Origin of the sequence: Microbacterium paludicola (assembly GCF_015235415.1) — a bacterium.
Taxonomy (GTDB): domain Bacteria; phylum Actinomycetota; class Actinomycetes; order Actinomycetales; family Microbacteriaceae; genus Microbacterium; species Microbacterium paludicola.
Genome location: NZ_JADGLL010000006.1, coordinates 54,441 through 108,958, shown reverse-complemented (window position 1 = coordinate 108,958; position 54,518 = coordinate 54,441). Strand labels below are relative to the sequence as shown.

At 71.4% G+C, this 54,518-nt stretch carries 48 protein-coding genes (1 of these 48 only partly in view); 39 read left to right on the top strand and 9 right to left on the bottom strand.

All coding sequences use genetic code 11. The annotated features are described in order from the left end of the window. Positions 1 to 155 precede the first annotated feature (155 nt). Positions 156 to 503, bottom strand: a complete 348-nt coding sequence (locus IR155_RS04700) for a MerR family transcriptional regulator (protein WP_135113644.1) — start codon at positions 501 to 503, stop codon at positions 156 to 158. Positions 504 to 690: 187 nt separating this feature from the next. On the opposite strand from IR155_RS04700, the gene IR155_RS04695 reads away from it, so the two are divergent. Next, the gene (locus tag IR155_RS04695; RefSeq protein ID WP_209306734.1) at positions 691 to 1,812 is read left to right on the top strand and encodes a glycosyltransferase family 4 protein; all 1,122 of its coding nucleotides are present in this window, start codon (positions 691 to 693) and stop codon (positions 1,810 to 1,812) included. A gap of 24 nt (positions 1,813 to 1,836) precedes the next feature. Beyond that, positions 1,837 to 3,747: a glycogen debranching N-terminal domain-containing protein gene (locus IR155_RS04690; protein ID WP_135113642.1), complete on the top strand. Its 1,911-nt coding sequence runs from the start codon at positions 1,837 to 1,839 to the stop codon at positions 3,745 to 3,747. 22 nt (positions 3,748 to 3,769) lie between these two features. Here the strand turns inward: IR155_RS04690 and IR155_RS04685 are convergent, their stop codons facing one another. The 3 genes from IR155_RS04685 to IR155_RS04675 are packed head-to-tail and all read right to left on the bottom strand — an operon-like array spanning position 3,770 to position 5,605. Then, the gene (locus IR155_RS04685) at positions 3,770 to 4,165 is read right to left on the bottom strand and encodes a type II toxin-antitoxin system VapC family toxin (protein ID WP_135113641.1); all 396 of its coding nucleotides are present in this window, start codon (positions 4,163 to 4,165) and stop codon (positions 3,770 to 3,772) included. A 4-nt stretch (positions 4,166 to 4,169) separates the two neighbouring features. Further along, entirely contained in the window at positions 4,170 to 4,445 is a 276-nt protein-coding gene (locus tag IR155_RS04680; protein ID WP_135113640.1) for a type II toxin-antitoxin system Phd/YefM family antitoxin, read from the bottom strand. A 32-nt stretch (positions 4,446 to 4,477) separates the two neighbouring features. Beyond that, on the bottom strand, positions 4,478 to 5,605 hold the full coding sequence (locus tag IR155_RS04675) for a hypothetical protein (protein WP_135113639.1): 1,128 nt from the start codon (positions 5,603 to 5,605) through the stop codon (positions 4,478 to 4,480). Positions 5,606 to 5,908: 303 nt separating this feature from the next. Between IR155_RS04675 and rpsA the strand changes: the two genes are divergently transcribed. The 8 genes from rpsA to IR155_RS04635 all read left to right on the top strand — a co-directional run bounded on the left by rpsA (position 5,909) and on the right by IR155_RS04635 (position 15,806). Further along, positions 5,909 to 7,360, top strand: coding sequence for a 30S ribosomal protein S1 (gene rpsA, locus IR155_RS04670; RefSeq protein WP_135113638.1), 1,452 nt, complete (start codon positions 5,909 to 5,911; stop codon positions 7,358 to 7,360). Positions 7,361 to 7,542: 182 nt separating this feature from the next. Next, on the top strand, positions 7,543 to 8,913 hold the full coding sequence (locus IR155_RS04665) for an HNH endonuclease signature motif containing protein (protein WP_135113637.1): 1,371 nt from the start codon (positions 7,543 to 7,545) through the stop codon (positions 8,911 to 8,913). 151 nt (positions 8,914 to 9,064) lie between these two features. Then, positions 9,065 to 10,054 (top strand): ABC transporter ATP-binding protein, encoded by a 990-nt coding sequence (locus tag IR155_RS04660; protein WP_135113636.1) that lies wholly within the window; start codon positions 9,065 to 9,067, stop codon positions 10,052 to 10,054. Beyond that, entirely contained in the window at positions 10,051 to 11,091 is a 1,041-nt protein-coding gene (locus IR155_RS04655; protein ID WP_135113635.1) for an aliphatic sulfonate ABC transporter substrate-binding protein, read from the top strand. Before IR155_RS04660 ends, IR155_RS04655 begins: the two co-directional genes overlap by 4 nt. After that, on the top strand, positions 11,088 to 11,927 hold the full coding sequence (locus IR155_RS04650) for an ABC transporter permease (protein WP_194210296.1): 840 nt from the start codon (positions 11,088 to 11,090) through the stop codon (positions 11,925 to 11,927). Before IR155_RS04655 ends, IR155_RS04650 begins: the two co-directional genes overlap by 4 nt. Further along, positions 11,924 to 13,924, top strand: coding sequence for an acetate--CoA ligase (gene acs / locus IR155_RS04645; RefSeq protein WP_409366544.1), 2,001 nt, complete (start codon positions 11,924 to 11,926; stop codon positions 13,922 to 13,924). Before IR155_RS04650 ends, acs begins: the two co-directional genes overlap by 4 nt. After that, on the top strand, positions 13,921 to 15,267 hold the full coding sequence (locus tag IR155_RS04640; RefSeq protein WP_135113634.1) for an O-acetylhomoserine aminocarboxypropyltransferase/cysteine synthase family protein: 1,347 nt from the start codon (positions 13,921 to 13,923) through the stop codon (positions 15,265 to 15,267). The genes acs and IR155_RS04640 overlap by 4 nt, the downstream gene beginning before the upstream one ends. Continuing rightward, a complete protein-coding gene (locus IR155_RS04635) occupies positions 15,264 to 15,806 on the top strand; it encodes a CoA-binding protein (RefSeq protein WP_135113633.1) in 543 nt (180 codons plus the stop codon). Before IR155_RS04640 ends, IR155_RS04635 begins: the two co-directional genes overlap by 4 nt. 13 nt (positions 15,807 to 15,819) lie before the next feature. Here the strand turns inward: IR155_RS04635 and IR155_RS04630 are convergent, their stop codons facing one another. Further along, entirely contained in the window at positions 15,820 to 16,182 is a 363-nt protein-coding gene (locus IR155_RS04630; RefSeq protein WP_135113632.1) for a VOC family protein, read from the bottom strand. A 102-nt stretch (positions 16,183 to 16,284) separates the two neighbouring features. Between IR155_RS04630 and IR155_RS04625 the strand changes: the two genes are divergently transcribed. The 11 genes from IR155_RS04625 (at position 16,285) to IR155_RS04575 (ending at position 26,974) form a co-directional block, all read left to right on the top strand. Next, on the top strand, positions 16,285 to 16,938 hold the full coding sequence (locus IR155_RS04625; protein ID WP_209306733.1) for an HAD-IA family hydrolase: 654 nt from the start codon (positions 16,285 to 16,287) through the stop codon (positions 16,936 to 16,938). Positions 16,939 to 17,069: 131 nt separating this feature from the next. Then, positions 17,070 to 18,740: a TIGR04028 family ABC transporter substrate-binding protein gene (locus IR155_RS04620; protein ID WP_135113631.1), complete on the top strand. Its 1,671-nt coding sequence runs from the start codon at positions 17,070 to 17,072 to the stop codon at positions 18,738 to 18,740. A gap of 10 nt (positions 18,741 to 18,750) precedes the next feature. Then, complete coding sequence (locus IR155_RS04615; protein ID WP_135113630.1) at positions 18,751 to 19,725, top strand: ABC transporter permease; 975 nt, start codon at positions 18,751 to 18,753, stop codon at positions 19,723 to 19,725. Further along, positions 19,722 to 20,567: an ABC transporter permease gene (locus IR155_RS04610; RefSeq protein WP_135113629.1), complete on the top strand. Its 846-nt coding sequence runs from the start codon at positions 19,722 to 19,724 to the stop codon at positions 20,565 to 20,567. The genes IR155_RS04615 and IR155_RS04610 overlap by 4 nt, the downstream gene beginning before the upstream one ends. Next, a complete protein-coding gene (locus tag IR155_RS04605) occupies positions 20,564 to 22,207 on the top strand; it encodes a dipeptide ABC transporter ATP-binding protein (RefSeq protein ID WP_135113628.1) in 1,644 nt (547 codons plus the stop codon). Before IR155_RS04610 ends, IR155_RS04605 begins: the two co-directional genes overlap by 4 nt. After that, positions 22,204 to 23,250, top strand: a complete 1,047-nt coding sequence (locus IR155_RS04600; protein WP_135113627.1) for a putative FMN-dependent luciferase-like monooxygenase — start codon at positions 22,204 to 22,206, stop codon at positions 23,248 to 23,250. Before IR155_RS04605 ends, IR155_RS04600 begins: the two co-directional genes overlap by 4 nt. A gap of 31 nt (positions 23,251 to 23,281) precedes the next feature. After that, the gene (locus IR155_RS04595; RefSeq protein ID WP_135113626.1) at positions 23,282 to 23,902 is read left to right on the top strand and encodes a CMD domain protein; all 621 of its coding nucleotides are present in this window, start codon (positions 23,282 to 23,284) and stop codon (positions 23,900 to 23,902) included. Continuing rightward, positions 23,899 to 24,525, top strand: coding sequence for an alkylhydroperoxidase domain protein (locus IR155_RS04590; protein WP_135113625.1), 627 nt, complete (start codon positions 23,899 to 23,901; stop codon positions 24,523 to 24,525). Before IR155_RS04595 ends, IR155_RS04590 begins: the two co-directional genes overlap by 4 nt. Then, positions 24,522 to 25,169 (top strand): VOC family protein, encoded by a 648-nt coding sequence (locus IR155_RS04585; protein WP_135113624.1) that lies wholly within the window; start codon positions 24,522 to 24,524, stop codon positions 25,167 to 25,169. The genes IR155_RS04590 and IR155_RS04585 overlap by 4 nt, the downstream gene beginning before the upstream one ends. Beyond that, complete coding sequence (locus IR155_RS04580) at positions 25,166 to 26,482, top strand: amidohydrolase (protein WP_135113623.1); 1,317 nt, start codon at positions 25,166 to 25,168, stop codon at positions 26,480 to 26,482. Before IR155_RS04585 ends, IR155_RS04580 begins: the two co-directional genes overlap by 4 nt. A gap of 60 nt (positions 26,483 to 26,542) precedes the next feature. Then, positions 26,543 to 26,974, top strand: coding sequence for a DUF1761 domain-containing protein (locus IR155_RS04575; protein ID WP_135113622.1), 432 nt, complete (start codon positions 26,543 to 26,545; stop codon positions 26,972 to 26,974). 4 nt (positions 26,975 to 26,978) lie between these two features. On the opposite strand, the gene IR155_RS04570 is transcribed toward IR155_RS04575, so the two are convergent. Beyond that, positions 26,979 to 28,019 (bottom strand): LacI family DNA-binding transcriptional regulator, encoded by a 1,041-nt coding sequence (locus IR155_RS04570; RefSeq protein ID WP_135113621.1) that lies wholly within the window; start codon positions 28,017 to 28,019, stop codon positions 26,979 to 26,981. Between the two features lie 10 nt (positions 28,020 to 28,029). Then, complete coding sequence (locus IR155_RS04565) at positions 28,030 to 30,171, bottom strand: alpha-galactosidase (RefSeq protein ID WP_135113620.1); 2,142 nt, start codon at positions 30,169 to 30,171, stop codon at positions 28,030 to 28,032. A gap of 180 nt (positions 30,172 to 30,351) precedes the next feature. Between IR155_RS04565 and IR155_RS04560 the strand changes: the two genes are divergently transcribed. The 6 genes from IR155_RS04560 to coaE all read left to right on the top strand — a co-directional run bounded on the left by IR155_RS04560 (position 30,352) and on the right by coaE (position 37,680). Further along, a complete protein-coding gene (locus tag IR155_RS04560) occupies positions 30,352 to 31,677 on the top strand; it encodes an ABC transporter substrate-binding protein (RefSeq protein ID WP_135113619.1) in 1,326 nt (441 codons plus the stop codon). Positions 31,678 to 31,772: 95 nt separating this feature from the next. Further along, positions 31,773 to 32,765: a carbohydrate ABC transporter permease gene (locus IR155_RS04555; protein WP_135113617.1), complete on the top strand. Its 993-nt coding sequence runs from the start codon at positions 31,773 to 31,775 to the stop codon at positions 32,763 to 32,765. Next, entirely contained in the window at positions 32,762 to 33,607 is an 846-nt protein-coding gene (locus IR155_RS04550; RefSeq protein ID WP_135113615.1) for a carbohydrate ABC transporter permease, read from the top strand. Before IR155_RS04555 ends, IR155_RS04550 begins: the two co-directional genes overlap by 4 nt. Next, the gene (locus IR155_RS04545; RefSeq protein ID WP_135113613.1) at positions 33,604 to 36,096 is read left to right on the top strand and encodes a glycoside hydrolase family 2 protein; all 2,493 of its coding nucleotides are present in this window, start codon (positions 33,604 to 33,606) and stop codon (positions 36,094 to 36,096) included. Before IR155_RS04550 ends, IR155_RS04545 begins: the two co-directional genes overlap by 4 nt. Then, positions 36,093 to 37,061: a glycoside hydrolase family 113 gene (locus IR155_RS04540; RefSeq protein ID WP_135113611.1), complete on the top strand. Its 969-nt coding sequence runs from the start codon at positions 36,093 to 36,095 to the stop codon at positions 37,059 to 37,061. Before IR155_RS04545 ends, IR155_RS04540 begins: the two co-directional genes overlap by 4 nt. A gap of 22 nt (positions 37,062 to 37,083) precedes the next feature. Further along, on the top strand, positions 37,084 to 37,680 hold the full coding sequence (coaE, locus tag IR155_RS04535; RefSeq protein WP_135113609.1) for a dephospho-CoA kinase: 597 nt from the start codon (positions 37,084 to 37,086) through the stop codon (positions 37,678 to 37,680). 2 nt (positions 37,681 to 37,682) lie between these two features. On the opposite strand, the gene IR155_RS04530 is transcribed toward coaE, so the two are convergent. After that, positions 37,683 to 38,324, bottom strand: coding sequence for a GntR family transcriptional regulator (locus tag IR155_RS04530; protein WP_135113607.1), 642 nt, complete (start codon positions 38,322 to 38,324; stop codon positions 37,683 to 37,685). 243 nt (positions 38,325 to 38,567) lie between these two features. Between IR155_RS04530 and IR155_RS04525 the strand changes: the two genes are divergently transcribed. The 6 genes from IR155_RS04525 to uvrB are packed head-to-tail and all read left to right on the top strand — an operon-like array spanning position 38,568 to position 46,756. Beyond that, the gene (locus IR155_RS04525) at positions 38,568 to 39,743 is read left to right on the top strand and encodes an NRAMP family divalent metal transporter (protein ID WP_228066661.1); all 1,176 of its coding nucleotides are present in this window, start codon (positions 38,568 to 38,570) and stop codon (positions 39,741 to 39,743) included. Positions 39,744 to 39,745: 2 nt separating this feature from the next. Continuing rightward, the gene (locus IR155_RS04520; protein ID WP_135113603.1) at positions 39,746 to 40,516 is read left to right on the top strand and encodes a LamB/YcsF family protein; all 771 of its coding nucleotides are present in this window, start codon (positions 39,746 to 39,748) and stop codon (positions 40,514 to 40,516) included. Next, positions 40,513 to 41,301 (top strand): putative hydro-lyase, encoded by a 789-nt coding sequence (locus tag IR155_RS04515; RefSeq protein ID WP_135113601.1) that lies wholly within the window; start codon positions 40,513 to 40,515, stop codon positions 41,299 to 41,301. The genes IR155_RS04520 and IR155_RS04515 overlap by 4 nt, the downstream gene beginning before the upstream one ends. Beyond that, a complete protein-coding gene (locus IR155_RS04510; RefSeq protein WP_233441099.1) occupies positions 41,298 to 42,899 on the top strand; it encodes a 5-oxoprolinase subunit B/C family protein in 1,602 nt (533 codons plus the stop codon). Before IR155_RS04515 ends, IR155_RS04510 begins: the two co-directional genes overlap by 4 nt. Position 42,900: 1 nt before the next feature. Continuing rightward, a complete protein-coding gene (locus IR155_RS04505) occupies positions 42,901 to 44,616 on the top strand; it encodes an acetyl/propionyl/methylcrotonyl-CoA carboxylase subunit alpha (RefSeq protein ID WP_135113599.1) in 1,716 nt (571 codons plus the stop codon). 58 nt (positions 44,617 to 44,674) lie between these two features. Beyond that, positions 44,675 to 46,756: an excinuclease ABC subunit UvrB gene (gene uvrB, locus IR155_RS04500; protein ID WP_135113598.1), complete on the top strand. Its 2,082-nt coding sequence runs from the start codon at positions 44,675 to 44,677 to the stop codon at positions 46,754 to 46,756. A gap of 12 nt (positions 46,757 to 46,768) precedes the next feature. On the opposite strand, the gene IR155_RS04495 is transcribed toward uvrB, so the two are convergent. Beyond that, a complete protein-coding gene (locus tag IR155_RS04495) occupies positions 46,769 to 46,984 on the bottom strand; it encodes a hypothetical protein (protein ID WP_135113595.1) in 216 nt (71 codons plus the stop codon). Positions 46,985 to 47,048: 64 nt separating this feature from the next. Here IR155_RS04495 and IR155_RS04490 point away from each other — a divergent pair, with 64 nt between their 5' ends. The 6 genes from IR155_RS04490 to IR155_RS04465 form a co-directional block, all read left to right on the top strand. After that, positions 47,049 to 47,495: a MarR family winged helix-turn-helix transcriptional regulator gene (locus tag IR155_RS04490; RefSeq protein WP_233441098.1), complete on the top strand. Its 447-nt coding sequence runs from the start codon at positions 47,049 to 47,051 to the stop codon at positions 47,493 to 47,495. A 79-nt stretch (positions 47,496 to 47,574) separates the two neighbouring features. Continuing rightward, positions 47,575 to 50,463, top strand: a complete 2,889-nt coding sequence (uvrA, locus tag IR155_RS04485) for an excinuclease ABC subunit UvrA (protein WP_135113593.1) — start codon at positions 47,575 to 47,577, stop codon at positions 50,461 to 50,463. After that, positions 50,463 to 52,370, top strand: a complete 1,908-nt coding sequence (gene uvrC / locus IR155_RS04480) for an excinuclease ABC subunit UvrC (protein WP_135113591.1) — start codon at positions 50,463 to 50,465, stop codon at positions 52,368 to 52,370. Before uvrA ends, uvrC begins: the two co-directional genes overlap by 1 nt. 10 nt (positions 52,371 to 52,380) lie before the next feature. After that, on the top strand, positions 52,381 to 53,280 hold the full coding sequence (gene rapZ, locus IR155_RS04475; protein WP_135113589.1) for an RNase adapter RapZ: 900 nt from the start codon (positions 52,381 to 52,383) through the stop codon (positions 53,278 to 53,280). Positions 53,281 to 53,404: 124 nt separating this feature from the next. After that, on the top strand, positions 53,405 to 54,376 hold the full coding sequence (gene whiA / locus IR155_RS04470; protein WP_135113586.1) for a DNA-binding protein WhiA: 972 nt from the start codon (positions 53,405 to 53,407) through the stop codon (positions 54,374 to 54,376). Between the two features lie 141 nt (positions 54,377 to 54,517). Further along, on the top strand, position 54,518 holds a 1-nt sliver of the coding sequence (locus IR155_RS04465) for a superoxide dismutase (RefSeq protein ID WP_135113584.1). Its footprint extends 626 nt past the window's final position; only 1 of the gene's 627 nt is visible here; the start codon is cut by the window's right edge — 1 of its three bases falls inside, at position 54,518; its stop codon lies beyond the right edge, outside the window.

The following is a 54,518-nucleotide window of genomic DNA, read 5'->3' as shown; positions in this document are numbered from 1 at the left end:
TCGTTGGGAGGGAGGGACATGAGGACTCCTCGGAGCGATGCTGGACGTGGCGGATGTCCCGGGAGAGTCCGAGCGATCGCCTCCCCCAAGGTGATCCTGCGAGAACCCTAGCGCGGCAGCGGCCTCCCGCGCGGGGGAAGGGGTGCCCGACCGCGTCAGGCCGAGGACGTCTGCTGCTCGTCGCGGCCGCGGAGCCCGGCGAGCTCGTCCTCGAGCGATTCGACGCGTCGGCGCAGGGCGAGCACCTTGCGCACCCCGGCGAGGGTGACGCCCTCGTCCGTGAGGTCGAGCACCTCTCGAAGCTGCTCCACCTCGAGCCGCGAGTAGCGGCGCTGACCGCCGTCCGAGCGCTCGGGCGACACGATGTCCTGGTCGTCGAGGCGGCGCAGCGCGGCCGGCGGAATCCCCAGCAGCGCCGACACCTGGCCGATCGTGTAGAACGGCGCGTCGTCGTCCTGCAGCGGCCCGCCTTCGGCCTGCTTCCTGTTCGTCGGTTCCGTCATCGCCGTGATCCCATCCGTCCCTCCATGCTACGACGGGCGTCGGGACTGTTCGAGGGTTCTGCGACTCCAAGCGCGAACAAACCTCCATTTGCACAAGGAGGTTTGCTCTTCGTAATCTGGCAATGATTCGGCTCGATCCGAGAGCCTTCACCCGCCCGCGACGCGCTGATGAGGAGGAGGACCGCGCATGTCGCTGATCGTCGAACGAGAGGGATCCATCCACGAGGGGAACTCGGGACGCCCGCTGCGGATCGGGATGGTCGCACCACCCTGGTTCGAGCTGCCGCCGCGAGGGTACGGCGGGACGGAGGCCGTCGTGGCGAGCCTTGTGGATCAGCTCGTCGACCGAGGGCATGAGGTCACGCTCGTCGCGTCGGGGGAGCCGCGCACCCGCGCCCAGCGGCACGTGCGCGTGTACGACCAGCCGCCGTCCCATCTGCTCGGCTCGAGCGTGATGCCCGAGCTCGTGCTCGCCGCGGAGGCCGCCGCGGCGCTCGATGACCTCGACCTCGACGTGGTGCACGACAACTCGGCGGCCGGGCCGCTGCTCGCTCGCGGCCGGGACATCCCGACCGTCGCGACGATGCACGGGCCCGTCGCGGGCGAGAACGGCGACTACTTCCGCCGGCTGGGTTCCTCGATCGATCTGGTCGCGATCTCCCACGCGCAGCGCCACCAGGCGCCGGGTCTCAACTGGGTCGGCACCGTGCACAACGGCATCGACGTGGCGAGCTTCCCCTTCCGTGAGAACAAGAGCGACGTTGTGCTCTGGATCGGACGCTTCAGCCCCGACAAGGGCGCGCACCTCGCGATCGAGGCCGCGCGGCGGGCGGGGCGCCGCATCCTGCTTGCGGGAAAGCTGTCCGAGGCGGCGGAGCGGGACTACTTCGAGCGTGAGGTGCGGCCGCTGCTCGGCCGGGATGCCGAGTACCTGGGCGAGGCGGATGGGTCCCTCAAGCGCGAGCTGTTCGCCATGGCCGCGTGCCTGCTCTTCCCGATCCAGTGGGAGGAGCCGTTCGGGATGGTCATGGCCGAGGCGCTCGCGTGCGGCACGCCCGTCGTGGCGACGCCGCGAGGAAGCGTCCCCGAGATCGTGCGCCATGGCGAGACCGGCTTCGTCGTCGACGGCGTGGACGCGCTGGCGCAGGCGGTCGGGCGCGCCGCGGAGATCGACCCCGCTGCCTGCCGTCGTGATGCCGAGCAGCGCTTCGACCTGCCGGTGATGGCGGCGGGCTATGAGCGGGTGTACCGCATGCTGGCAGAGGGCAGCGAGTCGATCCGGACGCTCACGGCGACGCCGGCAGCCTGACCGTCGTGAAGGAGCAGTGAGGGAATGACGTCGGACGCGGCGCTGTGGCAGCCACTGCTTCACGACAGCGAGATCGTGCTGCGCGCCCCGACGCAGGTCTGGTCGGGGTCGGACGGGTCCATGGGTGGTGCGCCGATCGACGGCGTCTTCCACGGCGACGTGCGGCACATCCGCTCGGCGGAGCTCACCTGCGACGAGTCTCCGATCGAGTGGATCGGATCGACGCGTCAGGGTGCGTCGCGGATGGTGTTCTCGGGTCTGCTGCGCGGGATCGACGACGCGATGCCGGACCCGCGTGTGCGCCTGACCCGCGAGCGCGTCGTGGAGGCGGGCGCGATGCGCGAGCGCCTTGTGCTGCGGAACGGACGCGACGTGCCCGTCGAGGCGACGCTGCGCGTGAGGGTGCGTCCCGAGTTCGCATCGCTGCACGCGGTCAAAGCCGGTGACGTCGCTCCCGCGGCGTTCGAGATGAGCGTCGCAGAGGGCTCGGCCGTGGTCAGCGCCGGGGCGCAGCGGTTCGCCCTGACCGCGGGCGACGGCGCGGTCCGGCTGGGGGAGGGCGTGGTCGACGTCGAATGGCGCGTCCGCGCATCCGCCGGCGGGGAGGCCGAGGCGTCCTGGAGCGTTGCCCTCGCGGACGACGCCCTCGTGGTGCGGGCGCCCGAGCGCTCCGCCCCGTGGGATGCGAGCGCGCTCGCCGCATCCTGGCTCGGCACCGAGCCGCGCCTCGCGCGGTGGCTGCGGACCGCGCTCGACGACCTCGATGCGCTCCGCCTCGCGCTCCCGGACCATCCCGAGGACGACTTCTACGCCGCCGGCGCTCCGTGGTTCTTCACGCTGTTCGGCCGGGACTCGATCTGGACCGCGCGGCTGCTGCTGCCGATCGACGTCGGCGTCGCGGCGTCGACGCTGCGGGTGCTCGCCCGACTGCAGGGCACCGAGGATCATCCGGCGTCGGCGCAGGAGCCAGGCAAGATCCTGCACGAGCTGCGGGCGACGAGCCTGGAGATCCCGGGGGAGCAGGTCGTGCTGCCACCGCGCTACTACGGCAGCGTCGACGCGACCCCGCTGTGGATCTGCCTGCTCGCGGATGCGTGGCGCGCCGGGATGCCGGAGGACGAGGTGCGAGCGCTCCTGCCGACCCTGCGTCGCGCGCTCTCGTGGCTGACCGAGCACGGAGACAGCGACGGCGACGGCTTCATCGACTACCTCGACCGTTCGGGCCGGGGCCTGGCGAACCAGGGGTGGAAGGACTCCGGCGACTCGATCCAGCAGCGGGAGGGCGCCCTCGCTCGGGGCCCGATCGCGCTGTGCGAGGTGCAGGGGTACGCGTACGAGGCGGCGCTCGCGGGCGCAGACATCCTCGATCACTTCTCCGACGGGGCCGAGCCGACCGCGCACCTGCGCGACTGGGCGGCGGCGCTGCGCGCGCGCTTCGCCCGTGCCTACTGGATCGAGACGCCGGAGGGGAGGTACCCGGCCGTCGCCCTGGATCGCGACAAGCGCCCGGTCGACACGCTCACCAGCAACATCGGGCACCTGCTGGGCACCGGCATCCTGGACCCGGAGGACGAGCGCCACGTCGCTTCCCTGCTGCTGGGCGACACGATGGCCTCCGGCTTCGGGATCCGCACGATGTCGACCGGGGCATCCGGATACTGGCCGCTGTCGTACCACGGCGGGAGCGTCTGGACCCACGACACCGCGATCGCCGCCCACGGCATGCTGCGCGCCGGGCTGCACGACGAGGCGCGCACCGTCACGGAGGGAATGCTGGCCGCGGCGGCCGCGTTCGACTACCGCATCCCCGAGCTCCACAGCGGGGATCCGCTGTCGGAGACCCTCGCTCCGGCGCCGTACCCGGCGGCCTGCCGCCCGCAGGCCTGGTCGGCCGCCGCGGCGGTGGTGGCCTTGAGCGTCCTAAGCGGGGGATGACCGGCATCCGGACCCGACGAGGTCACGCCGGCGCGATGACGGCGACGCCGACCGAGCGGGCGGCATCCGCGAGCCGGGCGTCGTAGGTCACGATCCCATCGAGTTCATCCCCGACCGCGAGCGCGGCCGCGAGGTGGATCGCGTCGAGGCTGCGCAGTGACACCGGATCGAGGCGGCCGGCGGCGTCCAGGATCTGCGGAGTGAGCGCGATCAGCGCGAGGCTGTCCAGCACGAGGCGTGCCTGCGGGGTCGCGTCGGGATCCGCGCGGCGCAGCGAGCGCATCAGCTCGGTGCGGGCGAGGTCCGAGCTGATGAGGGTGCGATCATCCTGCGATCTGCCCCATGCGAGCAGGGCATCGCTCTCCGCCTCGCGGCGCGCGAGCTTCACCAAGGCGGACGTGTCGAGGTAGTGCACCATCCCGTCAGTACCGCTCTTCGTCGCGCATCGCCATCAGCGCTGCCGTCGCGGTGCTGTCGGGGTCGACGTCGCCACCGGGCAGGGAGAGGGCGGCGAAGGGACGACGCGCGGGGCGGACCGAGCCGGCGGCTCTCATCTGATCCAGCGGGGACTGCGGCAGTGGCGAGAGCTGCGCGACCGGCCTTCGGCGGTCGGTGACGACCACGGTCTCACCCGCTGCCACGCGCGCGACGACGGCCGACGCGTTCTGCTTGAGCTCTCGGATGCCGATGTGCTCCATGTGCTTCATTGTAGAACATCGCCGACTCCCGCTCAGTACAAGTACGTGCGCTGGGAGCGGAGGACGACGTGATTCGCGAGGCGGCGGATCTCGGGCGTGATCACGCCGAACGCGCCGGGAGCGCTCAGGAGCGCGAGCCGATCGAGCACCTCCGTCGCCGCGTCGCAGTCTCGGTCGAGCGCCGCGATCGGCGCCGAGAGCAGCGAGGTGACCTCCGCGAGGTGTGTCCCCACGCCGTCCGCGACGGCGACCAGGGCGAGCGTCGCCGCCGGCGGGATCGGCGACGCGTACCAGCGGTCGCGCTGGCTGAATTCGACCACGGCCGTGCTGATGTCCAGCCGGCTGCGCTTGTCCGCGAACCGACCCCTTCTCGTCCTGAGCACCTGTCCTTGCAGCCTGCGGAGCAGTCGGAGGCGCCACGCGGCGTCCGTCAATCCGGCAGCGGGTGCTCGGTCCCAGGCCAGCGTGTGTGCGAGTTCCTCGGTGAAGCCGGCCGGCAGGCGCCCATCCGGGCCCTGTGCCAGGCCCTCGCCGACTGCGTCCAGGGCGGTCGCGAAAGCCGCGGTGAGAGCGCTGAGCTCCGCTGGTCGCAGGGGCTCGGGGCGCAGCAGTCCGCGCTCCTGAAGATGCGACTCCATCGCCACGCGGTCGGGTGGGAGCAGGCGGGCGAAAAGGCCGGCGAGCGACGAGTCCAGGGGTGCCGCGCCCGAGTGCCACGGATCGGCGAGGCGGGGCACGAACCCGAACTCGATGTCGAAGTCGTGCTGCAGCAGCGCCGGGTCGACGGGCGTGGGCTCGTCCCACCACGCGACGTCCGGACGGCGGGACGGCTGGCCGCACCGCAGCAGGCGCACGGCGGAGTCGCCGACGTGGGCTGGCTCCGAGCCGCTCACGACGATCCGGTATCGCCCTTCGGCGGGCTCGGCGACGTGAAGCCCCGCGTCTTCCCAGCCCCACCCGACGCGTCGCAGATCGGCGAGCGGTGTCCAGGACTCACTGAGCGCGAGCCACTCGTCTTCGCCACCGGTGACCATCTGCATCGCCCGCGCAACGGTGTGGATCGGGGCGTGGCTCAGCATCCGGAATGTCCAGGCGTCATCCGGACTGTGGACCGGGATGACGTCGACGGTGGAGAAGCGTGAGCTCTGTGAGGAGAACATGTCGCCACGGTAGGCACGGGCAGGCTCGCGCGTGGGGCGATCCGGCGGCTGTCGGGGATAGAGTCGCAGACGGCGGGACTGTGGACGAGAGGCCGATGCGTTCGGCATCCGGACCCCCGATTCTGGTACCCTGGACTGTCACGCGTGTGCGCGTCGTCCGGGCTGTCCCGGGACGGACCCACGCGAGACGTACGAACACAATCCAACTGCCGCGGCTCGACCGTGGTCCCGCGCGTCCGGACATCCGGGGGTGTGAGACCGAGCCAAGGCCCGAGAAAACCTCCAACAAGGACAACCCACTACATGACTAACGCAACGACCGCCCCGGCCACCAAGCAGGTCGCGATCAACGACATCGGCTCTGCTGAGGACTTCCTGGCCGCGGTCGAGAAGACCCTCAAGTCCTTCAACGACGGCGACATCATCGAGGGCACGATCGTCAAGATCGACCGCGACGAGGTGCTGCTGGACGTGAGCTTCAAGACCGAGGGCGTCATCCCCTCGCGCGAGCTCTCCATCAAGCACGACGTCGACCCCAACGAGGTCGTCAGCGTCGGCGACGTCGTCGAGGCCCTCGTTCTCCAGAAGGAGGACAAGGAAGGCCGTCTGATCCTGTCGAAGAAGCGCGCGCAGTACGAGCGCGCCTGGGGCGACGTGGAGAAGATCAAGGAGAACGACGGGGTCGTCACCGGCACCGTCATCGAGGTCGTCAAGGGTGGCCTCATCGTCGACATCGGCCTCCGCGGCTTCCTGCCGGCCTCGCTCATCGAGCTGCGCCGCGTCCGCGACCTCACGCCGTACCTCGGCCAGGAGATCGAGGCCAAGATCCTCGAGCTCGACAAGAACCGCAACAACGTCGTGCTGTCGCGCCGCGCCCTCCTCGAGGAGACGCAGTCGGCCACGCGCACGCAGTTCCTGAACAACCTGCACAAGGGTCAGGTCCGCAAGGGCGTCGTCTCGTCGATCGTCAACTTCGGTGCGTTCGTCGACCTGGGCGGCGTTGACGGCCTCGTGCACGTCTCCGAGCTCTCGTGGAAGCACATCGAGCACGCCTCCGAGGTCGTCGAGGTGGGCCAGGAGGTCACCGTCGAGATCCTCGAGGTCGACCTCGACCGCGAGCGCGTCTCGCTGTCGCTCAAGGCGACGCAGGAGGACCCGTGGCAGGTCTTCGCCCGCACCCACGCGATCGGTCAGATCACGCCGGGCAAGGTCACCAAGCTCGTTCCGTTCGGTGCGTTCGTCCGCGTCGCGGACGGCATCGAGGGCCTCGTGCACATCTCGGAGCTGTCGGCCAAGCACGTCGAGCTCGCCGAGCAGGTCGTGTCGGTCGGCGAAGAGGTCTTCGTCCGCGTCATCGACATCGACCTCGACCGTCGCCGCATCTCGCTCTCGCTCAAGCAGGCGAACGAGATGGTCGACCCCAACGGCACCGAGTTCGACCCGGCGCTGTACGGCATGGTCACCGAGTACGACGAGAACGGCGAGTACAAGTACCCCGAGGGCTTCGACCCCGAGACCAACCAGTGGCTCGAGGGCTTCGACGAGGCCCGCGAGAAGTGGGAGCAGGAGTACGCCGCTGCTCAGGCTCGCTGGGAGCAGCACAAGACGCAGGTCGCCAAGGCCCTCGAGGCCGAGGCAGAGGCGGGCGACGAGTTCGCCGCCGGCCAGTCGTTCAGCTCGGAGTCGGCCGGCGCCGGCACCCTTGCCGACGACGAGGCCCTCGCCGCTCTGCGCGAGAAGCTGGCCGGTCGCTGATCCTCAGCTGACTGACTGACACGGGGTCGGATCCTTCGGGATCCGGCCCCGTTTCTCGTTCTGCGGGCGGCTGCAGCCCGGGCCTCTCGTCCACAGGATCGGGTCGGGCGGGGTTATCCGCGGATGAGCGGTTCTACGCGCTGACCGGGGAGAATGTCGGTGGTCGCCGTTTGAATGGCGGCATGGACTTCCTCACCGAGCTGCAGGGCCGCGTCGACGCTGTGACGTCGACGACGGTTCCCGACGCCGCCGCGGTGAGGGCGCTTCCGGACGACGCTGTGATCGCGCTGATGCGGGCCGGGGCGGAGCTCGTGCGCTTCGGTCAGGGGATCCAGGCCGTCGCGGCGGGCGTCGCCGCGTCGCGGTCGCGGCCGGCGGACGGGCACGGCGGGCTGGCGCAATCGCGCGGGCACCGCAACGCGGTCGAGATGGTGCAGGAGCTGTCGGGCGGGTCGAAGGCGGACGCGGCCCGGCAGGTGCGGATTGGGCAGGCCCTGCTGGAGGGCGTTGCCGATGCTTCGCCGGACGACGCCGCCGGGCCGGTGGAGACGTGGCACGAGTGCCTGGATCGCGCGCTGCGGGAGGGAGCGTGCACCGCCGCGCAGATGGACGCGATCCTCCGCGGGCTCGGGGCTCCGCCCGAGGGAGCGGTGGACGTCTGGCGCCTCGCGTGCGAGCAGCTGCTGCTCGAGGTGCCGCACCGCACTGTCGAGGACCTGCGCCTCGCGGCGCAGAGCGTGCGGGATGAGCTCGACCCGGAGGGCGCGGAGGAGCGGTTCCTGGCGCGGTTCGACCGCCGGTCGTTCCGGATGTGGACCGATGTCGACGGCGTTCAGCGGGCCTCCTTCGCGTTCGACGATGACGGCGCCGCCCTGCTGCGGTCGGTGATCGCCGCGGCGATGCGTCCGCGGCGGGGAGGTCCGCGGTTCGTCGACTCCGCAGAACGGGAGCGGGCAAAGGCGCTGGTGGAGGATCCGCGCTCCAACGAGCAGCTCGCCTACGACGTGATCCTGGGTGTGCTGCGCGCCGGAGCTGTCGCCGACGCCGAGAAGGTGTTCGGCACCCGGCAGCCCGGCGTGCGGGTCGTCGTCGTGGAGGGCGCTCCGGTCGGGCACACCGAGGACGGCGGGCATCCGCTGCCCGCGCCGGCGGTCGAGCAGCAGATCTGCGACACCGGGGTGAGGGAGGTCACGGTCGACTCGTGCGGGAACCCGCTGGATGTGGGCAGGGAGCAGCGGCTGTTCACGCCGAAGCAGCGCATCGCCCTGGCGGTGCGCGACGGCGGATGCACCTGGCCGGGGTGCGGGATGCCGGCCTCCTACTGCGAGGCGCACCACATCGACGAATGGTCCGCGCACAAGGGTCGCACCGACGTGGGCCGCGGGGTGCTGCTGTGCCGGTTCCATCACATGAACCTCCATCACCGCGGGCATCGCATCACCCGCGATGCGCTCGGACCGTTTGTGCTCCGCCCGCCCGGCGGGCCACCGGTCGAGCTGCGATCCCGATCCCCGCTGCGCTGGATGTGGGATCCACCACCGCGGGCCGCGTGAGGCGCTGCTCGGCGATGAGCTGCCGATCGAGCGCCTGCGGGTGACACCCGCCGGAACCCCATCTACCGCCGATCTGCCCGGATGGGCGGACTGTGTCGCAATATTGCACCCGGATTCGTGAGCCGAGACACGAAACGCAAGCATTGTGCTCATGCCCTCCGCCGTCGCCGTGCAAGAGACCGCCGCGTCGACGCGTGCCGGGGCCGGCGCCGTGAGTCTCACGGAGGTCGGCCGCGCGTTCGCGTCGCCGACGGGCACCCGCGAGGTGCTGCAGGGCGTCGACATCCGGATCGCGCCCGGCGAGATCCTGTCGGTCATCGGCCCCTCGGGCTGCGGCAAGTCGACGCTGCTGCGCCTCATCGCGGGCCTCGACGCCCCGAGCACCGGCTCCATCGCGGTCGACGGGACGTCGATCAGCGACACCGACGAGCGGACCGCCGTCGCCTTCCAGGAGCCGCGCCTGCTTCCCTGGCGCACGCTCGCCCAGAACGTCGAGCTCGGCCTGCCGCGCGAGACCCAGCGCAGCGGCGCCGGTCGGCGCGCCGGACGCGAGCGCGTGCGCGAGCTTCTGCACCTCGTGGGCCTCGACCACGCGGCCGACCAGCGCCCCCGCGAGGTCTCCGGCGGGATGGCGCAGCGGGCCTCGCTCGCCCGCGCGCTCGCCCGCAACCCCGACGTGCTGCTGCTTGACGAGCCGTTCGGCGCGCTCGACGCGCTCACCCGCCTGCGCATGCAGGACCTGCTGCTCGACATCCACGCGGCGCAGCCGACGACCATCGTGCTCGTCACCCACGACGTCGAGGAGGCGCTGTACCTCGGCGACCGGGTGCTGCTGCTCCGCTCGCTGCACGCCCCCGCGGTCGATGCCCCGGCGGCCGAGGTCCGTGCGCGCGTGCTCGCCCTCGGCTCGGGCGCCGGCATCGGCGCATCCGGTGCGGCGCTGCCCGCCGCCGTCGAGCGGCACCTGGCGCCTCCGGCTCCGGCCGCGTCCGCCGGATCCATCGCCCGGGTCGTCACCGTCCCCGGAACACGACCTCGCGACCGTGCGGACCGCACGCTCGCGGACCTGCGCGCCACCCTCCTCGAGGGCCTCGGCGTGCCCACCCATCACCACCAGCTCGCATCCAAGGAGAACCGATGAGCACCGTCATCCGCCGCACAGCCCCCGCGATCCTCCTCACGGGCGCCATGGCGATGCTCGCCACGGGATGCGTCGCCGGTGAGAACGCCGCGGCTCCCGCGGACGCCTCCGGTGCCGAGGCCCCCGGCGAGTGGTCGACCGACACGGTCACCGTCGACTGGGCGACCTACAACCCGCTCAGCCTTGTCGTGAAGGACCAGGGCCTCATCGAGGAGGCGCTCGGCGACGACGTCACCGTCGAGTGGGTGCAGTCGGCCGGATCGAACAAGGCGAACGAGTTGCTGCGCTCCGGATCGGCGGACGTCGCCTCGACGGCCGGCTCGGCCGCGCTGTTCGCCCGCGCCAACGGCTCGCCCATCAAGGTCATCGACATCTACTCGCAGCCCGAGTGGTCGGCGATCGTCGTCGGCGCGGACAGCGACATCACCTCGGTCGAGCAGCTCGAGGGAGCCTCGATCGCCGCGACGAAGGGCACCGACCCGTACTTCTTCCTGCTGCAGGCGCTCGAGGAGGCCGGCCTGTCGGTCGACGACGTCGAGGTGCAGAACCTGCAGCACGCCGACGGCCGCGCGGCCCTCGAGGGCGGCTCGGTCGACGCGTGGGCGGGCCTCGACCCGATCATGGCGGCCGCCGAGGTCGAGTCGGGCGCGAAGCTCATCTACCGGAACGTCGACTTCAACACGTACGGGTTCCTGAACGCGACCGAGGACTTCATCGACAACCACGGCGACGTGGCGCAGGTCGTCGTCGACGCGTACGAGGAGGCTCGCGCCTGGGCCCTGGAGCACCCGGAGGAGACCGCGGCGCTGCTCGCGGAGGCCGCCGGCATCGCGCCGGAGGTGGCCGCCACCGTCATCCAGGAGCGCTCGAACCTGGATGTCTCGGGTGTGCCCGGTGAGGACCAGCTCGCGGTCCTCGAGAAGATCGCGCCGGTGATCGTCGACTCCGGCGACGTCGCCGGCGGCGAGCAGGCCGTCGCGGACGCCCTCGACTCGATCGTCGAGGACAGCTTCGCGAAGCAGGCAACGGGCCAGTGACGTCCCAGCCGAACGCGGCGGCGGTGGGCGGCGACGCCCCCGCCGCCGTGGCGCGCGCGGACGCGGCAGCCCGCCCGTTCTGGACGCGGCGATCGACCCGCATCCTCGGCGGCCTGCTGCTGCCCGTCGTGGTCATCCTGGTCTGGCACCTGGTCACGGCCGGTGGCCTGGTGCCCGCCTACCGCCTTCCCGGGCCGTTCGCCGTGGTGCAGGCAGCCGGCCAGCTGCTCGAGAACGGCGAGCTCGGCCTGCACATCGCCATCTCGACGCAGCGCGTGGTGATCGGCTTCCTCGCCGGGGCGCTCGTCGGCCTGGCCGCCGCCTCGGTCGTGGGGCTGTCGCGACTCGGCGACATCCTGCTCAGCCCGACCCTCGTCGCGCTGCGCGCCGTGCCGTCCCTCGCGTGGGTGCCGCTGCTGATCCTGTGGCTGCGCATCGGCGAGGAGTCGAAGATCACGCTCATCGCGATCGGCGCGTTCTTCCCCGTCTACACGACCGTCGCCGCGGCGCTGCGCCGCGTCGACCCGCACCTCGTCGAGGCCGGCCGCTCGTTCGGCCTGCGCGGCTGGTCGCTGCTGCGCACGATCCAGCTTCCCGCCGTGGTCCCCTCGCTCGTGTCGGGACTCCGGCTGGCGATGGCGCAGGCGTGGCTCTTCCTCGTCGCGGCCGAGCTGCTCGGCGCCTCGATGGGCCTCGGCTGGCTGCTGTCCGACTCGGGAACGACGGGACGCGTCGACCGCATCCTGCTCGCGATCGTGCTGCTCGCGTTGCTGGGCACCCTGACAAATGCGCTGCTCGTGCTGTTCGAGCGCGCCGTGCTGCGGAGGTGGCTGTGAGCGAGACAGTGATCGACGAGGCCCGCCTCACCGAGACCCGCGCCTACCCGGCGCCGGCAGGCCTCGCTGCCGAGGCGAACGTCGGCGCCGAGGCGTACGACCGGGCGGCGGCCGATCCGGTCGCGTTCTGGGAGGAAGCCGCCCGGCGCCTCGACTGGGCCGAGCCCTGGCACACCGCGCACGAGTGGCAGCCGCCGGAGCCCGGCGCGGACGGGGAGCTGAGCGTCCCCGCCGCGCATTGGTTCGTCGGCGGCCGCCTGAACGTCGCCTACAACTGCGTCGACCGCCACGTCGAGGCGGGCCGCGGCGACAAGGTCGCGCTTCACTTCGAGGGCGAGCCCGGCGACCGCGTCGCCGTGACCTACGCTGACCTGCAGCGCCGCGTCTCGCAGGCGGCGAACGGCCTGCTGTCGCTCGGCATCGAGCCGGGCGACCGCGTGGTCGTCTACCTTCCCGTCCTGATCGAGACGGTCGTCATCGCGCTCGCGTGTGCGCGGATCGGTGCCGTGCACTCCCTGGTGTTCGGCGGCTTCTCGGTCGAGGCGGTGCGATTCCGGATCGAGGACACCGGCGCGAAGCTGCTCGTCACGAGCGACGGACAGTGGCGCCGCGGCAGCGCCGTGGAGGTCAAATCGGCCGCCGACAGAGCCGCCGCCGACGTGCCGCACCTCGAGCACGTGCTCGTCGTGCGCCGCACGGGCCAGGACGTGCCGTGGACGGACGCGCGGGACGTGTGGTGGCACGACGTGGTCGACACCGCCCCCGAGACGCACGAGCCCGTCGCGTTCGACGCCGAGCATCCGCTGTTCATCATCTACACCTCCGGCACGACCGGGAAGCCGAAGGGCCTTGTGCACACGTCGGGCGGCTACCTGACGCACGCGAGCTGGGCGCACTGGGCGCACTTCGACGCGAAGCCGGATGACGTCCACTGGTGCACAGCGGATCTCGCCTGGGTCACCGCGCACACCTACGAGCTGTACGGCCCGCTGTCGAACGGCCTGACCCAGGTGATCTACGAGGGAACGCCCGACACCCCCACGCAGGAGCGGCACCTCGAGATCATCGAGCGCTACGGCGTGACGGTGTACTACACGGCGCCCACGCTGATCCGGACCTTCATGACCTGGTGGGGCGAGCGGATCCCCGAGGGCCACGACCTGTCGACCCTGCGCCTGCTCGGCACCGTCGGCGAGGCGATCAACCCCGAGGCGTGGGTGTGGTTCCGCCGCAACCACGGCCGCGACGAGCTTCCCGTCGTCGACACGTGGTGGCAGTCGGAGACCGGGGCCGCGATGATCGCGCCCCTGCCGGGCGCGACCACGCTGAAGCCCGGATCGGCGACGGTTCCGCTTCCCGGGATCGACGCGGCGGTCGTCGACGAGAGCGGCGAGCCCGTCTCACCGGGGCGATCCGGCACGCTCGTCGTGCGGCGCCCGTGGCCGGGAATGGCCCGCACCGTGTGGGGGAACCCGGAGCGCTACCGCGACTCGTACTGGGCCCCCTACGCGGGCAAGGGCCCGCACGGCGGCTACTACGTCGCGGGTGACGGCGCGACGGTGGACGAGGACGGCTACATCTGGATCCTCGGCCGCCTCGACGACGTCGTGAACGTGTCGGGCCATCGGCTCTCCACCATCGAGATCGAGTCGGCGCTCGTCGCGCATCCGGCCGTCGGCGAGGCGGGCGTCGCGGGCGTCGCGGATCCGCTCACCGGACAGGCGGTCGCGGCGTTCGTCGCCGTCCGCGAGCCGGTCGACGTGGACGCGCTGCGCGCCCAGGTCGCCCGCGACATCGGCCCCGTCGCGAAGCCGAAGCACGTCGTGTTCGTCCCCGAGCTGCCGAAGACGCGCTCGGGCAAGATCCTGCGCCGCCTGCTCGCGCAGCTGTGGCAGGGCGACCCGCTCGGAGACACCACGTCGCTGCAGAACCCGTGGGCCGTCGAGGGCGTGCGCGCCGCGGTGGCTGCCGCTCAGAACCAGAAGGAGACCGCATGACCGAGTCGAGATCCGAGGAGCACCGTTTCGGGTTCCGCACCCGCGCGCTTCACGCCGGCGGCTCGCCCGACGCCGCCACCGGCGCCCGCGCCGTGCCGATCTACCAGACGACGTCGTTCGTGTTCGACGACGCGAAGGACGCCGCGAACCTGTTCGCGCTGCAGAAGTACGGGAACATCTACTCGCGCATCGGCAACCCGACGGTGGCGGCCCTCGAGGAGCGCCTCGCCTCGCTCGAGGGCGGCATCGGCGCCGTCGCCACCGCGAGCGGCATGAGTGCCGAGTTCATCACGTTCGCCGCGCTCGTCGGCGCCGGCGATCACGTTGTCGCCTCGGCGCAGCTCTACGGCGGCACCGTCACGCAGCTGGACGTCACGCTGCGCCGGTTCGGCGTCGACACCACGTTCGTGGCCTCGAGCGACCCGGCCGACTTCGCCGCCGCGATCCGGCCGAACACGAAGGTCGTCTACACCGAGGTGATCGGCAACCCGGGCGGCGAGGTCGCCGACATCGCCGGCCTCGCGGAGGTCGCGCACGCCGCGGGCGTGCCGCTCGTGGTCGACTCCACGCTCGCGACCCCGTACCTCACCCGGCCCCTCGAGCACGGCGCCGACATCGTCATCCACTCGGTGACGAAGTTCCTCGGCGGCCACGGCACGACCCTGGGCGGCATCGTGATCGAGGCCGGCAGGTTCGACTGGGGCAACGGGAAGTTCCCCACGATGACCGAGCCCGTGCCCTCCTACGGCGGCATCAAGTGGTGGGACAACTTCGGCGAGTACGGGTTCCTCACGAAGCTCCGCAGCGAACAGCTGCGCGACATCGGCCCCGCGCTGAGCCCGCAGGCCGCGTTCAACCTGCTGCAGGGAGTGGAGACGCTGCCGCAGCGGATCGACGCGCACGTCGCGAACGCCCGGGTGGTCGCGGAGTGGCTGTCGACCGATCCGCGGGTGTCCTTCGTGACGTGGGCAGGGCTCGAGGGTCACCCGCACCGCGAGCGCGCCGAGAAGTACTTCCCGCTCGGGCCCGGCTCGGTGTTCGCCTTCGGGGTGAACCCCGCGGGCGAGCACGCCGACGATGCGCGCGCGGCCGCCGCCCGCGCTGCGGGGGAGACCTTCATCGACTCCGTGCGGCTCGCGTCGCACCTCGCGAACATCGGCGACGCGCGTACCCTGGTGATCCATCCGGCATCCACGACGCACCAGCAGCTCACACCCGAGCAGCTCGTCGCGGCCGGGGTCCCGGCCGACCTGATCCGCATCTCGGTCGGGCTCGAGGACGCCGAGGACATCATCTGGGACCTGGATCAGGCCCTCACGCAGGCGACGGGAGTCACGCGATGAGCAACGCCGGACTGGTGGCCTGCGAGCTGCCCTGGGCGAAGGAGCCGGTCGCCGGGCGCACGTGGGTCGGACCGGGCGCGCAGGAGCGCTACGACATCCTGCGCCGCACGAAGTCGATCGCGATCGTCGGGGCGTCCGACAACCCCGCGCGCGCGAGCTTCTTCGTCGCGACCTACCTGCTGTCGAGCTCGCCGTACGACGTGTACTTCGTCAACCCGCGGGCAACGACGATCCTGGGGCGTCCGGCGTACGCGTCGCTTGCCGACCTGCCGGTGGTGCCGGACCTCGTGGATGTGTTCCGCCGCCACGAGGACCTCCCGGGCGTCGCACAGGAGGCGGTCGACGTCGGCGCCAAGACGCTGTGGCTGCAGCTCGGGTCGTGGAACGAGGAGGCCGCGGCGATCGCCGAGGCCGCGGGGCTCGCGGTCGTGATGGATCGCTGCGTCAAGATCGAGCACGCCCGCTTCCACGGCGGCCTTCACCTCGCCGGCTTCGACACCGGCGTGATCAGCTCGAAGCGCCAGCTGCTCTCGCGCTGACGCCGGAGGGCGGTCAGCCCTCCATGCTGCCTTCGAAGAGACCGAGGACGTTGCCGTCGGGGTCTTCGAACAGGGCCCACCAGCTCGTCTCGGTGATCGCCTCGCGCTCCTTGAGCACCTTGCCGCCGTTGGCGGTGACCTTGGCGAGCGTGTCGTCGATCGAGTCGACCTCGACGATCGAGCGCGGCTGCGTGAAGCCGTCCTCGCGCGGGGTCAGCGCACCGCCCGAGATCTTGTTGGGGTTCTGCCACATCGGATACTCCTCGAATCCGGGCGGCGCGCTGATCTCCCAGCCGAACAGATCGGCGTAGAAGTCCTTCGCGCTCTCCAGGTCGTTGACCGGGATCTCCAGGTGGGTGACGTCGCCGTGTGCCATGACTGACCTCTCTCGCGTATCCGGGGTGGACGCGCTCACCGTATTCCCCACCGCCGACACCGGCAAGGGCGGGGCCGTCGCGAACCCGGGTAGCGTGCTGGTGTGACGATCACCCTCGAAGCGCGAGCCGTGCTGCTGGACATGGATGGGACCCTCGTCGACTCGACCGCCGTGGTCGAGCGGCTGTGGCTCGAGTGGACCGAGAAGCAGGGTCTGGATCCGGACGCCGTCCTCGCGCTTGTGCACGGGCGTCAGGCGACGAACAGCATGGCGGTGCTGCTGCCGGACCGGCCGGTGGAGATCAACCTCGCGGAGTCGCGCGAGATGCTCGCACGCGAGACGGCCGAGACCGACGGCGTCGTCGAGATCCCCGGGGCCGCGGCCCTGCTGCGGGCCCTGAAGGATGCGCCGCACGCGCTCGTGACGTCCGCCGACCTCGGGCTCGCCCGTGCGCGCATGACGGCCGCCGGTCTCGACGTCCCCGAGATCGCCGTGACCGCGGACGACGTGCGCGCGAGCAAGCCACATCCGGAGGGCTTCCTGCGGGCCGCCGAGATCCTGGGGATCACTCCCGCCGACTGCGTTGTGTTCGAGGACTCGCACGCGGGGATCCAGGCCGCGCGCGCCGCCGGAATGCGCGTCATCGGGGTGGGAGCGGCCGCCGTCGCGCACGACCCGACGCACGCCGTCGCCGACCTGCGGCAGGTGTCGGCGACGCGCACCGACGACGGCATCCTGCTGACGATCGACGCCTGAACTCCCGGGCGCCGACGGGCGCATCCGGCCGTCCCCCTCGCTGTGTGACGTCGCATGAAGCGCGCCGCGCACGACTCCCTATGGACATGGTGAACTGGCGCCACAGCCCCTGTACACGAGGAGACTCCACCATGTCCCGAACCCCCCGCATCCGCGCCCCGCGTCTGCTTCGCGCCACGATCGCCCTGGCGGCCGTGACGGCCATGGTCGCGGGCTGTGCGGCGGGCACGCAGAGCGAGACCGGAGCCGCGCCTGGGGAGCCCAAGGCCGGCGGCACGCTCACGTACCTCGAGCCGCAGACGTGGACGACGCTGTACCCGCCGTCCGCCGGTTTCTACCCCAACGGCGGCATCGTGAACAACATCACCGACCGCCTGCTGTACCAGAACCCCGAGACGCTCGAGCTCGAGCCGTGGATCGCCACCGACCTGCCCGAGGTGAACGAGGACGCGACCGAGTACACGTTCGACATCCGGCAGGGCGTCACCTACTCCGACGGCACGCCGCTGGATGCCGAGAACGTCGTGAAGAACTTCGACCTGTACGGCAAGGGCGACACCGATCGTGCGCTGCCCGTGTCCGAGGCGATCAACAACTACGACCACGGCGAGGTCGTCGACGAGGACACGGTGAAGTTCCACTTCTCCGCTCCCGCGCCGGGCTTCGCGCAGGCGGTGTCGACCATCAACTCCGGCCTGGTCTCGAATGCCACGCTCGAGAAGACGAACGAGGAGTTCGGCCCGGGCAACGCGACGACGGTCATCGGATCCGGTCCGTTCGTGATCTCGGACGAGAAGATCGGCACCGAGCTGTCGATCACGGCCCGTGAGGACTACGACTGGGCGCCGCCCTCGCTCGAGCACCAGGGCGCCCCGCTTCTCGAGGACGTGACCTACACGGTCGCGGGGGAGAGCAGCGTGCGCGTCGGCACCGTCGTCGCCGGTCAGGCGGACATCGCGCGCGACGTGTACGCGCCCGACGAGGCGCAGTTCGCGGCCGACGGCCTCGCGCTTCACTCGGCGAGCACCAACGGCGTGAACAACGGCTTCAGCCTGCGGTTCCGCAACGAGGTGCTGTCCGATCTGAAGGTGCGCCAGGCGATCATCGCCGGCGTCGACCGTGAGGCGATCGTCTCGACGCTGTTCTCCGACAGCTACCCGCTCGCGACCGGCGCGCTCGCCCACTCTGCCCTCGGCTACCTCGACACCTCGGAGTACTACGCGTACGACCCCGAGAAGGCCTCCGCGCTGCTGGACGAGGCCGGATGGACCGTCGGATCGGATGGAATCCGCGAGAAGGACGGTCAGCGCCTCAGCCTGACGTTCAACGAGGCGCTGCCGCAGCCGCGCTCGAAGGACGTCGTCACGCTCGTGCAGGAGCAGCTCGCGCAGATCGGCATCGAGGTCGAGCTCTTCCCCGGCGACCAGGCCGCGCAGACCGAGGCATCGCTCTCGGCCGACACGATCCAGGTGTACCACTCGATGGTCGGCCGCGCGGACTTCGATGTGATCAAGTCGCAGTTCCACAGCGACAACCGCAACGCGCTGCTGAACCGCTCGAACGAGGACGACAGCGTCGGCGACGCAGAGCTCGACGCGCTGCTCGAGGCGATCGCGTCGGCTCCCACGACCGAGGAGCGGCAGGCCGCGTCCGAGGCGGCGCAGCGTCACATCGCCGAGAACGCGTACTTCCTGCCGATCTTCGAGGAGCCGCAGGTGTTCGGGCTCCGCGCCGACGTGCAGGGCTTCACCACCGAGTCGGTCGGCCGCCCGTGGTTCTACGCCGCGTGGCTCGACCGCTGACCCGCGCCGGATGGGCTACGTCCTGAGGCGGGTGGGGCAGGCGCTTCTCGTCCTCGCCCTCACGTACACCGTCGCGTACCTGCTGCTGGCGGCGCTCCCCGGCGACGCGGTGCTTGCGAGGTTCGGCAGCCCGGAGCTCGGCCTCTCGCAGGAGCAGCTGGCCGAGATCCGGGCGACGTACGGCGCCGATCGCAGTCTGATCGAGCGGTACGTCGACTCGACGCTGGGGGTGCTCCGCGGCGAGTTCGGCTACTCCGTGGCGAACGGCGCCGCGGTCGGTGCGCTGATCGCGACGTCGCTCCCGCCGACGCTCATCCTCGCGTCGCTCGGGCTCGGGGCGGCCGTGTTCCTCGCGGTCACGATCGCCTTCACGGCCACGTACGGCGGCGCCACCTGGCTGCGGCGGCTGTTCCGGGGGATCCCGCCGTTCCTCGTCTCGCTGCCGGTGTTCTGGATCGGCATCGTGCTCGTGCAGGTCTTCTCGTTCCGGCTGGGCTGGGTGCCGGTGATCGGCGCGGATCCGGTCGAGGCGCTGATCCTGCCGGTCGCGACCCTCGCGATCCCGATCGCAGCTCCCCTCGCCCAGGTGCTCATGCGCAGCATCGACGAGGTCCGGGAGCAGCCGTTCGTCACGGTCGTCAGGGCGCGAGGCGCGAGCACGTCGTGGCTGCTGTGGCGCACGGTCGCGCGCAACGCGCTCGTGCCCACGCTGACGATGGCCGGCCTGCTGTTCGGCGAGCTCGTCGGCGGCGCCGTGGTCACCGAGGCGGTGTTCGCGCGGGCGGGTCTCGGCCAGCTCACGGCGCAGGCGGTCGCCAACCGCGACACCCCCGTGCTGCTGGCGGTCGTGATCCTCTCGACGGTCGTGTTCGTGGCGATAAACCTCGTCGTCGACCTGCTCTACCCGGTTCTCGATCCGCGGTTGCGACGGGGAGCCGGCGTGCGTCGCTCAGCGGCTGCGGAGAAGAAGGAGGTGGTCGCATGACGCTCGCCGTCTCCGTGCCGCGCGGCCTCGCCCGCATCGACTGGCGCGCCCTGCTGCGGCCAGGCACGCTCATCCCGATCCTCGTCATCCTCGCCGCGCTCGCGTGGGCTCTCGCACCGGGACTGTTCGCGCCGGGAAGCCCCACCGAGTCGTCCGGGGTCGCGCTGCAGGCGCCCAGCGCCGCGCACATCTTCGGCACCGACGCCACCGGCCGCGACCTGTACACCCGCGTGGTGCACGGCGCGTCGCAGTCGATCACGGCCGCGGTCGTCGCTGTCGCGGTCGGCCTCATCGCCGGCACCGCGATCGGCGTGACCGCCGGCGCGGTGGGCGGAGCGCTCGAGGAGATCCTGATGCGCCTCGTCGACGTGCTGCTCGCGATCCCGGCCCTGCTGCTGTCGCTCAGCGTGGTGATCCTGCTCGGCTTCGGCACCACGAATGCGGCCATCGCGGTCGGCGTGACCTCGATCGCGGTGTTCGCGCGGCTTGCGCGATCGCAGGTCGTCAGCGTGCGCTCGACCGAGTTCGTCGAGGCGGCGTACGGCTCCGGCGGCACGTTCGTCGGCGTGCTGTGGCGGCACATCCTGCCGAACTCGCTCACGCCCGTGATCGCGCTGGCGGCGCTGCAGCTCGGCTCCGCGATCCTGCAGATCTCGACGCTCGGGTTCCTCGGCTACGGCGCACCGCCGCCCACGCCCGAGTGGGGCCTGCTGATCGCCGAGGGCCGCAGCTACGTCGCGACGGCGTGGTGGCTCACGGTGCTCCCCGGTGCCGTCGTCGCTCTCGTCGTGCTGGCGACGAACCGCCTGAGCCAGGCGATCGGACGAGAGGACCGCGCATGACGCTGCTGGAGATCCGCGACCTGCGGGTCGCGTACCGCACCTCGCGCGGCGAGGTCACCGCCGTGGACGGCGTCTCGTTCGACGTCGAGCCGGGCCGGACCACGGCGCTCGTCGGCGAGTCCGGATCCGGAAAGTCGACGGTCGCGCAGTCGGCGATCGGCCTGCTCGCCCGCAACGGGCGCATCGCGGCCGGATCCATCCTGCTGAACGAGCGCAGGAGCGGCGCGACCGAGCTCGTCGGCCTCTCCGAGCGCCGCTGGCGTGGGCTGCGCGGGCGCTGCGTCGCGCTGATCCCGCAGGATCCGGGCACGTCGCTCAACCCCGTCGCGACGATCGGATCGAGCGTGAGCGAGGCACTGCGGATCCACGGCTGGAAGGATCGCAGGAAGATCGAGGCGCGTGTGCTCGAGCTGCTCGAGCGCGTCGACATCGACGACCCTGAGCGGCGCGCCCGCCAGTACCCGCACGAGCTCTCCGGCGGCATGCGTCAGCGCGTGTTGATCGCCGCCGCGCTCGCGCTCGAGCCCGAGCTCGTGATCGCCGACGAGCCGACCAGTGCGCTCGATGTGACCGTGCAGCGCCGCGTGCTCGACCTGCTCGACAAGCTGCGCACCGAATCGGGAAGCGGCGTGCTTTTCATCACGCACGACCTCGCAGTCGCCGCCGATCACTCCGACTCGATCGTCGTGATGCGCGGCGGTCGCGTCGAGGAGACGGGCCCGTCGACGCGCGTGCTCGCGACGCCGGACGCCGAGTACACCCGCACACTGCTGGCGGATGCGCCGTCGCTCGCCCGCATCGTCGAGCGCGTTCCGCACGAGCCCGCGCCGGGGGACCGCCCCCTCGTGGAGGTGCGCGGCCTGCGTCAGGAGTTCCGCGGCACCGGACCCCAGCCCTTCGTCGCGGTCGACGACGTCTCGTTCACGGTCGCGCGGGGCACGACGCACGCGCTCGTCGGCGAGTCCGGATCGGGCAAGACCACAACGGGGCGCAGCATCGCGGGCCTGAACCGCCCGACCGGCGGATCCATCCGCGTCGGCGACATCGACGTGACAGCCAGGCACGACGCACGCGCCTTCCGCCGCGTCGCGCAGCTCGTCTACCAGAACCCGTACGGGTCGCTCGATCCGCGCCAGACGATCGGGCGGATCCTCGCCGAGCCGCTCGAGAACTTCGGTCTCGGAACGCGCGCGGAGCGCGCCGAGCGGGTGGCGCACCACCTCGACCTCGTGGCGCTCGCTCCCGAGATCGCGCATCGCCGTCCCGCCGAGCTGTCGGGAGGTCAGCGGCAGCGCGTCGCGATCGCCCGCGCGCTGATCCTCGAGCCCGAGCTCGTTGTGCTGGACGAGGCGGTCTCCGCGCTCGACGTGACCGTGCAGGCGCAGATCCTGCGGCTGCTCGCGCGGCTGCAGGACGAGCTGTCGCTCACGTACGTGTTCATCTCGCACGACCTCGCGGTCGTGCGCCAGATCGCCGACACCGTGTCGGTGCTGCAGCGGGGGAGGCAGGTCGAGCACGGCGCCACGGCGCGCGTGTTCGCATCGCCCGAGCACCCGTACACGCGCCGCCTGCTGGACGCGATCCCCGGCGCGGCACTCCGCCCCGCCCTCACGACACCACACCAGGAGGAGAGCGCATGACCGGCCCCCGCATCGGATTCTTCACGAGACTGCTGGAGGACGCCCCGGCCGCCGACCGGTATCGCTTCGCGCTCGAGCAGATCGCGCAGGCCGAGCGATCCGGCTTCGCCTCGGCGTGGGTCGCCCAGCATCACTTCGGCGAGACGGAGGGCGGGCTGCCGTCCCCGTTCGTGCTGCTCGCTGCCGCCGCCGAGCGGACCTCGCGCATCGCGCTCGCGACCGGCGTCGTGACGCTGCCGATCGACGACCCGCTGCGCGCGGCGGAGGACGCCAGCGTGCTCGACGCGCTGAGCGGTGGGCGCGTGCAGCTGGGCGTCGCGTCCGGTGGAACGCCGTCGTCCTTCGCGCCGTTCGGCCGGGACGCGCAGCGACGCCGCGAGATCTTCGCCGAGCACTTCGCGGTGTTCCGGGATGCGCTCGCGGGGCGCGGCATCCGCGGCACCGAGGCGCGGATCTATCCCGCTGCGGGCGATCTCGACCGCCGGATCTGGCAGGCGACCTTCTCGGTCGACGGCGGCATCCGCGCCGGCCGCGACGGCGACGGCCTGCTGCTCTCGCGCACCCAGCCGCGTCCGGGCGACGCGCGCGACCTTCCCCTTCACGACCTTCAGCTTCCGATCATCGACGCGTACCGCGAGGCGCTTCCCGAGGGGGCGCCGTTCCGCGTTCTCGCGTCCCGTACGGCGGTCGTCGTGGACGAGGAGAACCGCACGCGCGTGCTCGAGCTCGCCGAGCCGGGCCTGCGCGACCTCGCGGAGGGAATGCTCGGCATCGACACCACGGGCCTGGACATCGACGACCTCGCGCGCCTGACCGATTCGCACATCGGCACGCCCGACGAGGTCGCCGCCTCCCTCGCCGCGGATCGCGCGATCGCCGCGTCGACGGACGTGTCGTTCCAGATCCACTCGGTCGACGCGCCGCACGAGATGACGCTGCGCTCGCTCGAGCTGCTCGCCACCGAGATCGCGCCTCGCCTCGGCTACGAGGTGGGAGCGGATGCCGCGCGCTCGCTCAGCGCGGCGCACCGGGTCCACGCCTGAGCAACCGTCAACCGAGAACAGAAGGAGCCCGATGAGCACCGACATCATCGACCTGCTCGCCGGCATCGCGCCGGACAGCCCGCTGCAGGATGTGCGCGCCCTGCGCCCGCAGGCGAAGGAGAACGCGCAGCTCAGCTTCGAGGCGCTGCTCGAGCCCGCCGAGCCGGGCACGTTCCCGCTCTCCGAGCGCTACGCGATCGCCGCGTTCGTCGCGCGGCTGCACGGGTTCGAGGAGGCCGCGTCGTTCTATGCCGACCTGCTCGGCGACGAGGCGCCGGAGCTGGTCGACGCCGTCGCCGCCGCGGCGGCGGACGGCGCGGGCTCGGGCCCCTACGGCGCGTACCGGGAACCCGGCCTCGCGTCCGAGAGCACACCCGGCCCCGCCTGGACGCCGGCCGCGACGCTCGGCGTGAGCGCCCGCCTCGCCGCGGCGCTCACGCACACCCACCTCCTCGTGTTCCGGCCGCGCGAGTCCGGACCGGATGCGCTTCGCGCGCTCGTCGTCGCCGGCTGGTCGGCCGATGACATCGTCACCCTGTCGCAGCTCGTCGCGTTCCTCGCCTTCCAGCTGCGCGCTGCGTGGGGTCTTCGCGTGCTCGCGCAGAATCCGGCATCATCCGAAGCAGCGACCGTCGAAGGAGCCCGACGATGACCGACCTCGTGACCGAGTACCCCGCCCTCGAGCGCCCGGACCGCTTCACGCAGGAGGGCCTCGGCTGGGTGCCGTGGCTCGCGCCCGTCGCGGAGGAGGATCTCACCCCCGAGCAGCACGACGCGCTCATCCAGCCGGCTCGCGCCAAGATGCCGTACTTCCGGCTGCTCGCGCGCGACCCCGCCGCGCTGAAGGCGCGCACGCTGACCGACCTCGACATCTTCTTCAACACGTCGGGCGGGGTCGGCCGCGCCGAGCGCGAGCTCGCGGCGGCGGCGACATCCCGGCACAACGGCTGCGTGTTCTGCGCGTCCGTCCACGCGGCCGCGGCGACGCGCGAATCCGGGCGCGGTGACGACGTGCAGCGCCTGCTCGACGAGGGAGTCGGCGCCGACGTCGGCGACGAGCGCTGGAACGCGGTCGTGTCCGCCTCCGTGTCCCTCGCCGAGACCCCGCTGTCCTTCGGCGGCGACGACATCGCGCGACTGCGTGCCGCGGGCTTCGACGACGCCGAGATCCTCGACATCGTGAACGGCGCGGCGTTCTTCAACTGGGCCAACCGGCTGATGCTGTCTCTCGGCGAGCCCGAGGTCCCCGCGCGGCGATCGGAGGCCGGGCGATGAGCGTGCCGAGCCTGCTCGATCACGTCGTGATCGCCGGCCCCGACCTCGCGGGAGTCGTCGCCTGGTTCGCCGAGCGCACGGGAGTCACGGCCGCGCCCGGCGGCTCGCATCCAACCGGCACCGCGAACGCGCTCGTCGCGCTGACGGTCGATGGCCGGCGCGCTCCGCATTACGTCGAGCTGATCGGACCGGATCCGGCCGTCGCGCACGAGACCGCGCCGACGACGTTCGGGATCCACGAGCTCGACGGCCCGCGGATCGTCACCTACGCGATCCATCCCGACGACATCGACGGCGTGGTCGCGGGCGCACGGGAACGCGGCTACGACCCGGGCGACGTGTGGGACCTGTCGCGGCGGCGGCCCGACGGCGTGCTGCTCGAGTGGCGCCTGACGCGCGGCGACGCCGGGTTCCAGGCTCCGTTCCTGATCGACTGGGGCGCGACCGAGCAGCCGGGCCTGAGCGACATCCCCACGCTCGAGATCGTCTCCTTCGAGCGCATCGAGCCCGATCCCGAGCCGCTGCGGGCGATCCACGCCGCGCTCGGTCTGCCGGACGGATCCGTCGCCGACGTCGTCGAGGGTGAGCCCGCCGGGTACCGGCTCACTGTGCGCACGACGGATGGCGAGACGGTGACGCTGTGACGGATCCGCTCGAGACGTATCTCGAGTACCAGCGCCGCACCGTCGCCGAGGCGACGCCGGAGCCGGTGGTGGAGGCGTCGGCGTTCGCGGGCGCGGGCGATGCCGTGCGCGCGGAGCTCTCCGGCGGGGTCGACGCGCTCCGCCCCGAGCTCGAGGCCCTCGCCGTCGCGCTTCACGACGACCCGGAGAGCGGCTTCGAGGAGCATCGCTCGGTCGGGCGCGTCGCCGAGCTGCTCGCGCGGCACGGCATCGAGGCCGAGGTGGGGGCGTACGGCCTCGACACGGCGCTGCGCGCGACGGTCGGCGCGACGGGCCCGCACTTCGCGCTCATCGCCGAGTACGACGCGCTGCCGGGCGTCGGCCACGCGTGTGGGCACAACATCATCGCCGGCGCGGCGGTCGGGGCGTTCCTCGCCGCGGCTCCGGTCGTCGAGCGCCTCGGCGGGCGCCTGTCGCTGATCGGCACCCCCGCCGAGGAGAACGGCGGCGGCAAGGAGCTCATCCTGCGCGCGGGCGGCTTCGACGACGTCGATGCGGCCGGCATGGTGCACCCGGGTGCTGCGACCGAGTCGATCGTGGGTCACCGCACGACGGGCGTCCGCCGGGTGTCCGTCACGTATCACGGCCGGGCGAGCCACGCCGCGGCGGCGCCCTGGCTCGGCTTGAACGCCCTGGACGCCGTCGTGACGGCCTACCAGGGCGTCGCGCAGCTGCGGCAGCACATCCTGCCGATCGACCGCGTCCACGGCATCATCACCGACGGCGGCGCCGCGCCGAACGTCGTGCCAGAGCGCGCCGCGGCGCTGTTCTACGTGCGCTCGGCCGAGATCGACACGCTGAAGGCGCTGACGGATCGCGTCGTCGCCGTGCTGGAGGGCGCCGCGATCTCGACGAGCACGCGCGCCGAGATCGTCGTCGACCCCGTGCCTCCCTACCTGCCCCTCGAGGTCAACATCGAGCTGACCCGCCGGTGGGCGGTGGCGGTGCGCTCGCGCGGCCACGTGCTCCCGCCGCCGCCGCTCGTGTCGCCGCAGGGCGGGGCGTCGACCGACATGGGCAACGTCAGCCAGTACGTGCCCTCGATCCACCCGTCGATCGGACTCGGCGGCCCGGATGACATCCGGCCGCACAACCCGGCGTTCGCGGAGTGGACCGTCCACCCGCCCGCGTTCGACGCCCTCGCCGACGCCGCCACGGGCCTCGCGGTCTCCGCCGTCGACTACCTCGCCGACCCCGCGCTCCGCGCCGCCGTCACGCGCGAGTTCGAGGCCAAGGGCGGCCGCTTCCGCTGGGAGGACGGATCCGGAGACTGATCCGGAGCCCTTCTGATCGGTTCCTCACGCACAGTACTCCGCGGGCGATACAGTCAGCGCATGATTCCCGAGATCAACTACTGGACCGTCGTCCTCGCGACTCTCTCGAGCATGATCGTCGGCACGGTCTGGTACACGCCGAAGGTGTTCGGCACGCGCTGGGCGAAGCTGGCGAACGTGTCGATGGAGGGAACCGGCAAGGACGCGGTCGTGCCGATCGCCGTGACCGTGCTCGTCAGCTTCCTCACCGCCTGGGTGCTCGCCGGCGCGACGACGATCGCGTGGCACTTCTACGAGGGGAGCTACCTCGTCTCGGCGCTGGTGACGTCGATCCTGCTGTGGGCGGGGTTCACCGCCGCCCGCTTCATCACGCACGATGCGTTCGAGGGGCGCCCCTCCGGGCTCACCGTCATGAACATCGCGCACGAGCTGGTGACCCTCGTGGTGATGGCCGTGATCATCGGCGTCTGGCCGCCCGCGGGCACCGTCTGACGCGTCAGCGGGCTTCAGCGCGCGCGGTGGTGCCGCGCTCGTGGAGCGTCGGCGTCCCCGCGAGATGCGCCGCGGGCTCCCTGCCGGCGAGGAGCGCCCCGAGCAGGCCGGCCGCCGCGGTGCCGTACGAGACGACGTCGTAGCTCATCACCGAGATCGGCGGATCCGTCACCGTCGTCAGCAGCGAGTCGTCCCACCCGATGATGCTGAGCTGATCCGGCACCGACACGCCCCGTGCCCGCGCGGTCTTCAGGCCGGTGACCGCGGTCAGCCCCGAGTCGTAGACGATCGCGGTGCAGGGGTCATCGGCGTCGTCCAGCACGTCGTTGGTGTGACGCTCCGCGAGCTCGACGCCGAAGTCTCCGTGCAGGATGCGATGGCGCACGCCGAGCGCCGCGCACTCGGCGGCGAAGGCCTCGTCACGGATGTGCACGTGGGCGAGCGTCGATGCGCCCGCGACGCGCGCGATGGAGCGGTGCCCGAGGCCGTGAAGGTGCCGCACGGCCTCGCGGATCCCCGTCGCGTCGTCGGTCCAGGCCGTCGTCAGCCCACCCGTGAGCGAGGGGTCGCCGATGGCGACCGCGGGGAGCCCGATCCCGCCGACGAGCCCGACGCGGGGGTCGTCCCGCTCGAAGTCGACGAGCAGCACCGCGTCGACGCGCTGGGCGGCCTTCCACTGCCGGTACATCGCCATCTCGGCCTCGCGGTCGACGGCGAGCTGCAGCAGCAGGCCGCGGTGCTGCTCGGCGAGCCCGATCTCGAGTCCGGCGATCAGCTCCATGAAGAACGACTCGTTCGCGAGGAAGCGCGGGTCGCGTCGCAGCACGAGGCCGACGGTGTCGGTGCGCCCCTGCGACAGCATCCGCGCCGCCGCGGCGGGGGCGAAGTCCATCTCGGATGCGATCGCGAGGATGTGCTCCCGCGTGCTGGCGGACACGCCCGGCTTGTCGTTCAGCGCGTAGGAGACCGCCGAGGTCGACACTCCCGCGCGCTGGGCGATGTCGCTGATCGTCGCGCGCCGCGGGGCCGCATCACCGTCGGGCATGAGCACGACTCTAGGGCAGCCCGGGCGCCTCGGGTGCCGCCGTCAGGTGCAGCACGATCGCCTGGTCCGGCCAGAACACGGGGAACTGCAGCCCGACGTCGCGCAGCACGGAGCCCGGCAGCACGACCTCGCCGTTGCGGAGCCACTCGGGCGTGACCCAGCCGTGCTCCGGCAGGCCGATGTCGTCGCGCACCCGCACCCGGTACCGGGCCGCCGGATCGAGTCCCGGCAGCGGGATCGGCGCCGGGCGGGCATCCTCGATCGTCGAGACCGCGGCGACGGTGAACACCGCCTCCGCCGCATCCGCAGCGACCGCGCCGCTGACCCGCCATGCCGGGTCGTCGAGGTCCGGATGCACGGCCACGCCGCCGTGGATCACGGATCGCAGCTCGCGATACAGGGCCGCGAACCGCGCCACAGTGGCGACCTCCTCGTCGGTCAGGGTGAGCAGATCCCATTCGAAGCCGGCGGAGCCCATCAGGCTCGTCGCCAGCCGGAACGAGAGGTCGGTGGTGCGGCCGGAGCTGTGGGAGCGCGTCGGTCCGACGTGCCCGCCGACGAGCTCGGGCGGCAGCATCAGCTGCGTCCAGCGCTGGATCTCCTGTCGCTCGACGGGGTCGTTCGAGTCGCTTGCCCACACCCGGTCGGTGTGATCGAGGACTCCCAGGTCGGATCGCGCACCGCCGCTCGAGCACGATTCGATCTCGAGCCCCGGATGCCGCTCGCGCAGCTCGTCCATCAGCGCGTAGGCCGCGAGCGTCTGCGCGTGGGTGCCCGGTCGCCCATCGTGGAGCGGCTCGATCAGGTCGCGGTTGTGATCCCACTTCACGAAGTCGATGCCGAGGGTGCCGATGAGCTCGCTCATCCGGTCGCGGACGTGCGCGTAAGCCGCGGGGTTCGCGAGATCAAGCACGTACTGGGTGCGCCACGACAGCCGCGGGTGGGCCTCGAGGTGCGCCGGATCGTGCAGCAGCCAGTCGGGATTGGCGCGGGCGACGTCGGAGTCGAGGGAGACCATCTCCGGCTCGAACCAGAGCCCGAACTGCAGGCCGAGGCCGTGCACGTGGTCAGCCAGATCCCGCAGGCCCTCCGGCCACACGGCATCGTCCGGGATCCAGTCGCCGAGGCTCGTCGTGTCGTCGTGGCGCCCCTGGAACCAGCCGTCGTCGAGCACGAACCGCTCGATCCCCACCTCCGCCGCCCGATCCGCGAGCCGCTTCAGCCGCACGGGGTCGTGATCGAAGTACACGGCCTCCCACGTGTTCAGCACGAGCGGCCGCGGGGGACGCGGGTGCCGAGGGCGCGCGCGGAGCCGGCGGTGGAACCGCGCGCTGAGGCCGTCCAGGCCCTCCGAGGAGTGGACGAAGACGACCTCGGGCGTGCGATACGCCTCGCCGGGGGACAGACGGACCTCGGCGGGACGCAGCAGCTCGCCGCCGCCGAGCAGCTGGACAGCATCGGGCGTCCGGTCGGTGCGCCACGTCGTGTCGCCGCTCCACGCGACGTGCACGGCCCACAGCTCGCCCGAGCGGTTGCGGGGCGTCCCCGCCGAGAGGATCTGCACATACGGGCTGTCGTGTCCCGGCCTGCCGCGCCGGCTCTGGCGGGCGACGGATCCGCGGGGTGCCGGAGTCGTCAGCGGCGCCTTCTCGCGCGACCAGCGCCCGGAGAACGTCGTCAGATGGTCGGCGCGCTTCGGCACGGGGAGGGTCGCCTCGATCCAGCCGATGTCGAGGGCGGTGTCGCCGGTGTTCGCGAGCTCGTGCGCGACGGTGACGACGCCCTGCGCGATCCGGATCCGGGTGCGCAGGCGGAGTCCGTCGGCGGTGGCGTCGATCGTGGCCGCGGCGGGCTCGACGTCGAGGCTCGTCACGCGCCAGCGCGGATGAAGAGGCCCGTCGCCGCGGCCGAGCTCGGCGCCCGGCCGGCCGGACCAGCCCTCGCTCTCGTCGGGGAGGAGGCTGAGCTGCCACGCGGAGTCGAGCGTCCCCGGCGGCGTCTGCGGGCTGAGCGCCGCCGCGAGCGCGCGTCCGTCCGCCTCGCTCAGCTCGCCCGGATCCGCGCCCCAGTGCAGAACCCGGGGGAGGCCCTGCTCCGGCCGCTCGAGCAGCACAGCCACGCCGTCGTCGGCGATCCGGATCACTTCGGTCATGCCACATCCGTTTCTCATCGTCGAGAGGTGCATCTTGACACGCGCTCGGTGTCTGCCTACGCTCAGGGCCAACTTAAGCGCTTAAGCGACGTGTCGCAAACGCTCGTCGCAGACGGACGCTTGAGCGCACCCGACGCACCGGCGCGAGGGTCTTTGTCAATGACGACAGGAGTACACAGCATGGTCAGCAAGAGGTTCCTCACCGCGGGGGCGGCGCTCGGCGCCGCGGCCCTCGTGCTCAGCGGCTGCGCCGCCGACAGCGGATCGCCGACGGGCGGAGGTGGTGGCGGCGAGGACGAGATCTCCGGCACGATCACCGTCATCACCCAGCGCACCGACATCGTCGACACGGTGTTCCAGGACTACAAGGCGCAGTTCGAGGAGAAGTACCCCGAGGTCACCGTCGAGTTCGAGGCGATCACCGACTACGAGGGCGAGATCGCCGTCCGCATGAACACCGAGGACTACGGCGACGTCCTGCTCATCCCCAACAGCGTGAATCCCGACCAGCTCTCGAACTTCTTCGAGCCGCTGGGCACGGTCGAGGAGCTCAGCCAGAAGTACCGCTTTATGTCGGAGGAGGCGTACGACGGCCAGGCGTACGGCATCGCGATCACGGGCAACACGAACGGGCTCGTCTACAACAAGAAGGTCTGGGAGGAGGCGGGGATCACCGACCTGCCGACGACCCCCGAGGAGTTCCTCGACGACCTGAGGGCGATCAAGGACGGCACCGAGGCGATCCCGTACTACACGAACTACGCCGACGGATGGCCCCTCAGCCAGTCGGACAGCAACCGCGGCGCGATGGGCGACCCCGACTACAGCAACACGCACGTCGCCTACAGCGACACCCCGTGGGCGGAGGACGAGTGGCATGGCATCGTCGACGGCCTGCTGTTCGACATCGTCGCCGAGGGGCTCAGCGAGCCCGACCCGCTGACGACGAACTGGGAGGAGTCGAAGAACCTCCTCGGCTCGGGCCAGATCGCCACCATGCTGCTCGGCTCGTGGTCGATCACGCAGATGCAGGATGCCGCCGAGGCGGCAGGCGGATCGGCCGAGGACATCGGGTACATGCCGTTCCCGTACCAGGTTGACGGCACGTTCCACGCCCAGGTCGGCGGCGACTACAAGAACGCGATCAACGTTCACAGCGAGCACAAGGCGGCCGCGCGCGCCTGGATCGAGTGGTTCGCCGAGGAATCGGGCTACGCGTTCGACCAGGGCGGCCTCTCGCCCCTCGTCGACGGTCCCACGCCCGAGACGCTCGGCGACTTCGAGGCCGCCGGTGTCGAGTACGTCGAGATGACGCCCGCCGTCGCGGGCGAGGAGAGCTTCGAGGCCGACGTGGTGAGCGCCTCCGAGATCGACCTCTACGGGCCCGTGTACCGGCAGAAGCTCGTCGACATCGCCCGCGGGGCGGCCGACGGGACGAAGGAGTCGTACTTCGCCGAGCTCAACGAGCGCTGGGCGGCCGCCCGCGCCGAGGTCAGCGCCGGCTGAGGCGCCGCGGACGGGTGCCGTCTCCGCTACGGCGCCCGTCCGCGCGCTCCCGCAGGTCGGGCGCGACAGCGCCTCGTCATCGAGAGGACTTGATCATGAGCTTCACCGCACAGGCCCCGGGCGGCGTGCCGCCCGGGGCACCGCTCGCCGACACCGGGGCGACGCGCACGCTGATCGTGCCACCGGCCGCGCGCCGACGCGGCCGCGGGGCCGGCAACGTCCGCGGCACCCGCTGGTACACGCCGTGGCTGTACCTGCTCGTCCCCGTCGGCCTGCTTGTCGTGTTCACCTACATCCCCGTGGCGAACATGATCTGGTACAGCCTGACCTCGTGGGACGGCATCGACCCCCAGAAGGAGTGGACGGGCCTCGAGAACTACATCGAGATCTTCACGCGACCCGAGCTGTTCCAGGTCTTCTTCGTCAGCCTGTACTACCTCGCCGGATCCGTCGTGCAGATGCTGCTCGCCCTGTACTTCGCCACGATCCTGAGCTTCCGCACCCGCTTCCGGAACTTCTTCAAGGGCGTGCTCTTCTTCCCGTACCTGATCAACGGCGTCGCCATCGGGTTTGTGTTCCTCTACCTCTTCCAGCCCGACGGCACGCTCGACAGCCTGCTCGCGGCGGTCGGCGCGCCGAACGAGGATCGCCACTGGCTCGGCGACCCCGACCTCGTGAACTGGTCGCTCGCGGCGACGAGCGTGTGGCGGTACATGGGGCTGAACTTCGTGCTGTTCCTCGGCGCGATCCAGTCGATCCCGTCCGAGCTGTACGAGGCGGCGGAGCTCGACGGCGCGAACCGCTGGCACCAGTTCCGCTACATCATCGCGCCCGGCATCAAGCGCGTCATCAGCCTGTCGTTCATCCTGGCGATCTCCGGCGCGCTCGCGGTGTTCGAGATCCCGTTCATCATGACGGGCGGCGCGAACGGCAGCTCGACGTTTGTGATCCAGACGGTGCAGATGGCGTTCGAGTTCCGCCGGGTCGGGCTCGCCTCGGCGATGGCGGTCGTGCTGCTGCTGATCGTGCTGCTCGTGACGTGGATCCAGCGGCGGATCGTGCCCGATGAGGAGGTCAGCCTGACATGAGCACCGCACTCGCCACCACGCGCCGCACGACGGCCGTGACAGTGAAGTACGTCTCGCTCGTCATCGCGACGATCGTCGCCGTCGTGCCGCTCGTCGTCGTGCTGTTCGCGTCGTTCAAGTCGCGCGAGGAGTATGCGACAACGGGCCCGCTCGCTCCGCCCTCGAACTGGTTCAACGTCGAGAACTTCGTCACCGCCTTCACGCGCGGCAACATGCTGCTCGGATTCTGGAACACGACGATCATCCTCGTCGCCTCGCTCATCGGCACGATCGTGATCGGCACGATGGCGGCCTACGCGATCGACAGGTTCCGGTTCCGGCTCAAGGGGCTCGTGATCGCCCTGTTCCTGATCGCGTCGCTCGTGCCGGGAGTGACGACTCAGGTCGCGACGTTCCAGATCGTGAACGCGCTCGAGCTGTTCAACACCCACTGGGCGGCGATCGTCCTGTTCATGGGGACCGACATCATCGCGATCTACATCTTCCTTCAGTTCATGCAGTCGATCCCGAAGAGCATCGATGAGGCTGCCATGATCGACGGGGCGAACCGCTGGACGATCTACTGGCGGCTCATCCTGCCCCTCCTGACGCCGGCCGTCGTCACGGTCTGCATCATCAAGGGGATCGCGATCTACAACGAGTTCTACCTTCCCTACCTCTACATGCCGTCGGCGAAGCTCGGCGTCATCTCCACCTCGCTGTTCCGGTTCACCGGCCCCTTCGGCGCGCAGTGGGAGGTGATCGGGGCCGGCACGATGATCGTCATCCTGCCGACCCTCGTGATCTTCGTCGCGCTGCAGCGGTACATCTACAGCGGAATCACCTCGGGAGCGACCAAATGACAGTGCGGACACGGACGCTTCACGAGGGCTGGACCGTGCGGGCCGGTGCGGGGCGACGCGTTCCCGACGCGGTGCGCGAGGCCGGGGCGATCCCCGCCGCTGTCCCCGGCAGCGTGACGACGGACCTGCTGGCGGCGGGTCTCATCGACGACCCGTTCCTCGACGACAACGAGCGCCTGCAGGCGTGGGTCGGCGCCACCGACTTCGTCTTCGACCTCGACTTCGAATGGCAGGACGAGGGGGATGAGCGCGTCGACCTCGTCTTCGACGGGCTCGACACCGTCGCCACGGTGCGCGTGAACGGCGAGCAGGTGCTGTCGTCGCGCAATCAGCACCGCTCGTACCGCGTTCCGGTGCGGCACCTGCTGCGTGTGGGCGCCAATTCGCTGCGCGTCGAGTTCACCGCCCCTGTGCCCGCGGCGGGCCGCGCGGAGCAGGAGCTCGGCGCGCGGCCGCACGTCAACCACCACCCGTACAACGCGATCCGCAAGATGGCCTCGGGCTTCGGCTGGGATTGGGGCATCGACACGGCGACCTCCGGCATCTGGCGCCCCGTGCGGCTCGAGTCCTGGTCGGGGGCGCGCCTCGACGCCGTCCGCCCGGTGGTGAGCACCGACGGCCCCGACGGCCTGCTCGACGTGCACGTCCGCATCGAGCGCGCCGACGAGCGGCCGGTCCGCGTGACCGTCCGCATCGCGGGGGTCGAGGAGGCGGTGGACGTCGCGGGAGCCGAGGCGGTCGTCTCGGTGCGGGTGCCGGATGTGCGCCGCTGGTGGCCGCGGGGGTTCGGCGAGCCCCATCGCTACCCGCTGACGGTCGAGCTGACCGGCGACATTGGAGTGCGGGACGAGCGGGCGCTGAACATCGGCTTCCGGGACGTCCGGATCGACACCACCCCCGATGAGGCGGGGACGCCGCTGCGGATCCTCGTGAACGAGCGGCTCGTGTACGTGCGGGGAGCGAACTGGATCCCGGACGACGCCTTCCCCCACCGCGTCGACCGGGCACGGTACGAGCGGCGCATCCGTCAGGCCGAGAGCGCGAACGTCAACCTGCTGCGGGTCTGGGGCGGGGGGATCTACGAGAGCGAGGACTTCTACGACCTGTGCGACGAGCGGGGGATGCTGACGTGGCAGGACTTCCTGCTCGCCTGCGCGGCGTACGCCGAGGAGGAGCCGCTGCGCTCCGAGATCGAGGCGGAGGCGCGCGAGGCGGTGACGCGGCTCGCGGCGCACCCGTCGCTCGTTGTGCTCAACGGGAACAACGAGAACCTCGAGGGCTTCGAGGAGTGGGGCTGGCCCGCGCGCCTCGACGGCGCGACCTGGGGTGCGCACTACTACCACGAGCTCTTCCCGGCCCTGGTGGCGGAGCTCGCGCCGCACATCGCGTATACCCCGGGAAGCCCGTTCACGCCGGGAGGGGTGAGCCGGCCGAACGACCCGGATCACGGCAGCGTGCACATCTGGGACCTCTGGAACCGGCGCGACTGGCCCGACTACCGCGAGTACCGTCCCCGCTTCGTCGCGGAGTTCGGCTGGCAGGGGCCGCCCACCTGGGCGACGCTCACGCGCGCGATCCACGACGATCCGCTCTCGCCCGTGTCCCCGGGGATGCAGGTTCACCAGAAGGCGATCGACGGCGACGCGAAGCTCACCTCCGGCCTCGTGGCGCACACCCCGGTGCCGAGGGACATGCGCGACTGGGTGTGGGCGATGCAGCTCAACCAGGCGCGCGCGGTCGGCACGGCCCTCGAGCACTTCCGGTCCCTCGCGCCGCACAACGCGGGCGCGATCGTCTGGCAGCTCAACGACGACTGGCCGGTCGTGTCGTGGGCCGCGGTCGACGGCGACGGACGGGAGAAGCCGCTGCTGTACGCGATGGCGCACGCCTTCGCCGACCGGCTCGTCACGATCCAGCCCCGAGACGGCGGCCTCGCGGTGATCCTCGGCAATGAGACCGAGGAGGCCTGGCGGGGAACGCTCGAGATCGAGCGCCTCGCCTCGGATGGCACGGTGCTCGCCAGCCAGGCCGGACAGGTTGACGTCGCGCCACGGGGGACCGTGACGGTCGCGCTCGCCGCGGACGTGGCGACCGCCGCGCATCCGGCCGACGAGCTCGTGCGCGCCCGTCTCGGGGGTGAGGACGCGTGGTGGTTCTTCGCCGACCTGCGGGACGCCCTCCTCGAACCCGCCCGCCTCGACCTGTCTGTGACGGCGGCGGACGGGGGAGTGCGCGTGGAGGCGACCGCAGCCACCCTTGTGCGCGACCTCGCCCTGCTCGTCGACACCGTCGCGCCGGATGCGGTCGTCGACGATGCGCTCGTCCACCTGCTTCCCGGGGAGAAGGTGGTGTTCCACGTGACGACGGCTCAGCAGGTCGGGGCGGACGCGTTCACGGCGGTCGGCGTCGTCCGCACCGGCAACGACCTCGTCGCGGGAGCCCCCGAGCTGCGCGTGGCGGAGCCGGCTCTCGCGGAGGGGCGCGCATGAGCCGCGGGTGGACCGCCGGTGCGGTGCGCGACCGGCTCGGCTTCGTCTCGGGGATGACCTGGGGCTGGACCGGCATCCGGGGGACGTGGGCGACGCCCGCCGCGGAGGCATCCCTCGACGCGCTCGCCGAGGTCGGGGCGCGCTGGAACTGCGTGACGTACGCGGCGCTGCAGGACAAGCCCTCGTCGACGGAGATCCACTGGCGGGACGAGCCGACCGTCACGGACGACGAGGTCCGCTGGGCGATCCGGGCCGCGCGCGACCGCGGACAGCGGGTGATGCTCAAGCCCGTCGTCAACTGCGCCGACGGCACCTGGCGCGCGTTCATCGGGTTCTTCGAGTTCGACGTGCCCGGCGAGCCGGGCTGGGCCGACTGGTGGGAGAGCTATACCGAGTTCATCCTCCATCACGCCCGGATCGCGCAGGAGGAGTCGGTCGAGCTCTTCGTCATCGGGTGCGAGATGGTGCGGGCCGACCGTCGCGAGGCCGAGTGGCGCGAGCTCGTGCGTCGCGTGCGCGAGGTCTACTCGGGGCCGATCACCTACAACTGCGACAAGTACCAGGAGGACCGGATCACCTGGTGGGACGCGGTCGATGTGATCTCGGCGAGCGGGTACTACCCGAGCGGTGCGTGGCCGGCCCAGCTCGATCGCATCGAGGAGGTCGTGCGCGCGCACGGCAAGCCGTTCCTCTTCATCGAGTGCGGCTGTCCGAGCCGCGAGGGGTCGGCGCAGCGGCCGAACGACTGGACGTTCGGCGGTGACGCCGATGCGCAGGAGCAGGCCGACTACCTCGCGGAGATGTTCGCGCAGGCCGGCGCCCGCGACTGGGTCGACGGCTTCGTCCTGTGGGACTGGCCCGCGCAGCTGTACCCGCGCGAGGACGCGCTCGCGAACCGCGACTACTGCATGTTCGGCAAGCCGGGCGCGACCGTGGTGAGGGAGTTCTACGACGCTCGCTCGTGAGCGGCGGTGGAAGACTGGCTCCATGCCACTCATCGCGCTGACGGGCGGGATCGCCTCCGGGAAATCGACGATCGCGCGGCGGCTCGCCGAGCACGGTGCCGTCGTGATCGACGCCGACGCGCTCGTGCGCGAGCTGCAGCAGCCGGGACAGCCGGTGCTGGGGGCCATCGCCGCGGAGTTCGGCGACGGCGTGCTGACGCCGTCGGGAGAGCTCGACCGGGCAGCGCTCGGGGCGATGGTGTTCGGCGACCCCGAGCGGCTGGCGCGGCTCAACGGCATCGTCCACCCGGCGGTGAAGGCCGAGTCGCAGCGGCGGTTCCGCGCGGCGCTGGAGGCCGATCCCGACGCCGTCGTCGTGTACGACGTGCCGCTGCTTGCCGAGGCGAGGGGCACGGGGGAGTGGGACAGGGTCGTCGTCGCCCACGCCCCGGCCGACGTCCGCGTCGCCCGCATGATCGAGCACCGCGGCATGACGGAGCAGGATGCGCGCTCCCGCGTCGCGCGTCAGGTCTCCGACGAGGAGCGGCTCGCGCTCGCCGACGTCGTGATCGACACGTCCGGCACGATCGACGACACGCTGGCGCAGGCGGATGCGCTGTGGCGGGAGCTGCGCGGCTGAGGTCAGCCCCGGTGCTGACGCGTGAACGCGCCGAGCACCGTCTGCTCGGAGTACACGAGGTAGTCGTGTAGCTCGTGCGCCGCGGCCGCTCCGCCGCGCGTCAGGAACGTCTCGAGCAGCTCCCGGTTGCGGCTCACGAACGGCGCGTGCAGCGCCTCCGGGCTGTCGATCTCAAGGAACGCGAGTCGCAGCTCCGCGGCGATGTCGCGGTACAGGCGGCCGAGGCGCGGACTGTCGGCTAGCGCCACGATCGCGCCGTGGAACGCCATGTTCGCGGTGCCGACGGCGCGCCAGTCCCGGGCCTCGAGGCCCGCCTCGCTGCGCTCGACCGCCGCGGTCATGTCGGCAACCGCGGGGTGCAGGGGAGAGCCGGCCGCGAGCGCCGCCTGCTCGATGTAGCGCCGCGCCCGGTAGATGTCGACGACGTCGGCCACGGTCGGGGAAGCGACCGACACGCCCCGGTGCGGGACGTGCTCGATCAGCCCCTGCTCGGAGAGCACGCGGAACGCCTCGCGCAGGGTGTTGCGGGAGACTCCGAGCAGCTCGGCCAGCGCGGTCTCGGACAGGCGCGTGCCCGGCGCGAACTCGCCCAGGATGATCCGCTCGCGCAGTGCATCGGCGAGGGTCTCGTCGGGAGCGGGCATGGAGGAATCCTATGGCCGGGTCGCCCGACGAGATGTCACGCGGACGAAACACGATCGACTTTCATTGTTGAACAATCCATGGGATGTTGTTCCACACATCGTCGTGAGCCCCACCGCGACGCGTCACCCCGCCGACCGTCTTCCCCCAGGAGCGCAGACGTGACCGACACGACCACCACCACCGCGCGGGCGACGGGCTTCGTCCGCTCTCGCCGCGGAGCGATCCTCGGCGCGATCTTCCTGATGGCCACGTCGGCCATCGGCCCCGGCTTCATCACTCAGACCGCCACCTTCACTGCACAGCTCGGCGCGGCGTTCGCCTTCGCGATCCTCGCCTCCGTGCTGATCGACTTCGCGTTGCAGATGAATGTCTGGCGCCTGATCACGGTGTCAGGCAAGCGGGCCGGCGAACTCGCGAACGCGGCGATCCCGTACTCGGGACACGTTCTCTCGGTGCTCATCGTGATCGGCGGGCTCGCCTTCAACATCGGCAACATCGCGGGCGCCGGCCTGGGCATGAACGCGCTGCGCGGCATCGACCCCAAGATCGGCGGGCTCATCTCGGCGCTGCTCGCGATCGGCATCTTCCTGTTCAAGCGCGCCGGCAGGATCGTCGACGCCGTCGTGCTGGTGATGGGCGTCGGGATGATCGTCCTCACCGTGATCGTCGCGTTCGCGTCGCAGCCGCCGATCGGCGACGCGCTGCGGCAGACGTTCGTGCCCGACGAACTGAACTTCGCCACGATCACGACCATCGTGGGCGGCACCGTCGGTGGCTACATCACGTACGCAGGGGCCCACCGCTACCTCGACTCCGGCCACGTGGGCGCGGAGAACGTGCCCGCCGTCCACCGCGCGTCGGTCCTGGGCATCCTCGTGACGGGCATCATGCGCTACGTCCTTTTCCTCGCGATCCTGGGCGTCGTGGCGTCGGGCGTCGCGCTGGACCTGTCGAGCCAGGCGGCGAACCCCGCCGGCCAGGCCTTCGGCGCCGTGCTCGGCGATGCGGGCATCCGTATCTTCGGCGCGATCTTCTGGGCCGCCGCCATCACGTCGGTGATCGGCGCCGCGTACACGTCGGCGACGTTCATCTCGACGTTCTCGAAGCGGCTGGTCTCGGGCTGGGGCCTGCAGCTGGCGACCGTGGCGTTCATCGTCGTCTCGCTTGTGTTCTACCTGCTGATCGGCGCCGCCCCGGCTTCGATCCTCGTGTTCGTCGGCGGGTTCAACGGCCTGATCCTGCCGATCGGCATGACGATCTTCATGTACATCGGCTGGTTCCGGCAGCGCGATCTGCTCGGCGGCTACCGCTACCCGATCTGGCTGCTGATCGTCGGCACGCTCGCGACCTCGCTGAGCTGGTACATGGGCGCCGTCTCGATCGGACCCATCTTCGCGTTCATCGGCATCGGAGGCTGAGCATGACGGCGATCGATCTGAACTCGGACCTCGGGGAGAACACGCCCGACCGGATCGTGGCGGACGACGCCGCCATGCTCGGCATCGTGAGCAGCGCGAACGTCTCGTGCGGCTTCCACGCCGGAAGCCCCGAGGGCATCAGGGACACCCTGGCCGCCGCCGTCGCCAACGGCGTGACGATCGGCGCCCACCCCGGGTACCGGGACTACGAGGGGTTCGGCCGGCACGCGATGGACGTCGACTCCGCGACGCTGCAGGCGCACGTCGAGTATCAGCTCGGCGCGCTCCTCGGGCTTGCCGCCGGCGTCGGTGGCGTCGTCCGCTACGTCAAGCCGCATGGGGCGCTGTACAACACCATTGCGCGGGATGAGCGGCAGGCGCGCGACGTGGTGGCGGCGATCCGCGCAGTCGACCCGTCGCTCGTGATGCTGGGCCTCGCCGGCGGCGTCGCGATCGACGTCGCCGAGCGCGCGGGGCTCGCCACCGCGGCCGAGGCGTTCGCCGACCGGGCGTACACGCCCGGCGGCGAGCTCGTGTCGCGCACCCTGCCCGGCGCCGTGCTGCACGACGCCGGGGCGGTCGCCGCGCGCATGCTGCGGCTCGCGCGCCAGGGAGTGATCGAGGCCGTCGATGGCACGCTCGTCCCCGTGCGCGCCGACTCGATCTGCGTCCACGGCGACAGCGCGGGCGCGATCGAGATGGCACGGGCCACGCGCGACCTGCTCGAGGCCGAGGGAATCCGCATCGCGCCGTTCGCGGGAGCGACGTCGTGAGGGCGGACGCGGTCGCCGAGGCCCGCGCCGCGCGCGCCGCATATCGGGCAGGACGCGTCGCCCCCACGAGCGGCGTCGCGCACGGCCTGGTGCAGGCGAACCTGATCTCGGTGCCGGCCGACTGGGCGTACGACGTGCTGCTGTTCGCGCAGCGCAATCCCAAGCCCTGCCCCGTGCTCGAGGTGCTGGACGCGGGGGCCGTCGAGTCGCGCATGGCGCCCGGATCCGACCTGCGCACGGACATCCCTGCGTACCGGATCTGGCGGGACGGCGAGCTGGCGGAGGAGACGACGGACGCGTCGGCCGCGTGGGACGAGCATCCCGACCTCGTGTCCTTCCTGATCGGCTGCAGCTTCACGTTCGAGGCGGGCCTCGCTGACGCGGGCATCCCGATCCGGCACCGCGAGCTCGACCGCAACGTGCCGATGTACCGCACGGCGCAGCAGTGCGCGCCCGCCGGGCGGCTGCGCGGCGAGCTCGTCGTGTCGATGCGGCCGATTCCCGCCGGCCGGGTGGCGGACGCGGTGACGATCTCGGGGCGGTACCCCGCGGTGCACGGCGCGCCCGTCCACGTCGGCGATCCCGCCGCGCTCGGCATCGCCGACCTGCAGGCCCCCGAGTTCGGCGACGCCCCCGAGATCCGCGACGGCGAGGTGCCGGTGTTCTGGGCCTGCGGGGTCACCCCGCAGGCCGCCATCATGGCGTCGCGCCCGCCGTTCGCCGTCACGCATGCTCCCGGGCACATGTTCCTCACCGATGTCCCGGATGCGGAGTACCTGGCGTGAGGCGCGTCCTGGCGGCCTCCGATCGGGCGCTGCTCGTCGAGGAGCACGACCTCGAGGCGGCGATGCGGCTGCATGCCGCCCTCGCCGCCGCCGCGCTCCCGGGCGTCGAGGAGCTCATCCCGGCCGCGCGCACGGTCCTCGTGAGGTTCGATCCGGGCGTCGTGCGCCCGGATGCGCTGCGGCGCGGGATCGCCGACCTGGCGCCGGTCGCGGACGCCGCGGCCGGGTCCGGATCGGTGACCATCCCCGTTCACTACGGCGGCGAGGATCTCGCCGAGGTCGCGCGGCTGCTGGGGCTGACGGAGCACGAGGTGATCGCCCGGCACAGCGCGGCGACCTGGCGCGTCGCGTTCACGGGCTTCGCGCCCGGGTTCGGCTACCTCGTCGGCGATGATCCGGTGTTCGACGTGCCGCGCCGGCCCACCGCGCGCACGCGGATCCCGGCGGGCTCCGTCGCGCTCGCCGGGACGTTCTCGGGCGTCTACCCACGCGAGAGCCCGGGTGGGTGGCAGCTGATCGGCCGCACGGACGCCGTGATGTGGGACCTTCACCGCGACCCGCCGGCGCTGCTCGCGCCCGGCACCATCGTGCGCTTCGAGCGGGCGGAGCGGGAGTCGATCGCCGCCGCCGCGGTGCAGGCAGTTCCCGCCGCGCACGAGGGCCCGTTCGCCGTGGAGGTCGTCCGGCCCGGACTGCAGCTCGTGATCGAGGACCTCGGACGGCCCGGCAACGCGGCGCTCGGCGTCTCGGCATCCGGAGCGTCCGACCGCGGGGCGCTGCGGCGCGCGAACCGCGCGGTCGGGAACCTGCCCGGCGAGGCGGCGTTCGAGCTCGCCGGGGGAGGCGCGATCCTGCGGTTCCGCGGGGCGGGCGTCGTCGCCGTCGCGGGTGCGCGGATGGATCCGGTCATCGTGAGGGCCGACGGCGTCGAGTTCCCCGTGACCGACGCCGAGCCCGCCGCGATCGAGGACGGCGACGAGCTGCGGCTCGGACCCGCGCGGGACGGACTGCGCGCCGTGATCGCGGTGCGCGGCGGACTCGACCTCGAACCCGCCCTCGGCAGCCTCGCGAGCGACACGCTCGCGGGCCTCGGGGCGGGCCCGCACGGCGGGTCGCCCCTCGCCGCGGGTGCCGCGATCCCGCTGCGCGGACCGGCGGCCGCGCCGTCCGCGGTCGAGCCGTTCCCGGCGCCCCGCGATCCGCTCCCGGTCGCCGGCGATCGCGTGACGCTGCGGATCGTGCTCGGCCCGCGCGACGACTGGTTCACCGCCGCCGGCCTGCGCACCCTGCTCGAGCAGGAATGGCTCGTCACGCCGCGCTCCGACCGCGTCGGCATCCGGCTCGAGGGCGCCGCGCCCCTCGAGCGGGCGGTCGCCGGCGAGCTGCCGAGCGAGGGCGCCGTGACCGGCGCGATCCAGGTTCCACCCGACGGACAGCCGGTGCTGTTCCTCCCCGACCATCCGCTCACCGGCGGATACCCCATCATCGGCGCCGTGATCGACGCCGACCTCGACCTCGCCGGGCAGCTGCCGCCCGGCGCGCGCATCCGCTTCCGCCTCGCCGACGCCGGCGCGGGCCGCAGCGAGACAGGAGTCTGACGTGCAGAAGGTGCTCATCGCCAATCGCGGAGAGATCGCGGTCCGCGTGATCCGCGCGCTGTCGGAGGCCGGGATGACCTCGGTCGCCGTGTACGCGGATCAGGACGCCGACGCGATGCACGTGCGTCTCGCCGACGAGGCACACGCGCTGGGCGGCGCGACCGCGGCCGACAGCTACCTGTCCATCGACCGGCTGCTCGCGGCGGCGGCCGCCTCGGGCGCCGACGCCGTGCACCCCGGCTACGGGTTCCTGTCCGAGAGCGCGGCGTTCGCGCGCGCGGTGGAGGACGCCGGCCTCATCTGGATCGGTCCCAGCCCCGAGAGCATCGAGGCGCTCGGCGACAAGATCACCGCACGCGGGATCGCGCAGCGGGTCGGCGCGCCGCTGGTGCCCGGCACCGACGGGCCGCTCGGCTCGGCGGACGAGGCCGTCGCCTTCGCGCGCGAGCACGGCCTTCCCATCGCGATCAAGGCCGCGTTCGGCGGTGGCGGCCGCGGGCTCAAGGTCGCCCGGCGCCTGGAGGACGTGGCCGAGGCGTTCGCATCGGCGTCGCGCGAGGCCGTGGCGGCGTTCGGGCGCGGCGAGTGCTTCGTCGAGCGCTTCCTCGACCGCCCGCGGCACATCGAGGCGCAGGTGCTGGGCGACGGGGCCGGCACGGTCGTCGTTGTGGGCGACCGCGACTGCTCGCTGCAGCGGCGCAACCAGAAGCTCGTCGAGGAGGCCCCCGCCCCCGGCTTGACCGACGAGCAGCGCTCGCGGATCCACGCGGCCGCCCGCGACATCTGCGCCGCGGTGTCCTATCGCGGTGCCGGCACCGTCGAGTTCCTGATGGGCGAGGACGGCGTCATCTCGTTCCTCGAGGTGAACACGCGCCTGCAGGTCGAGCACCCCGTGACCGAGGCCGTCACGGGCGTCGACCTCGTTCGCGAGCAGCTGCGCATCGCCGCGGGGGAGGGGCTCTCGCTCTCGGCCACGCCCGTTCCGGTCGGTCACGCGATCGAGGTGCGGATCAACGCCGAGGATCCCGGGCGAGGCTTCCTGCCGAGCCCCGGTGCGGTGACGGGGCTGCGGATCCCGGCCGGGCCGGGCGTCCGGTGGGACGGCGGCATCGAGGCGGGGGACGCCGTGCAGCCCGCCTTCGACTCGCTCATCGCGAAGCTCATCGTCTCGGCCCCGGATCGGGACGCCGCGCTCGTCCGCGCGCGCCGCGCGCTGCGGGAGCTCGCGGTCGACGGCGTCGCGACCGTGGCGCCGTTCGCCCGCGAGATGCTCGCCGATCCGGCGTTCTCGACGACGGGCTTCGCCGTCCACACGCAGTGGATCGAGGCCGAGCTGATGCCGCGCATCGAGGTGCAGCCGCGCCCGGAGCCGGTGCCCGATGCGGGGCTGCGTCGCTTCCCGATCGAGCTCGACGGCCGTCGGGTCGTGGTCGGCCTGCCGGCGGACCTGCTCTCCGGATTCGCGAGCGCCGCACCCGCGCCGACGCCGGCCGCCGCCGCGGACCCGTCGGTCCTCGCCGCGCCCGTACCCGGTGCAGTGGTGCGCTGGCTCGTCGAGGACGGCGGCGCCGTCGAGGAGGGGCAGGATGTCGCGGTGATCGACGCGATGAAGATGGAGACGACGGTGGCGGCGCACCGCGCCGGCATCCTGCGCCACCGCGTCGACGTCGGAGGGGCCGTCGCCGTCGGCGATCCGCTCGGCGCCGTCGAGGCCTGAGGTTCCGCCTCCAGCGAAGCCCGGGCCCCGTGTCGGTGGCCCCTCCTAGGCTTGGAACATGCAGACGACTCGGAGCGTGCGCCCGTTCGAGGTGGTCAGCGAGTACATGCCGTCCGGCGACCAGCCGAAGGCGATCGCCGAGCTCGCGGCCCGCATCAACGCGGGCGAGACCGACGTCGTGCTGCTCGGCGCGACCGGTACGGGAAAGTCGGCCACGACCGCCTGGCTGATCGAGCAGGTGCAGCGACCGACGCTCGTGATGGCGCACAACAAGACGCTCGCCGCCCAGCTCGCCAACGAGTTCCGCGACCTGATGCCGAACAACGCGGTCGAGTACTTCGTCTCGTACTACGACTACTACCAGCCAGAGGCGTACGTGCCGCAGACGGACACCTTCATCGAGAAGGACTCGTCGATCAACGCAGAGGTCGAGCGGCTGCGCCACTCGACGACGAACTCGCTGCTCAGCCGCCGCGACGTCGTCGTGGTCAGCACGGTGTCGTGCATCTACGGCCTCGGCTCGCCCGAGGAGTACCTCCGCGCGCTCGTCGCGCTGCAGGTGGGGGAGCGCTACGACCGCGACGCGCTCATCCGCCAGTTCATCGGCATGCAGTACAACCGCAACGACGTCGACTTCTCGCGCGGCAACTTCCGGGTGCGCGGCGACACGATCGAGATCATCCCCGTCTACGAGGAGCATGCGATCCGCATCGAGCTCTTCGGCGACGAGATCGAGGCGCTGTACAAGCTGCATCCGCTCACGGGCGACGTGATCGAGCGGCTCGACGCCATCGCGATCTTCCCCGCGACCCACTACGCGGCGGGAACCGACACGATCCAGCGCGCGATCAAGACCATCGAGCACGAGCTCGAGGAGCGCCTGAAGGAGCTCGAGTCGCAGGGCAAGCTGCTCGAGGCGCAGCGCCTGCGGATGCGCACGACGTTCGACCTCGAGATGCTCCAGCAGCTCGGCTTCTGCTCGGGCATCGAGAACTACTCGCGCCACCTCGACGGGCGAATGGCGGGCGAGCCGCCGCACACGCTGCTCGACTTCTTCCCCGATGACTTCCTGCTCGTGATCGACGAGTCGCACGTGACGGTGCCGCAGATCGGCGCGATGTACGAGGGAGACGCCTCGCGCAAGCGCACGCTCGTCGAGCACGGCTTCCGGCTTCCCAGCGCCATGGACAACCGCCCCCTCCGGTGGGACGAGTTCAAGAACCGCATCGGTCAGACCGTGTACCTCTCGGCCACCCCCGGCAAGTACGAGATGGGCATCGCCGACGGCGTGGTCGAGCAGATCATCCGCCCGACCGGCCTCATCGACCCCGAGATCGTGGTGAAGCCCTCGAAGGGGCAGATCGACGACCTCCTCGAGGAGATCCGCGTCCGCGTCGAGCGCGACGAGCGCGTGCTGGTGACGACCCTCACCAAGAAGATGGCCGAAGAGCTCACCGACTTCCTCGGCGAGCACGGCGTGCGCGTGCGCTACCTCCACTCGGATGTCGACACCCTGCGTCGCGTCGAGCTGCTCACCGAGCTGCGTCAGGGCGTCTACGACGTGCTCGTGGGCATCAACCTGCTGCGCGAGGGCCTCGACCTGCCGGAGGTGTCGCTCGTCGCGATCCTCGACGCCGACAAGGAGGGCTTCCTGCGCTCGGGGACGTCCCTCATCCAGACCATCGGACGCGCGGCGCGCAACGTGTCCGGCCAGGTGCACATGTACGCCGACCGGATCACCGACTCGATGAGGAACGCGATCGACGAGACCGAGCGGCGTCGCGAGATCCAGATCGCGTACAACCTCGAGAACGGCATCGACCCGACGCCGCTGCGCAAGCGCATCGCGGACATCACGGATCAGCTTGCGCGCGAGGGCGCCGACACCGACGCGATGCTGTCGAAGCGCGATGCGGCGCGGGCGAAGAGCGGCAAGAGCAAGACCCCGACGCCGGTGCGCAAGCGCGAGGGCCTCGCGGCCGAGGGCGCCCAGCAGCTCGAGGACACCATCGCCGATCTCAGCAAGCAGATGCTCGCGGCGGCCGAGGAGCTCAAGTTCGAGCTGGCCGCGCGCCTGCGCGACGAGGTGCAGGACCTCAAGCGCGAGCTGCGCCAGATGGAGAAGGCGGGCCACGCGTAGCCCGGCGCTGGCCTAGAGGGCCGTCGGGCAGTGAAGCGCGCCGTCGTCCGAGCGCGTGTGCTCGTCCTTGCGGCGCCCGCAGTGGGCGCACGTGTCCCCGTCGCGGTTCCGCGGCAGGTTCGGGCTGACGTGCGGCGGGCCGGCGAGGCGGATGAGGGTCGCGTTGAACCACTGGTAGAGGCCGCCGGCCTCCCGGACGCGGTCGCGCAGCGGGGCCTTGTCACTCATGATGCTTAGTGTACTAAAGGCTAACGCTTAGTTCACTAAAGACCTGGTGTGTGAGACTGTACGGGTGTCCGAGCTTCAGGAAGATCTGCTTGCGCTGGAGAACCAGCTCTGCTTCGCGATCGTGACGGCGGCGCGCAACGTCGTGTCGATCTACCGGCCGATCCTCGAGCCGCTCGGCTTGACGCATCCGCAGTACCTCGTGATGCTCGCGCTCTGGGAGAGCTCGCCCCGCAGTCTCGGCGAGATCGCCGAGGAGCTCGCGTTCGATCCGGCGACCGCGTCGCCGCTCGTGAAGCGACTCGAGGCTCAGGGGCTCGTGCGCCGCAGCCGGCGCTCGGACGATGAGCGTCGGCTCGACATCGATCTCACCGACGCGGGCCGCGCGCTGCGTGACCAGGCGCTGTCCGTGCCGATGCAGGTCATGGAGCGCGTGGGGATGACGCCGTCGGAGGTTGCCTCGCTGCGCGGTGCGCTGAAGCCGTTCTCGGGCCGGCTCGACAAGTTCGCCTGAGCCTGGGGTTCGCCTGGGGATCGGGCGGGGAACTTCGAACAAAGGTCCGCATGTCGGTGGGGGCACCTAGACTTGACGGGTGCCGATCGTCCCTGTCTCCAGCCCCGGAAAGATCAGTGTGCGCGGTGCCCGCGTGCACAACCTGAAGAACGTCGACCTCGAGATCCCGCGTGACTCGATGGTGGTCTTCACAGGCCTCTCGGGGTCGGGCAAGTCGAGCCTTGCCTTCGACACGATCTTCGCTGAAGGCCAGCGCCGCTACGTCGAGTCGCTCAGCGCCTATGCCCGCCAGTTCCTCGGTCAGGTCGACCGCCCGGATGTCGACTTCATCGAGGGTCTGAGTCCCGCGGTCTCGATCGATCAGAAGTCTACGAACCGCAACCCGCGGTCGACGGTCGGCACGATCACCGAGATCTACGACTACATGCGCCTGCTGTGGGCGCGCATCGGCGTCCCGCACTGCCCGCAGTGCGGCGAGAAGATCCAGCGCCAGACCGTGCAGCAGATCGCCGACCAGCTCAACGCCCTCCCGGAGGGCACGCGCTTTCAGGTGGTCGCGCCCATCGTCAGCCAGAAGAAGGGCGAGTTCGTCGACCTCTTCAAGGAGCTGGGTGCAAAGGGCTACTCTCGGGCGATCGTCGACGGCGACCTGATCCAGCTCGCCGAGCCGCCGACGCTCAAGAAGAGCTACAAGCACGACATCTCTGTCGTGATCGACCGTCTCGTCTCGCGCGAGAACATGCTCGGGCGCATCACGGACTCCGTCGAGACCGCCCTGGGCCTCGCGGGCGGCGTGCTGCAGGTCAACTTCGTCGACGAGGAGGGGGATGACGCCTGGCAGTCCTTCTCCGAGAAGCTGTCGTGCCCGAACGGTCACGCCCTGCAGCTGACCGAGATCGAGCCCCGCACGTTCTCGTTCAACGCGCCCTTCGGCGCGTGCCCCGCGTGCTCGGGTCTGGGCACGCGGATGTCGGTCGACGTCGAGCTCATGCTCGGCGACGAGGACCTGTCGATCCGCGAGGGCGTCATCGTGCCCTGGACGACCCAGGGAAAGGGCCTGTTCCAGTACTATGAGCGGCTGCTCGTCGGTCTCGCGCACGACCTGAAGTTCTCCCTCGATACGCCGTGGCGCGCACTGCCGCAGGCGGTCAAGGACGCCGTGCTCTACGGCGAGGGCTACAACGTCAACGTCCGCTACAAGAACCGCTGGGGCCGTGAGGTCCGCTACGCGAGCGGGTTCGAGGGCGTTGTGCCGTACATCGAGCGCCAGTGGTCGCAGGCCGAGAGCGACACGCAGCGCCAGCGCTGGTCCGAGTACCTGCGCGAGGTGCCGTGCCCCGTCTGCGATGGCGACCGGCTCAAGCCCGAGGTCCTCGCCGTCAAGGTGCACGACCGCTCGATCGCCGAGGTCTCGCACCTCAGCCTCGAGGACGCCCGGGGCTTCATGGAGCTGCTCACGCTCACCGACCGCGAGGCCCACATCGCCGCCCAGGTGCTGCGCGAGATCCGCGTCCGGCTCGACTTCCTCATCCGGGTCGGCCTCAACTACCTCACCCTCAGCCGTGCGGCGGGCTCGCTCTCGGGTGGCGAGGCGCAGCGCATCCGCCTGGCGACGCAGATCGGCACGGGCCTGACCGGCGTGCTGTACGTGCTCGACGAGCCGTCGATCGGCCTGCACCAGCGCGACAACCGCCGCCTGATCGAGACCCTCGTGACGCTGCGCGACCTCGGCAACACCCTCGTCGTCGTCGAGCACGACGAGGAGACGATCGAGGCGGCCGACTGGGTCGTCGACATCGGTCCCGGCGCGGGCGAGGGCGGCGGACAGGTCGTCCACTCGGGTCCATACGAGCAGCTGCTCGCCGACAAGAGCTCGATCACGGGCGACTATCTCGCGGGACGCCGAGAGATCCCGACGCCCAAGAAGCGCCGCCGCATCGACCGCAAGCGCATGCTCTCGGTCGTCGGCGCGCGCGAGAACAACCTGCGCGACGTCACGGCCGACTTCCCGCTCGGCGTGCTGACGGCCGTCACCGGCGTCAGCGGATCGGGCAAGTCGACGCTCGTGAACGACATCCTGTACGAGGTGCTCGCGACGCGCCTCAACGGCGCGCGCCGCGTCGCCGGCAAGCACACGCGGGTGACGGGTCTCGAGCACCTCGACAAGGTCGTGCACGTCGACCAGGCGCCCATCGGGCGCACGCCGCGGTCGAACCCCGCGACCTACACGGGAGTGTTCGACCGCATCCGCAACCTGTTCGCCGAGACGCCCGAGGCGAAGGTCCGCGGCTACCAGGCCGGGCGCTTCAGCTTCAACGTCAAGGGCGGCCGCTGCGAGGCGTGCTCGGGCGACGGCACGCTGAAGATCGAGATGAACTTCCTCCCCGACGTGTACGTCGACTGCGAGGTCTGCCACGGCAAGCGGTACAACCGCGACACCCTGCAGGTCCACTACAAGGGGAAGAACATCGCCGAGGTGCTCGAGATGTCGATCGCCGAGGCGGCCGAGTTCTTCGAGCCCGTCCAGGCCATCCACCGCTACATGAAGACCCTCGTCGACGTGGGGCTCGGCTACGTGCGCCTCGGCCAGTCCGCCACGACGCTCTCGGGCGGCGAGGCGCAGCGCGTGAAGCTCGCGACCGAGCTCCAGCGCCGCAGCAACGGCCGCAGCGTGTACGTGCTCGACGAGCCGACCACGGGTCTTCACTTCGAGGACGTGCGCCGCCTGCTCGAGGTGCTCGACAGCCTCGTCGAGAAGGGCAACACCGTGATCGTGATCGAGCACAACCTCGACGTGATCAAGTCCGCCGACTGGATCATCGACCTCGGGCCGGAAGGCGGCTCGGGCGGTGGTCAGATCATCGCCACCGGCACGCCCGAGCAGGTCGCCACCGTCGAGGGAAGCCACACCGGCGAGTTCCTCGCCGAGGCGCTCGGCATGCGGGAGCGGGCCCGCAAGGCGGGCTGATGCGCGAGCAGCTCGCCTACAAGCCGAAGCCGGGGGAGATCCCGACCAACCCGGGCGTCTACCGGTTCCGCGACGCGCACGGCCGGGTGCTCTACGTGGGCAAGGCGAAGAACCTGCGCCAGCGGCTCTCGAACTACTTCGCGCCCCTCCACACGCTCCACGAGCGCACCCGCCGGATGGTCACGACGGCGGCGTCCGTCGAGTGGACGGTCGTGCCGACGGATGTCGACTCGCTGCAGCTCGAGTACCAGTGGATCAAGGAGTTCGATCCGCCGTACAACGTCCGCTATCGCGACGACAAGTCGTACCCCTTCATGGCGATCACGCTCGCCGACGAGGCGCCGCGCGTCATGGTGACCCGCAACCGGCGCATCCCCGGGGCGAAGTACTTCGGCCCGTTCCCGAAGGTGTGGGCGGTGCACGACACCATCGATCTGATGATCAAGGTGTTCCCGATCCGCACCTGCAGCGACTCGTCGTACAAGCGCGCGATGCAGACGGGGCGGCCCTGCTTCCCCGGTCAGATCGGGAAGTGCGGCGGGCCATGCTCCCACCGCGTCACGATCGCCGAGCACCGCGCGATCGTCGACGACTTCATCGCGTTTATGCAGGGCGGCGACGAGCGCTTCACGCGCGACCTCACCGCGCGCATGAAGGCGGCGGCCGCCGCGATGGACTACGAGCACGCCGCGGTGCTGCGCGACAAGCTCGCCTCGATCGAGGCAGTGCTCAACAAGAGCGCGCTCGTGCTGCCGGCCGACACAGACGCCGACCTGTTCGGCATCGCCGAGGACGAGCTGTCGGCCGCCGTGCAGCACTTCGTGATCCGCGGCGGACGCGTCCGCGGCGTCAGCTCGACGACCATCGACAAGGAGCTCGACATCTCGGGCGGCGACCTCGTCGACCAGATCCTGCAGCGCGTCTACGGCGACGCCGCGCCCGCCGACATCCCGCGACGGGTGCTCGTGCCGGTGCTGCCGCCCGATGCCGACGAGCTCGAGCAGTGGCTGCGCGGCAAGCGCGGCAAGGCCGTCGAGATCGCCGTCGCCCAGCGCGGCCAGCGCGCCGAGCTGCTGCGCAACGCGACGCTGAACGCCCAGCAGGCGCTGCTGCGGCACAAGACGCGGCGCACGAGCGACTACTCGGCCCGCACGCAGGCCCTCGGCGATCTGCAGGAGGCGCTCGGCATGGACGAGGCGCCGCTGCGGATCGAGTGCTTCGACATCTCGCACCTGCAGGGGACGAACGTCGTCGGCTCGATGGTCGTGTTCGAGGACGGGCTGCCGCGGAAGGATCAGTACCGGTCGTTCTCGATCGCCGAGACCACCGACGACACCGACTCGATCCACCAGGTGCTCACGCGCCGGCTCGCGCACCTCGACCGCCCGGACGAGCCGGAGGCCGCCCCGAGCGAGGAGGGCGCCGTCGTGAAGAAGCGCCCCCGGTTCGCCTACCCGCCGCAGCTCCTGATCGTCGACGGCGGCAAGCCGCAGGTCGAGGCCGCCGCCCGCGCGCTGCGCGAGTCCGGGCACGAGGAGATCGCGCTGTGCGGCATCGCCAAGCGGCTGGAGGAGATCTGGCTGCCCGGCGACGACTTCCCGGTGATCCTGCCGCGCACGAGCGAGGCGCTGTATCTCGTGCAGCGCCTGCGCGACGAGGCGCACCGCTTCGCGATCTCGCACCAGCGTCGTCGGCGCAAGCGCGACATCCGCAGCGTGCTGAGCGAGGTCCCCGGGCTCGGCGACGCGCGCATCCGGGCGCTGCTGCGGCACTTCGGGTCGGTGTCGGCGCTGCGCGGCGCGACCGTCGCGCAGATCGAGGAGCTGCCCGGGATCGGCCCGAAGCTCGCCGAGACGGTCTTCCGTCATCTGCAGGGAGACCTCCGCGAGGAAGCCCCCACCCCATAGGCTGGAAGCGATGATCGCCGACGAAGCACGCCGCCCCGAGGACACCACTGTCACCGGGGAGGTGCTCATCGTCACCGGCATGTCCGGCGCCGGGCGATCGACGGTGGCGAACGCCCTGGAAGACCTCGACTGGTACGTGGTCGACAACCTGCCGCCGCAGATGCTGCGTCCGCTGCTGGACCTCGCGGGCCGCCTCGGCGGGCAGCTTCCGCGGGTTGCCGCGGTCGTCGACGTCCGCGGCCGCGACCTGTTCGCGGAGCTCCCCGCGGAGGCACAGGCGATCCGCGACAGCAGCAACCTGCGCGTGGTGTTCCTCGACGCCTCCGACGACGTGCTCGTGCGCCGATTCGAGGCAGTGCGCCGCCCGCACCCGCTGCAGGGGAACGGCACGCTCGTGGACGGCATCCATCGCGAACGCGCGGTGCTCGCGCCGCTGCGGGAGAGCGCCGACGTGATCATCGACACGTCGCGCTTCAACATCCACCAGCTCGCCAACCGGGTGAGCGACCTGTTCGCCGACGCCGAGGCGCCCGCCCACGCGCTGACGGTGCAGAGCTTCGGCTTCAAGTACGGGCTGCCGCCCGACGCCGACCTCGTCGCCGACATGCGCTTCCTGCCGAACCCGTTCTGGAACGACGACCTCCGGGGCCTCACCGGCGAGGACAGCGACGTCAGCGAGTACGTGATGGCCCAGGAGGGCGCATCCGAGTTCCTCGACGCGTACGCGACAGCCCTGCGCCCGGTGCTCGCCGGCTACCAGCGCGAGAACAAGCGTCACTCGACCGTTGCGATCGGATGCACCGGCGGCAAGCACCGCTCGGTCGCGATGGCGATCGCGCTGGTGGAGCGGCTCAAGGATGTCCCTGGCGTCGCCGTGCGGGTGCGTCACCGCGACCTCGGGCGGGAGTAGCGGCCCGGAGCTCCCGACTAGCGCCCTCCGCTGGGAAGTCGCCCCCGGTGGCGAGGGGCCCCCAGCAGGTAGGCTGTCTCTTCGCGCCGAGCATGGCGCTGCAGTCTGTGAAGTAGGGAGAACGGTGTCTCTGACCGCCGATGTCAAGGCCGAATTGGTCGCCGTGCGCGACCCGCGACCGTCGGTGCGCGTCGCCGAGCTGACCGCGCTGCTGCGGTTCGCCGGAGGGCTGCACTCGATCGCCGGACGCGTGGCGGTCGAGGCCGAGGTCGACACGCCTGAGCTCGCTCGCCGCACGGCGCGCGACATCGCCGAGATCTACGGCGTCCGCCCCGAGCTCGCCCGCATCCAGGGCTCCGGAAGCCGCGAGGGCGAGTACTTCGCCGTGCGCGTCGTCGACGGCGGCGAGACCCTCGCGCGCCAGACGGGGCTCCTCGACGTGCGTCGCCGCCCCGTGCGCGGCCTGCCGAACAAGCTCACCACCGGATCGCGCGACGACCTCGCCGCCGTCTGGCGCGGCGCGTTCCTCGCCTCGGGCAGCCTCTCCGAGCCCGGCCGCTCCGCCTCGCTCGAGATCGCGTGCCCGACCGGCGAGGCCGGCATGGCGCTCGTCGGCGCCGCACACCGCATCGGCGTCGCCGCGAAGGCCCGCGAGGTACGCGGCGTTCCGCGCGTGGTCGTCCGCGAGGCCGAGGCGATCCGCGGCATGCTCGTGGCGATGGGCGCGGCGCAGACCGCGACCGAGTGGGACCAGCTGCGTCAGCGCCGTGAGGTGCGCGCCGGCGTGAACCGCCTCGTGAACTTCGACGACGCGAACCTGCGTCGCTCCGCGCAGGCGGCCGTCGCCGCGTGCGCCCGCGTCGAGCGCGCGCTGGAGATCCTCGGCGAGGACGTGCCGCCGCACCTGCGCCAGGCCGGCGACCTGCGCCTCGCGCACCGCGACGCAAGCCTCGACGAGCTCGGCCACCACGCCGACCCGCCGCTGACGAAGGACGCCGTCGCCGGCCGCATCCGCCGCCTGCTGGCGATGGCGGACAAGCGCGCCGAGCAGGAGGGCATCCCCGGCACCGAGGCGGCCGTCCCCGCCGGTTCCTGAGGAACCGGTCGCGCGATCCTGTCATCGGGCATCCCGAGGTCTTCCTTGCTCACTAGGATGAATCTCGTCCGGTCCCGTCGCGAGCGCGACGAGGAGGCACACCGATAGCGTCGGCAACCCCGGCGCGGATGGGAACTTCGCA

Excerpts from the sequence above, each read along its gene's own strand:
- IR155_RS04700 (WP_135113644.1), bottom strand. The coding sequence starts at position 503 with ATGACGGAACCGACGAACAGGAAGCAGGCCGAAGGCGGGCCGCTGCAG.
- IR155_RS04695 (WP_209306734.1), top strand. The coding sequence starts at position 691 with ATGTCGCTGATCGTCGAACGAGAGGGATCCATCCACGAGGGGAACTCG.
- IR155_RS04690 (WP_135113642.1), top strand. The coding sequence starts at position 1,837 with ATGACGTCGGACGCGGCGCTGTGGCAGCCACTGCTTCACGACAGCGAG.
- IR155_RS04685 (WP_135113641.1), bottom strand. The coding sequence starts at position 4,165 with ATGGTGCACTACCTCGACACGTCCGCCTTGGTGAAGCTCGCGCGCCGC.
- IR155_RS04680 (WP_135113640.1), bottom strand. The coding sequence starts at position 4,445 with ATGGAGCACATCGGCATCCGAGAGCTCAAGCAGAACGCGTCGGCCGTC.
- IR155_RS04675 (WP_135113639.1), bottom strand. The coding sequence starts at position 5,605 with ATGTTCTCCTCACAGAGCTCACGCTTCTCCACCGTCGACGTCATCCCG.
- rpsA (WP_135113638.1), top strand. The coding sequence starts at position 5,909 with ATGACTAACGCAACGACCGCCCCGGCCACCAAGCAGGTCGCGATCAAC.
- IR155_RS04665 (WP_135113637.1), top strand. The coding sequence starts at position 7,543 with ATGGACTTCCTCACCGAGCTGCAGGGCCGCGTCGACGCTGTGACGTCG.
- IR155_RS04660 (WP_135113636.1), top strand. The coding sequence starts at position 9,065 with ATGCCCTCCGCCGTCGCCGTGCAAGAGACCGCCGCGTCGACGCGTGCC.
- IR155_RS04655 (WP_135113635.1), top strand. The coding sequence starts at position 10,051 with ATGAGCACCGTCATCCGCCGCACAGCCCCCGCGATCCTCCTCACGGGC.
- IR155_RS04640 (WP_135113634.1), top strand. The coding sequence starts at position 13,921 with ATGACCGAGTCGAGATCCGAGGAGCACCGTTTCGGGTTCCGCACCCGC.
- IR155_RS04635 (WP_135113633.1), top strand. The coding sequence starts at position 15,264 with ATGAGCAACGCCGGACTGGTGGCCTGCGAGCTGCCCTGGGCGAAGGAG.
- IR155_RS04630 (WP_135113632.1), bottom strand. The coding sequence starts at position 16,182 with ATGGCACACGGCGACGTCACCCACCTGGAGATCCCGGTCAACGACCTG.
- IR155_RS04620 (WP_135113631.1), top strand. The coding sequence starts at position 17,070 with ATGTCCCGAACCCCCCGCATCCGCGCCCCGCGTCTGCTTCGCGCCACG.
- IR155_RS04615 (WP_135113630.1), top strand. The coding sequence starts at position 18,751 with ATGGGCTACGTCCTGAGGCGGGTGGGGCAGGCGCTTCTCGTCCTCGCC.
- IR155_RS04610 (WP_135113629.1), top strand. The coding sequence starts at position 19,722 with ATGACGCTCGCCGTCTCCGTGCCGCGCGGCCTCGCCCGCATCGACTGG.
- IR155_RS04605 (WP_135113628.1), top strand. The coding sequence starts at position 20,564 with ATGACGCTGCTGGAGATCCGCGACCTGCGGGTCGCGTACCGCACCTCG.
- IR155_RS04600 (WP_135113627.1), top strand. The coding sequence starts at position 22,204 with ATGACCGGCCCCCGCATCGGATTCTTCACGAGACTGCTGGAGGACGCC.
- IR155_RS04595 (WP_135113626.1), top strand. The coding sequence starts at position 23,282 with ATGAGCACCGACATCATCGACCTGCTCGCCGGCATCGCGCCGGACAGC.
- IR155_RS04590 (WP_135113625.1), top strand. The coding sequence starts at position 23,899 with ATGACCGACCTCGTGACCGAGTACCCCGCCCTCGAGCGCCCGGACCGC.
- IR155_RS04585 (WP_135113624.1), top strand. The coding sequence starts at position 24,522 with ATGAGCGTGCCGAGCCTGCTCGATCACGTCGTGATCGCCGGCCCCGAC.
- IR155_RS04575 (WP_135113622.1), top strand. The coding sequence starts at position 26,543 with ATGATTCCCGAGATCAACTACTGGACCGTCGTCCTCGCGACTCTCTCG.
- IR155_RS04570 (WP_135113621.1), bottom strand. The coding sequence starts at position 28,019 with ATGCCCGACGGTGATGCGGCCCCGCGGCGCGCGACGATCAGCGACATC.
- IR155_RS04565 (WP_135113620.1), bottom strand. The coding sequence starts at position 30,171 with ATGACCGAAGTGATCCGGATCGCCGACGACGGCGTGGCTGTGCTGCTC.
- IR155_RS04560 (WP_135113619.1), top strand. The coding sequence starts at position 30,352 with ATGGTCAGCAAGAGGTTCCTCACCGCGGGGGCGGCGCTCGGCGCCGCG.
- IR155_RS04555 (WP_135113617.1), top strand. The coding sequence starts at position 31,773 with ATGAGCTTCACCGCACAGGCCCCGGGCGGCGTGCCGCCCGGGGCACCG.
- IR155_RS04550 (WP_135113615.1), top strand. The coding sequence starts at position 32,762 with ATGAGCACCGCACTCGCCACCACGCGCCGCACGACGGCCGTGACAGTG.
- IR155_RS04545 (WP_135113613.1), top strand. The coding sequence starts at position 33,604 with ATGACAGTGCGGACACGGACGCTTCACGAGGGCTGGACCGTGCGGGCC.
- IR155_RS04540 (WP_135113611.1), top strand. The coding sequence starts at position 36,093 with ATGAGCCGCGGGTGGACCGCCGGTGCGGTGCGCGACCGGCTCGGCTTC.
- coaE (WP_135113609.1), top strand. The coding sequence starts at position 37,084 with ATGCCACTCATCGCGCTGACGGGCGGGATCGCCTCCGGGAAATCGACG.
- IR155_RS04530 (WP_135113607.1), bottom strand. The coding sequence starts at position 38,324 with ATGCCCGCTCCCGACGAGACCCTCGCCGATGCACTGCGCGAGCGGATC.
- IR155_RS04525 (WP_228066661.1), top strand. The coding sequence starts at position 38,568 with ATGGCCACGTCGGCCATCGGCCCCGGCTTCATCACTCAGACCGCCACC.
- IR155_RS04520 (WP_135113603.1), top strand. The coding sequence starts at position 39,746 with ATGACGGCGATCGATCTGAACTCGGACCTCGGGGAGAACACGCCCGAC.
- uvrB (WP_135113598.1), top strand. The coding sequence starts at position 44,675 with ATGCAGACGACTCGGAGCGTGCGCCCGTTCGAGGTGGTCAGCGAGTAC.
- IR155_RS04495 (WP_135113595.1), bottom strand. The coding sequence starts at position 46,984 with ATGAGTGACAAGGCCCCGCTGCGCGACCGCGTCCGGGAGGCCGGCGGC.
- uvrC (WP_135113591.1), top strand. The coding sequence starts at position 50,463 with ATGCGCGAGCAGCTCGCCTACAAGCCGAAGCCGGGGGAGATCCCGACC.
- rapZ (WP_135113589.1), top strand. The coding sequence starts at position 52,381 with ATGATCGCCGACGAAGCACGCCGCCCCGAGGACACCACTGTCACCGGG.